This is a genomic window from Alteribacillus sp. HJP-4 (assembly GCF_042139015.1).
Lineage (GTDB): Bacteria > Bacillota > Bacilli > Bacillales > Marinococcaceae > JBHIKY01.
In genome coordinates, this window is record NZ_JBHIKY010000020.1 from 1 (window position 1) to 57,671 (window position 57,671).

Below are 57,671 nucleotides of genomic sequence, written 5' to 3' on the forward strand. Positions count from 1 at the left end.
ACCCCAAAACATCTGAAATTTTAGGACCCTTTTATTCCAATAGAGGAATAAAAGGGTCCTTTTTTGAACTTCCGTTTTTGTTGGAGATAAAATGCAGGTTTTTCAGCAGCCTCGCTGCTCTTCCCACTGGAGTCTTCGGACTTGTCCCCTGCTATCTTCTATTTAAGATACTACTTATTCTATAAAAAGTGGCTTTTGCTACAGCCCCTTAATTTCATTTATGAAACTGGAATACCGAGCTTCTGGGTACGAAATCGAGTGATTGGTTTATGAAATACCTGAATTAGCGGTCCGATTCCAAAAGCAATGATCACCGTTCCAATACCAATAGGACCGTTTATAAAGAACACGATGATCAAGACAGAAACCTCAATCATCGTTTTAGACATCGATAGACTTTTTCCTGTTCTTTTATGCACCGCCACCATTAGATTATCAATCGGATTGCGGCCAAAATTCGATTGTAAATAACACGAAACTCCTATTCCGATCAGGGTAATGCCTGTAAGCAGGACAAGTGTCTGTACAGCAGCTGCGCCAGGATCCCACTTCGTAAATGCCACCAGCAGCCAGAAATCTATCAGCCCTCCGATAATCACAATTGTAACCACCGCAAGTACGTCCGGCTTCTGCTTCATAAGCCAGCCATTTATCAAAATCAGAGCAGCCCCCACGATGAAGATCCACGAGCCGACAGTCAGGCCAATCGTATCTGATAAGGCTACATAAAAAGCATCCCACGGACCAGCTCCCAGATCAGCAACTATAATAAGACTTATGCCAAGCGATAAAATGGCCAGCCCTATCGTATAAAATAAACCTATGAATATACGATTTCTCATGATGGCGCCTTCTTCCTCAAACTGAAAATATCACTTTTTTCATATTACCAACATTCGGAAGTAAGGTAAAGATAAGTTTTCCACCACTCTATTTTTTAAGTGAAATCCCAATCAGCTAAGCTTCCAATAAATCGAGCCATGCTGTTTCCTCTTTAGAAAGAGTAATTTCTGCTCCTTCACCGCAGGACTCCATTTCTTCTTTATTTTTCGGACCTATGATGGCTGCCGTCGGGAATCGCTGATTCAGCACGTAGGCCAGGGCAATTTGAATGCGGGAAACGCCTTTTTGAGCGGCCAGTTCTCCAGCACGGTCGTAGCGCTCCCAGTTGTCATCGTTGTAAAAAACGCGGACTAAGTCTTGATTTTCAAAATTATCTCTCGAAAAGAGACCTGTGAAAAACCCCCGCGCCTGAGAGGACCATGAAAATAGCGGAAGCCCGGAGTTTTCATGCCAGGCAATGGTGGATTGATCTGCGCTGATGCATCCCTTCCAATAAGGCTCCTGAGCTTTAGCGAGACTTAAATTGGGGCTTGAAAATTCAATCCCTTGGAGTCCGTGCGCAGCAGCATAACTGTTGGCTTCCTCGATACGTGCTGTTGTCCAGTTTGAAACCCCGATAGAAGTAATTAATCCGGCATCGACATGGCTGTTCAGCCACTCAAGTATCTGTCCGACAGGGAGCGATGGATCGTCACGGTGCAGCGCATACAGCTCCACGCTGTCTGATTTTAATCGATCCAGGCTCCGTTTCAGTTGTTCTTCAATGTCGGATTCATTAATAGTAGGACCGTTTTCGTTCGGATGACCGCCCTTCGTTAATATGTTTAATCTGCCGCGGTTGCCTTGATCTAACCAGTTACCAATCGCTATTTCACTTTCTCCGCCGCTGTAGATAAAAGCCGTATCTACCGTGTTCCCGCCAACAGAAGCATAGTTTTCAAGCATACTGTCCACTACTTCCTGGCGCGCCGGATGAAAATAATCAGAACCCATAATTAATGATGTCACTGGTTTAGCGAGACTTTTCAATGAAATCTCCTGCATATCTATACTACCTCCACTCTAGTTTTACTGCGTGCAGAAGCCAGGCAGGCATCAACGACCTTCATATTCAAAACTGCATCTGTTCCATCGTACGGGAGGTTTTCGCCCTTTTCCGCTGCCCGTGCGATAGTATCTGCCTGCAGAGCGTAATGATTTACATTTCCAATTTCTCTTACCGACTTTTCACTTCCGCGGTACATGGTATAAAGTTGATCAAACCCAGTAAATGCATCCTCTATGACAATCCGGCCATCTGTACCTACTATCTCCAGTTCGTTTCTGCCGGCAGCCCACATACCACAATCAAACGTTAGAAACTTCCCATCGGCAAATTCCAGCAGCCCCGCTGCCACCATGTCGACATTATCATGCTTTTCGGAAAAATAGGCATGCATCGTCGCTGCCTTAGGTTCTTCATCCAGAATCATCCGCGCGGCACTGACAGGATAAACACCAATGTCATAAAGTCCGCCGCCGCCCTGATCCTGTTTTGCTCGGAAGCTGGAAGTTTTCCCGGCGCTGTTAAAGGTGAACGAGCCACGCAGACCGCGGATCACACCAATGTCTCCCTCTTTTATACGCTGCTTAATTTCTGTATAGCGCGGCTGATAGCGGTACATAAAAGCTTCTGAAAGCAGGACCTCCTGCTCTTCGCATACCATTTTCATTTCCTCTGCTTCTGCAGCCGTTAATGCGATTGGTTTTTCGCAAAGAATGTGTTTGCCTGCACGGGCTGCCTTTATAACCCATTCCTTGTGCAGGTGATTCGGAAGCGGGATGTAAACAGCATCAATCTGTTCATCGGCCAGCAGTTCTTCATAACTTCCATAAGCTGAAGCAATGGAAAACTTCTCTGCCACTTCTTCTGCCGTTTCAAGCGATCGACTCGCTATCGCCTGCAGCACTCCTGTATGTGATTCTTGAATCCCAGGTATCATGGCTCTTTGGGCAATAGCAGCTGTACTCATGATTCCCCAGCGCAGTTTCTTCTCCATATTCATCGTACCCTCTCCTTCATTTTATCTTTGAATAATACGAACGTCTCGTGCCGCAATGGTTATAGTTTCACCATCCACCTCGGCGCTGACTTCCTGATTATTGTGATTAAGCAGGAATAAATATTTCCGGCCATCCTTCTGACGCTCAGCAGCTTCTACACCTTCCGGAGCACTGGCGAGCGGCATAATTCCATTTTCCTTACAAACCTGCATCAGAAAGTCCTGCATAAACTTTTTATCCGGACTGGACGCGACATAATATGCTTTTCCTTTTCCATATTGATTTTCAGTCAAAGCAGGCATGCCCTCGTAGAAATCGTCCCCATAAACTGCCAATACTTGTGCAGTTTCTGCATGAATCAGATCACAGAGTATACTGCACTCATAGCTTCCGCTTACTCTGCCCCAGGCATGCTCCATCACGAGTTCATTTGTCATGTCTGGCATTAGCGCATCTATTTCTTCGGACCAAATGCCCAGCAGACTACGAAGTTCACCTGGGTATCCACCGGTAACGACGAGGTCATGCTCATCGACGATTCCGCTGAAATACGTAGTGATGAACGTGCCGCCCATTTCCGTAAACTTTTTAAGTTTATCGGCATAATTACCTTTAATCATGTAGAGCACTGGGGCAATGACAATGTCGTATCCAGTCAGATCCTGATCGACGCCGATCATATCTGCCTGAATGTTATGATGAAATAGTGCCTCGTAGTATTTGTGAACCTCGGCAACGTAATCAAGGGCGGCACTCGGTCCGCTTGAAAGCTCAACCGCCCAACGATTTTCCCAATCATAAACGATCGCTACTCTTGCATTGGAGCGTGCATCGATAAGTTCTCCGGACATACTTTCCAGTTCTTTCCCAAGCTCCGCCGTCTCGCGAAATACACGTGTATGCTCATGCCCGCAATGCTCGATAACGGCTCCGTGGTATTTTTCACAGGCACCTATGGAACGGCGCAGCTGGAAAAACAGCACCGTGTCTGCACCTCTGGCAATGGCCTGGTAGCTCCACAGCCTCATCACACCCGGCCGTTTTAGTGAATTATAGGGCTGCCAATTCTGCTGGCTTGGTGTCTGTTCCATCAGCATAAAAGGCTCACCCTGCTTCAGTCCGCGCATGAGGTCATGTACCATCGCTGTATAGCTTACGGGCGTGTCATATGAAGGATAATTGTCCCATGAAACGACATCCATGTGTTTCGCCCAGGTAAAATAATCAAGCTCGCGATACGTTCCCATAAGATTCGTTGTAACGGGAATATCCGGTGTTTGTTCTTTTATGGCATTGTATTCAAGCTTATAGCAGTCCAGCAGGCTGTCAGACATAAAGCGCCGGTAATCAAGAGAGATACCTTGAAAATTGGTCTGCATATCTCCCCATTCCTCTGAGAGACCACTCGGAAGCACAATCTCCTCCCATTCATAAAAGGTATGCCCCCAAAAGCGGGTATTCCATTTTTCGTTCACGTTTTCAATGGTCTGGTATTTATCCTTCAGCCAGTTCCGAAAGGCGCTTTCGCAGTGATCGCAGTAGCAGTATCCGCCATATTCATTCGATACATGCCAGATCAGCACGGCCGGATGATCTTTGTAGTGCTCGGCAAGCTTTTGTGCCATTAAAGTCGAATACTTCCGATAGGTTGGACTGTTTGGGCATGAGTTGTGACGTCCGCCGAATTTTCTTTTTCTTCCGTGAAAATCGGTACGCAGCACATCTGGATATTTTTTTGCCATCCAGGCTGGGTGCGCCCCAGTACTTGTTGCCAGGCAAGTGTAAATGCCGTTATTGTAAAGACGCTCAATTGTTTCATCGAGAGGTGTAAAATCATACGTCGACTCATCAGGCTGGTGCAGGGCCCAGGAAAACACATTAAGTGTGGCCACATCAATGCCTGCCAGCTTGAACATTCGTACGTCCTCTTCCCAGATCTTTTCATCCATCCACTGTTCTGGATTATAATCGCCGCCGTACCATATTTTTGGTAATTTTTCGTTGATCATTGCGATCCCTCCCAGTCTGCATATAATTATATGTCTATTATACTGTTGATCTAATCCATTGTTATATAATTTTCAGGCATAACTATATAAGAATATTTCATCTATTACTCCTTAACAGCGCCTTCTGCAACACCAGCCATAAATTGTTTACTGAAAATAATGAACAAAATAATCAGCGGCAGCGTTGCCATAAGCGTTCCTGCCATAATGAGTGCGTAATCTGTATCGTACACACCGTTCAGCTGAGCCAGCATTACCTGAAGTGTATAGCGGTTCGGATTATTTATCGTGACAAGCGGCCAGAGGTAATCGTTCCAGATAGTAATGAACGTAAAAATCCCCAAAAAGGTTAATGCTGGTTTCAGCGTAGGCAGTGCGACATTCCAATAAAGCCTGAACGTATTACAGCCATCCAGGCGACCGGCTTCTATCAGTTCATCCGGAACCGATTCCTGGCAGAACTGCCTGATCCAAAAGATCCCAAACGCACTGGCAAGACTCGGTACGATTAGAGCCTGGTACGTATCGACCCAGCCAAAGGCAGCGATCAATAAAAACGATGGAACAAAGCTCATTTGAGCGGGAATCATCATTGTAAGAAGCAGTGCGACAAACAGAAAATTTTTCCCCGGAAAATTAAACTTCGCAAAGGTAAAGCCGGCGAGCGAACAAAAGAAGAGCACTCCGAGCACTGTCACTGTGGAAACGAACAACGTGTTAAAAAAAGCCTGGTAAAAATTTATCGTCGAGAGCACATTTTGTACGTTGTTCCAAAGTTCTCCACCGAATATCAGCTTGGGAGGAAAACGCAGTATGTCACTCGTAGTATTAGAAGCCATCACCACCAGCCAATAAAACGGGAAAATGGAAATTAGTACTCCAATTAACAGAAGTCCATGTGTAAACAGTTTGCTGTACCATTTTTCGGAACCCATACTTCTCCCTCCTTACGCTTTTTGAACGATCTTCCAGTTTATTATGGAAAATATTCCGATAATAATAAACATGACCCAGGAAACAGCAGAGGCGTACCCAAATTGATTTTGTATAAAGCCTTCGTTATACATATATAAAGTCATCGTCATCCCGGCACCACCAACACCACCGGAATTGCCGAGCAGAACCTGTGGCTCGGTAAAAATCTGCATGGATCCAATGGTCGTCATGATCACCGTAAATAAAATAATAGGACGCAGCAGCGGTATAGTAATACGAAAGAAAATTTGAAATTTATTTGCTCCGTCAATAATCGCCGCTTCATACAATGTCTTTGGAATGCTTTGCAGACCCGCCAGATAAATAATTGCATTATAGCCTGCAAATCGCCAGACGACCATGGAGGCAATGACGACTTTTGTTAAGAAACCAGAATTCAGCCACTCAATATTTTCAACTCCAAAAAAGGAAAGAAAATAATTAAGAAGTCCGTACTGATTGCTGAAGATTGTTTCAAAAATGATTGCCACTGCAACGATGGACGTAACGTTTGTAATAAAAAACATGGTTCGATAGGCGCCTCTGAATTTCAAGGTGGGAAGATTGAGCATAAACGCAATGACCAGCGCGATAAACAGCATCGGCACACTTGACAGAAACCAGATAGCAAAGGTATTGCCGACTGCCTGCCAAAAAGCGGACTCCGTCAATAAAAATTGAAACTGCGAAAGTCCGATAAATTCCATTTCTCCAAGCCCTGACCAGCTGTGAAATGCTAGATAAAAAGAAAACAATATCGGAAACAGCCCAAAAATGAAAAATAGAATAAAGAATGGTGAAATAAACAAGTAAAGTACGCGGTTTTTCCAAATTTGCGACCATAGGGAAGGACCGTTCACTGCCGTTTTTTGATTACTGCGTATTGACGGCGCCTGCTCACTCATTTTCTTTCTCTCCTTCCTCAGTCGTGCGTCTGCTTAATTCGCGATCCGCCTGTTTTTGAAGGTCCTTCCACGCTTTTTCCGGATCTTTTCCGCCACGTTCCACTAACGCTATTTCATCATAAAACTTCGATCGAAATGCATGATAATGTTCACCGTAATACGTTGTCGGGACATTTTGTGCTGCTTCTGAAAAAGTATCGGTAACAACCTGGCCCCCGTAGAACTCATCCGGCTCAGCCAGCTCGTCCTCTTCAAGCGTCTCTACCGCCGATGGAAAAAGATCTACGCCTAAGTAATGCTTCAGCTGGTTATCAGGTGAAACGAGCCACTTTGTTACTTCCACCGCTTTGTCTTTATGCTCAGATGAATTGAGCACCCCTAGAAATGACCCTCCATTGTTGCCATCACCGCCAGGCGCTCTTGCGACACGCCAGTCTCCAGCCGTATCCGGTGCAGAATCCTGTAAAATATTAGTCTCCCATACTGCACCTATAAAGGAGGCAACATCTCCCTCATTAAGCGCCGCGTTCCGCTCCTGGCCATCTACTACGCGTGCTGCCAGTCCGGCTTCATTTATTTCTGAAACAACATCCCATGCTTCTCTCGCCGTGCCCCCATCGCCAATATACTCCCCATCCTCAGTAAATAGCTTTTCCGGCTGCTGTTCCATGTATTGGTTAAAGACGCGTTCAACGGTATCAAACATTTTTACACCGATTTCCTCCTCCATCTGCTCAGCGGCTGCAATGTAATCATCCCACGTCTGCAGCTCCTCCGTTACCTCTTCCGGATCACTTGGAAGTCCTGCTTCCTCAAATAGATCTGCCCTGTAATAAAGCACCGTCGGTCCCGTATCAATCGGTAATGCGATAAGAGCTTCAGTGTCAGGGTCTACGACTGCATTCCATTTCCAATCCAAGTATTCGTCCCGAATCTCCTCTGCTCCGTAATCCATAAAATTAACAAAGCGGTCCTGATACGACAAATATTCAAAGGCCCAGTCATTCATCGCAATAATGTCCGGACCTGTGCCGGCAATCAGAGAAGTATGAACCTTGTTCTTATATTCGTCTCCACCTATCTTCTGCGCCTCAATCTCCACATCCGGAAATTCTTCTTCAATTTCTTGTACGACGTTATCATCGAGACTGCGGCTCCAATACCAGAGTGTTAATTTTGTTTTTTCCTGTGCCCCGGAGGATTCCGGCTCCTGGCACCCTGCTGCAATGATGGCACACAGCACGATTACTAGACTTAACAAATATCTGCTTTTCTTCATCAAAACGCCTCCTTAGTTATGACAGCGCTTTCATAATGTTCTGAAAATACATCCTGTAGTTTAGTTCAAAGGAGAAAGGATTTTTTGTGGAAAATGAAAGAACTGTGACACGGGGTATATTCTACTCAGCGAAATATAGGACTTAATGCGGCGATCGAAATGATTAAATAAGCATGGTTTTTACATATCCGGACAAATCCACAACGAAACTCATGAGTTGATAATCATGTATCGGTCATATTGATTTCCCCCTATAAGATATGATTATATCTGTATTATATCTACGCTGATTGTCCGGAGAAATATAAAAATTAGGCAAAGGATATAAGAATATTGCAAAAAGGAAGTGCCTCCATGACGCATAAACGCTATGTGCTCAGCCCATTAAATGACCAGCATCTGCCGGTTTATGTCGAAACAATTGGCTATTATAGTGATGAGAAAATAATAAAGCGGCCATTTGGCTATCCATTTTTTCACTGGATCCAGACCATCAATGGGGAAGGGGTTTTTGAAACCGAGGGGAAAACAATTCCTATGCCGCCCCACAGCGGAATTCTGTTATTTCCCGATATCGCCCATCAATACAAGTCCGTATCCTCCGTTCCCTGGGAAACAGCTTATGTTACTTTTGGCGGCGCCATTGTGCCGGAGCTGATGGAATTTTTAAAAATATCGAGATTTTCGTATTTTAAATGGGAAGAAGAGAAACCGCTTTCCACAGCGATTCAAAGCATGCTGAAAAAAATTCATACGGATACAGATGTTTTTGGTCTGCAGCTCTCCGCAGATCTTTATCAGTTTCTTCTGACACTGCAAAAGTATGGGAATGGAGATAAGCAGAAACAAAGAAAGTCGGAGGCAGAGAAGCTTTCTCCGCTCCTGCAGTGGATGGAGCAGCATTACGAGAATCCGGCTGTCGGTCTTAATGACCTGGCAAGGGTGATTGACGTGTCAGCAAGACAGCTGAATATATTGTTTCGGGAAACCTTTCATGTGACTCCATACGCTTATTTTCTTCATATCCGCATTCGAAAAGCGAAATATTTATTGATTGAAGAACCGGAAACCTCCGTGAAAGATATTGCCAAAAACGTAGGTTTCCGTGATGTAAGCCACTTTGTCGCAACGTTCCGCCGCATCGTCGGACTCACTCCAGAAAAATACCGGGGGCTGCACTGACCATTCCGGAAGGCAGCCATCTATACCTTTTCGTATTTTTTTAATCGACGCATCAATGCGGATTGAGTAATACCAAGCATTTTCGCAGCTTTTCTCGTAGACCCATGCTTTCTATAGGCTTCTATTACTTTACTTTTCTCTATTCTATTGAGAGTATCTGGGAGACTTTCCCCTTCTTCTATCATTTCTAATGAATTATCGGTGCGAAGCTGCCGCATATTGTCGGGAAGGTCCTGGAGGTCCACCTTTTCTTTATCCGCAGTAACTACTAGCCTCTCAACGACATTCTCTAATTCTCTGATGTTGCCCGGCCAATGATAAGCTTGAAGCTCTTCATACAGCCCCCGTGTAAAGCTGCGATTTTTTTGGTGAAGCTGATTAAAATGCTCAAGATTCACTTGTAATATTGGAAAAATATCTTCACGTCTTTCTCGCAAAGGCAGCACATGTATAGGAAGAACATTTAACCGATAATAAAGATCCTCACGAAACGTCCCTTCTCCGGCCATTTTTTTAAGATCTTTATTAGTCGCAGCTATGATTCGAATATCAGCCTTCTCTAAAGACGTACCACCGACAGGAAGAAAGGTTTTATCCTGCAGCAGCTGCAGGAGCTTAGGCTGGACATGAAGTGGAAGTTCTCCGATCTCATCCAGAAACAGTGTTCCTTTATCTGCAAGCTTCACCAACCCTGTTTTTCCTCCTGTATACGCACCTGTAAATGCCCCCTTCTTGTACCCAAAAAGTTCTGATTCTACCAATGATGCAGGAATAGAGCCACAATTTATCTGAATGAGTGGACCTTGATGCCGATCACTTAAATCATGTATTCTTTCGGCCACCGCATTTTTGCCTGTGCCTGTTTCTCCTGTAATGAGAACGGTAGTTTGAACTCCAGCCACCTTACTAATAAGGCGCAATAGTTTTCTGAACTTCGGTCCTTTTCCTAAAAATCCTTTCCCTTCTACTTCGTTTTTTTCTACCTGGATATGTCTAATTTCCTGGCTGAATCTGCGTAATAGGTTTTCTGTCTCCTCTAACTGCAAAGATTTTTCAACATCCTTTGTGATATCTCTCGAATGAACAACAATAATTGAATCGCCATCCAAATCTAAGATGTGGCCGGTGACTAAATATTCCCGGTCTCCCAGTGAGGTTTGAACTCCGCTGACTGACTCCCCGCCTTCAATGACCATTCGAGTTATGGATGGCTTCATTATTCCGGCTTCTTCAAGATCCCAGACATTGTTTCCAATTAATTGTTTTCTTGAAGCGCCCAGAATCTTCTCACTGGCATCATTTAACCAAATGGTATTTCCACGACAGTCTGAAAAATACAATCCATCATGCAGTACATTTAATATTTCCTTCATTGTTTTATTTTCAAATATAGGATGGGAGTTCATGTTAGCCTCTCCTTGTGAGTCATAATAGACTCATATTTCTATTTTATTTAAATATACGAACCGATTTCGGTTCGTTTTGAATCGAAAACGACTCACACTGTATAATTCCTTACGTTACTTTATTAAAAATAATCAGTCAAACAAGCTGAAATGATAATGTTTTCTATTGGCATAATACTTGCAGTGAGTATAATAGATGTCCACAAACGGAGGTGAATCAAAATTGAATGCTGATGTATTCGTATTATTTTTTAATGCCTTTCTCACGACATTAATTTCATCTGGAATTGTCATCTGGATCTTACGAAAGAAGTACCTCCCCGTTATAAAGAAGCTGGAAGAAAAGAGCGACCAGGAGCGGGCTTCTGCTAAGGAAGCTGCAGAAAAGCAAAGATAATACTTAGGAGGTTCTAAACGGTGACTACAACTATTTTCTTTCTCGTGCTGGCCGTGTATGTTATTGCAGGCGGTATCGTTGCAAGATTTGTTAAAAGTAAAGCTGATTTTTACGTTATGGGTGAAAAGGGAACCACCATTCTCATTGTTGGAACTTTGGCAGCTACTTACTTGAGTGCCGTTACGTTATTAGGAATTTCAGGACAGTCGTATGCAGAAGGACCGCTTGTTATTGCTGCCCTCGGTTCCTTTGGAGCTTGGATCGGCACCCTTCTTGCGGTGATATATATCGGCCGTAAAATGCGCGCCTTTGGTTGTCATACGATGCCGGACTTCTTTGAAATGAGGTTTAAAAATAAAACGGTCAGCATTATTGCATTAATTATTATGATCATTGGGTTACTCGGTTACGGAGTTATCCAGCTGATTGGGGCAGGATTGGTATTAAGTGAAGTCACCGGAATTTCATTCCCTATCATGATCGTACTATTTACATTGGCTCTGCTTGTTTTTTGTGCCCTTGGAGGAATGTACGGCGTCGTCATTACAGACACGCTGATGCTGTTTACGATGCTGGCGATATCGTGTATTATTGCCCCCTTTCTTATCGGCCAGGCTGGTTTTGATAACATGAAAGCATTAGGCGAATCCATTCCATTCTATTGGACAATTGGAGGAGCGGAGCAACGGCCTCTCGGTTGGTCTATTTCCCAATTTTTAGTCTGGGTATTATTTTTCTCCTGTACACCTGCTCTTGTTTCGAGGGTTTTCCCTGCCAAAAATGACTTTGTCATCTTAAAAGCTGCTGTTATTGGAGTGTTTCTTGCACCGTTTATGCAGATAATCGTATTTCTCGCTGCAGGCAGTATGCAGATTCACCAGCCAGGAATTGAAAATACCGATAACGTGATGGTCATTGGCTTTATCGAGCACGTACCACCTCTGCTCGGTGGAATCGGCCTGGCCGGTTTAATGGCTTCGATCATGTCGACCGCTTCGACTCTGTTTGTGCTTGCAGGGTTTGCGCTGGCACGTGATTTATATGAACACCTCAATAATAAAAAAATGGATGAAAAACAAAGCCTGCGCGTCGGCCGTTATGCACAAGTACTGGTAGCTGCACTCGTTTGCGTTATTGCTATCATACAGCCGTCTGCAATATATTGGATTTCCATTTACGCTGGAGCCATTTTCGGTGTTGGCTGGCTTCCAACGGTGGTAGGGGGCCTTGAGTGGAAACGAATGAACAGCCGTGCCGCTATAGGTAGTATGACTATTGGAACTCTCACCTTTATACTGGTTGATGAGCTTGCTAGAAGAGAAATTATTACACTTCCTGAACAGATAGATTCATTAATGATTGCTTTTTCTATAGGGGTCGTGACATTAGTAGTGATTGGATTTTGTACAAGGCCTAATGATTATGAGCTTTCATTCTTTAAGAAAATGAAGCAGACCAGCTTTGCTGACACGACTATTTCCGAATTTCTTGCAAAAGAGGATGGGCTTGCCCGCCTAAAAAAACAGTACAGGCAAACGATGGCTATATCCATCGCCTTCATATTTATTGCAGCTATCATTTGGGGTTACTTCTTTCTCATGCTTGGATTCTAGTATTACATTCGTGAACTAACTAACCGAAGGAGCAGTGTCATTATGAATTTTGAAACGGTTCAAAGCAAAATAAACGAAGAAATAAATAAGCTGTGGAAAGATGAAATCAATTTTTTACAAACACTTGGCCGTTACCGCAGCACCCTGGGAAACGAACAGGCTATTCAAAACTTTTTGGTGGATTATTTTTCATCAAACTTAGAAATGGAAGTGGATCAATTCACGCCTGACATCAAATCATTAGCAAAGCATCCCGGATTTTCAGTGCCAGAATGGAGTTATGACGGGCGTTCCGTCGTGGTAGCTAAATCTACTTCAAATAACAAACCTAAAGGCAAAAGTGTTATATTCCAAGGGCATGTTGACGTAGTCAGTCCGGGGCCGCTTGAAGATTGGACTTATGATCCATGGAGCTCCACCATAAGCGGAGGAAAAATGTTCGGGCGAGGCCTTCAGGATATGAAATCGGGAATTACTGCCATGATTTTTGCCTATAAAGCCATTCGTTCAGCTGGCTTTATGCCTGCCGCTGATTTTTTCTTTCAGACAGTTATTGAAGAGGAGTGCACTGGCAATGGAGCTCTCGCAGCGCTTGAAAGAGGATACAGTGCCGATGCGGCAATCATTCCCGAGCCATTTGGTTTACAAGCCACGTATTCTCAGGTGGGAGTGATATGGCTGCGTATAACTGTTAAGGGTGCAGGTGCCCATACAGAGCGGGCCAGTGAAGCAGTGAACGCCATTGAAAAATCCTATATAATGATTGAGGCACTTCGCCAATACCGAAAGTATATAAACGAACAGCCGAAGCATCCGGACTTTAAGGATCATCCCCATCCGCTGAATGTAAATATTGGTACGATTCAATCAGGGGAATGGCCTTCTAACGTACCTTCAAAAGCAGTATTAGAAGCTCGGGTCGGATTTTACCCGGGACAGGATCCAAATATTATCAAGAAAGAAGTAAAAGAATGGATTCTTAAAGCCGCAGAACAAGATGATTGGCTTCGGGATTGTAAGCCCGAAATTACTTTTTTTGGTTTTCACGCGGAAGGATATTCGATAGACGACCAAACCGAGCTTTTCCAGAAGGTAGACCGTTCGCACGAGGTTATTACCGGTTCTCCCCCAAAACGAGCTGCATTAACCTGCACGACCGACGCCCGCTTTTATAACCTCTATTACAATATTCCGGCTCTCTGCTATGGGCCTGCAGGTGGTAACATGCACGGTATTGATGAGTGGGTTGATTTAGAAAGTGTGAAGAAGGCCACCAAAGTGTACGCGCATTTTATATCGAACTGGTGCGGCCTCGAACCAACGGACAGAGGGGAGAGTCCTAACTATGAAGATTAACAGAAAGCGTGTGGAACAGAGATTTCATCAATTAAATCAAATTGGAATGGCCCCAGACGGTGGAATAACCCGGCTTTCCCTGAGTAACGAAGATAAACAGGCAAGAGATTTATTTGTAGAGTGGTTAACGGAACTGGGGCTTCAAATAACCATTGATGACCTTGGCAATATTTACGGCACCAAGCCTGGTGAAGACAATAACAGGAAACCAATCGTTTTTGGCTCCCATTTCGATTCTGTGCCGGATGGTGGAATGTTTGATGGCGTACTGGGCGTGCTCGCTGGCTTAGAAATTATCGAGACCATAATAGAAAAAAACATTTCCCACCGCCAGCCCCTCATCGTAGCTAATTTTACAAATGAAGAAGGGGCGCGTTTCCCAATCCCAATGATCGCAAGCGGAGTACTTGGCGGAGTGTATTCAAAAGAAAAAATGTATAACCTTACTGATAATGATGGCAAATCTATCAAAGAGGAATTAGAGCGGATTGAATACCTCGGTCAGGGAAAGAATCGTTTGAAAGAGATCGAAGCATTTATGGAACTGCACATAGAACAAGGGCCGGTATTAGAGCAAAATCAGAAACACATTGGAATTGTGAAAGGGATTCAAGGATTGTCCTGGCTGCGTGTTCACATTATTGGAGAAGCCGATCACGCCGGCCCTACCCCGATGCCTTCACGTAAAGACGCTGCAATTACATCTATGAGAATTATGCTCGATATTCACGAATGGGTAGAGAGCTTAAATGACAGCACCATTGTCACGTTCGGCCAGATTATTGCGTCCCCGAATGTCGTAAATGTTATCCCTGGCAAGGTAAGCTTTACTATCGATATTCGTCATCCAGATGCAGCTGCACTTGCTGACAGAAAAAAAGAATGCCTAAAACGAATCGCATTTCATACTAACGATGCGGATTGCAGCTGGGAACATGAGGAATTATCTGAAATGCCACCGGTTCCATTTCACGAACCGTTTATTCTTGATTTGAAAGACATTTGCCTCAAGTACGACTATTCTTTTCAGATATTGCCGAGCGGGGCCGGCCATGACGCCATGCACATAACACGACTTGGTCCGACAGTGATGATATTTGTTCCGAGTGTGGAAGGAAAAAGTCACAATAAAAAAGAGCTGACTCACTGGGAGCACATTGATACGGCAATAAACCTAATGTATGAGTGGACAGAACAGTTTGTTCATGGACGATAGCTTGAGTTTACAAAAATACATTCGCTTGCTTGAAGTAAAGGAAACGCTTCCGAATATTTTTTATCGGAAGCGTATTTTCTCTTCAGAGACCATTATATTCCAGTTTTTTAATGATTGAATTTATTGACAGATCCGTTTGGACAGCTCCCGGTAAAACCCCATAACGTCCGTGTCCTTAAGGAAAGTAAGTGAGTGGGCTGCTTTCTTGGTGGCAATTTCAATATTGTTCGATAAGGACAAGAACCCGGTCTTCTCGATTGATATCTCTTCAATCTTATGATATGGAATGCTTACGACTACTGATTTTGATTTTGACAGTAAAGCTCGATCCACGAAGAGAATTCTGTGCGAGGTGAAGGCAACAAAATCCACCATTAATCCGTAAGTGCCTTGAATCTCTTCTCCGTCAAATAAAAACTCCTGCGCTTCTTCCAAGTGCTTTTTCTTATTATCCCCTTTACTGAATAAACTCATTATTTTTACCTCCTATAAATTCCTTTCTTACACCTCAAGATCATTGTTTGCTTTTATATCATCGACGTAAGTAGATTTCTGATATTTTTGATATCTAGAGATCATAAAGTAGATTCCCAGCAGCCACCAGCCTCCGAGCATAACCCACTCGTGCCAGCCAAGGCCTGCCGGCATTCCCGGCAAATATTGAATGATGAAGAAAATGCTGAGCAGAAAAGCAATATATCCAACGAGTCCCTTCCTGTCAGCTTTAAAAGGACGTACCATCTCAGGTTCTGATCGACGCAGTTTTAAGAAAGCTAGTGTTACCATGAAATAGGCAATGACAATGGTAAGGCCTCCTGCCTCTGAAAGCCAGCCAAGCATCGGTGAACCAAAGAACGGACTTATCGTTGAGACGAGCCCGATAAATAAGATAGCATTAGACGGTGTTTTATACTTCGGATGAAGCTTTCCGAACCAGGCGGGAAGCATATCTGTCTCTGCCATAGCGTAAATAACACGGCTTCCGCCAATAATAAAAGCATTCCAGCTCGTCATTATACCTGCGATACCACCGACGACGAGAATATTTCCAAACACCTCAGAGCCGAACACAGCCGCCATCGCATCCGCTGTAGGCAGAGTAGACGCTTCTATAGCAGCATCATCCAGGCCAAATCCTACCGCATAAATGATGGCGATGTAAAAAATGACAGCAGACAATACAGAAGCAATTAGTAGTTTACCAATGGAGCGGGGCTTCATATTCATCTCTTCTGCTGCCTGGGGGATAACGTCAAAGCCGACGAACATAAACGGTGTTGCTATGACAACAGCCAATATGCCCGCAGCCCCTCCTGTGAATAACGGTTCTGCATTTGCAAGACTGCCGTTCGAAGCTGAGCCGAAAATAAGCATTAATCCTACCAGTACTATGAGTGAGGTAAACAACAATTGAATAAAAGCAGCGAATTTGATGCCGATGTAGTTAATAAACGTGACAAAAATGGATCCTGCCGCTCCTACTAATACCCAGGTAATATAGACTTCATAATCCGTGATAGTGTACATATACCCTGCTTTGTAATCGGGAAAAATATATTCAATAACGTCAGGCAGCGCAACGGCCTCAAAGGCAACGACAGATATGTATCCAAGGGCAATCGCCCAGGACGCAATAAAAGAGCCTCTCGGCCCGATTCCCCGCAGTGTATACGCATGCTCCCCACCGACACGCGGCATCGCAGAAGCCAATTCAGAGTATGTAAGCCCTACAAAGACGACAAGTGTTCCTCCGATTAGAAAGGCGAGAATGGCACCGATCACACCTGCGTCGATTACCCAGCCGCCCGATAAGACCACCCAACCCCATCCTATCATCGCGCCAAACGCTAATACGAGCGCATCCGGCCGATTTAACACTTTTTTTAATTTGTTTTCATTCGTACGAATTGTCCTCACTCCTTCAATTTGAATTATTGCGGTATCTTTTCAATATTCAGAATTTAAAAGGTGTGTTCCTTTATTATTTATATCCCCAACACCCGCCGCACCTGAAACATTCATGTTTTAAGGAGTGACTGGGACAAAAATATATTATTTATTGCAAAATCCAGGCGATTCTACTGCATCTGTGTGGATTGTTTGTTACGTATGAGTTTTCAAAATATGCTCCGTCAAAATGCTTCGCTTTCCTAGGGCACGGCTCAAGCCTCCCCGGCAGAAAGAACACTGCCTGAAGAGACTTGAGACTCGTGCTGTTCCTCGACGCACAGGACGTGCTAGTGTCGATGTTGGCCACAGGACGTGGCCGGTTTTAATCGACCAGGAGTCTACGCATTTTGACTACGCAAATGACTTGATTTCTCATTCAAAAAATAATATTCGTATTTCAAGAGGCTATTATTACTTGTCCAAACTTATTCGTAAGGCCATCTTTGACTTGTATTAAATTAAACACGTGAAATTTTGGTGTTTATTCTTCGATTGAAGAACGGAAAGCGGCGACTTCGTTGGTGTCAGCGCAGTCGGAAAATCCATTCTGGCGAAGCTTCGTTGAGACAGAATTAGTTGAAGCCAAGCCCCACGGAAAGCGTCCGCCTGCAGGGATGAAATCAACAAAATCCATACTTTCTCTGTTTTAAAAATTGGCTTCGTTTGACACTATTTATTTAACCGCCGCAGCAAGTGCTTCTTCTAGTATAGTAAGGCCTTCTTCCAACTGCTCGTCTGTTATTACGATCGGCATGAGCACCCGGATGACATTGCCATAATTACCGGCAGCTAAAATCAAGAGTCCTCGTTTTTGCGCTTCCTTCAGCACACGGGCGGTCAATGCTTTATCAGATGTTTTTTCCGTTTTGCTGCTCACAAGCTCTATTGCGCACATAGCACCGAGTCCACGCACATCTCCAATGCATTCGAAATGCTCCTGCCAGCTGTGAAATCGCTGCATAACCCGCTTTCCTATCATGGCAGCACGCTCATTTAATTTTTCTTCCTCAATAATGTCGAGTACGGCGAGCGCAGCAGCACATCCGATCGGACTTCCACTATACGTTCCCCCTAGCTCTCCGGGAGCTGCGGCATCCATCACATCTGCACGCCCGATCAAACCACTGATTGGCACCCCGCCAGCCATTGACTTTGATACGGTGATTAAGTCAGGAACGACGTCAAAATGATTTATGGCAAAGAAGTCGCCTGTTCTAGTGAAACCAGTCTGAATCTCATCAGCTGCAAATAAAATGCCATGCTCTTCACAAAATGCCTTTACCCCCTGTACAAAAGCTTTATCCGGAACAATAAATCCTCCCTCGCCCTGTACTGGTTCCATCACTACTGCTGCTACACGGTCTGGTGATATTTCCTGTTCGATAATACGTTTTACGTTATTGAGTGTATCCTCTGAATATTCTTTTTCCGTCATCGCCTCAGGTTTCCGGTAAAAGTATGGAAATGGAGCACGGTAAACCTCCGGAGCAAATGGCCCAAATTCGTATTTGTATGGTTTCACCTTTGCCGTCATCGACATAGTCATTAACGTTCTGCCGTGAAAACTTCGTGAAAAAGTAACAACAGCAGGCCTTTTAGTAAATTTACGTGCTACTTTAACGGCATTTTCTACGGCTTCTGCACCGCTGTTTAAAAACATCGCTTTTTTCTTATGGCTTCCAGGAGCCAGGGCCGTCAACTTTTCTGCCAGCTCCACGTATGATTCATACATCATCACATTAAAGCCTGTGTGTACAAATTGGTCTGCCTGCTCCTTAATAGCCTGAACGACCTTTGGATGGCTGTGTCCGACATTAATAGTGCCAATCGCTCCCGCAAAATCAATAAAACGATTGCCGTCCACGTCCTCTACCACGGCTCCCTTCGCATTCTTTGCGAAGCTCGGCACTCCGTAGCCTACCCCCTCCGGGATAACTGAATGTCGCCGATCTAAAAGCTTACTGGCTGTAGTGCCTGGAAGTGCCGTTTGAACATCTGACGTTTTTGCCATGTGAGTTAACACTCCTTTTTTCGTTTTCCCTTTTTATATTGCAAGAATTATGCCATGTAAATGAATTTCACAAGTCAATTTCAGAACTAAAAATGCGAATATTAACAGGCATTATCTCTCTATATTATTCGATTTTCGCTTCAGGCGAACGCTTTCCGTGGTCTTGGCCGGGCTGTATCAAAAGACATTTTAAAAATTCCAGTCCCCACTCTGGTTGTCAAAATCATGCCAAAACAAGTTATCCCGTACCACTTTTATAATGATACGGGAATATTATTGGGATGACGTCAATAGTTTATAACCTTTTGGCTACAGTGGTATCCCATTAAATGAAGGAGCGAAAGACGGCGAATCCGGAGGGAATAGCAACAGCTGAAGACGCCGCAGGGCGATTTTCCCGAGGAGGCTGAGGCGTTGCCCTCGGAAAGCGTCCGTCTGTAGCGGATTGTACTAACGCTAAATATCTCAAAAAAGTTCTTATTCTGGAAAGAAAGCAAAGAAAAGGCCAGAGAATATTAAATTCTTGGAATGAGAAAACAGGTCCATTGCGTAGCTTCTGACGGAGCCTATTTTGGAAACTCATAGACAACAAACAATCCAGACAGATTCATAGAATCGCCTGGATTTTCCAATAAACAATATACTCTTGTACGTTTTTTTAAGATAGATGCTTTTGTACATTATTTTTGAAGGTTGATACGATAAACGAAAAATCCTCGTCTGTGATACTCAGTGGTGGAGAGAGCGTTAATATATTGTTATGACCCGCTACAATGTCAGATGTTTTCCCTATAATCAAGCCATCCTGCTTGCAGCCAGCGACAATTTTTTTTAATACTCCTTCATCAAGCGGTATCTTCGTATTTTTATCTTCCACAAGCTCGACACCGGCTAAAAGTCCTTTACCGCGGACATCTCCTACCTTTGAGAGTTCCTTCAATTCGTCTAATTCTTTAAGAAGCCTTCTTCCCAGTGATGCTGATTGTTCGACGAGATTTTCCCGTTCCATAATTTCAAGATTTACGAGCGCAGCAGCACATGCAGCGGGATGGCCGCCAAAAGTGTTCACATGGCGGAAATGATCATTTGGCTCACTTCCCTTGAAAGCATTGTAGATATCTTTTTTTACGGCTGTCACGGACAGAGGCAGATATCCGCTTGTAACACCCTTTGCCATCGTAATAATGTCGGGCTTGACATCGTAGTGCATAAATCCAAAGCGTTCCCCCGTACGGCCGAATCCGCAGATAACTTCATCAGAAATAAGCAGGGCTCCATGCTTCTCACAAATTTCTTTCACCCGCTTCATGTACGAGTCATCCGGCATGAGAATTCCGCCGCCTGTGATGATCGGCTCCATAATAACGCCAGCTATAGTTTCATCCTCTTCCCACGTCATCATTCTATCAATTTCATCGGCACAAGCGCGGTTGAATTCTTCAATCGAATGCCCAGCCGGACATCTGTAGCTGTCAGGAGGAGTGACATGAAGAAACCCCTGCGGAAGCGGGTCATATTTGTATTTTCTCTGGGCCTGGCCCCCTGCCGATAATGTTGCAAGCGAACTGCCGTGATAAGCACGGTAGCGCGCGATAAATTTATGCCTGCTCGGCCGCTCCGTCTGATGAAAATACTGGCGGGCGATTTTAAAAGCCGTTTCATTCGCTTCCGACCCACTGTTGGAAAAAAAATAAATATAATCATCCTGGAGCCACTCATTAAGCTTTTCCGCAAGCTGAATGGCAGGAGTGTGGCTTTGAGTTAATGGATAAAAAGGCATATCCAGCATTTGCTGGTACGCTTTTTCTGCGATTTCCTTCCGGCCATAACCTACATTCACGCACCATAAGCCAGACATTGCATCTAAATATTTATTTCCATCTATATCCTTAATCCAGGCACCGTCTGCTTCTTTAACAATTAAAGAAGGTGTGGTGCTGTGCGGACGCATTGCATGCCAGATACTGTCAAGATCTCGTTCCTTTAGATACTCAGGGGTAAGGTTGTTTATACTCATCTCTATCATCCTCTCCATCTTCCATATTATGAAATTATATTAAAAGTCACACAGTTAGAAAGGCTTGTCAATACCTCCCTGGCGCATTGTCATAATTCGTGCTCCCTTCCCGATTAACCTCTTGTTCTTGTTTTCACCATGTATCTTTTGTAAAGTCAAATAAAAGAGCTTGATAAAGGAGGCTATTCATGACGCTTCAAGAGCGTGTCCATGATTATATTAAAACCAGCAAAGTAGAGTATTTGTCATTTTTTCAAGAGACCATTCGAGAAGCAAGTGTCGCTGGAAAAGAAGAAGGCGTTCAGCATATGATGGCTGGCCGCTTAAAAAAAGCAGGTTTCAAGGTGGACATGTGGGAGCTTTCCTACAAGGAATTATCCAAAAGTTCTTATTTCAACTCTACCCGTACTGATTTCATCGGGAGTCCCAATGTTGTCGGCACGTTAAAAGGAAATGGCGGCGGCCCATCACTCATTTTAAATGGTCATGTGGATGTTGTACCAGAAGGCGATCGAAGTCAATGGAAGGAAGACCCCTTTTCCGGAACGATACGTAATGGTAAGGTGTTCGGGCGAGGCACCACTGATATGAAAGGTGGTAATCTGGCTGCGTTGATCGCACTGGAGTCTCTCATTCATACCGGGACCACATTAAAAGGGGATGTGATTTTTGAAAGTGTCGTGGAAGAAGAAAGCGGAGGATCCGGCACTCTTGCCTGTATTCAAAGGGGGTACACTGCCGATGCTGCTATTATACCCGAACCGAGTGAATTAAAAATATTTCCTAAACAGCAGGGCTCAGTCTGGTTCCGCGTTACTGTGCACGGTGTATCTGCTCATGGGGGCACACGTTATGAGGGCGTCAACGCCATTGAAAAGGGCTGGCTTGTCTTTCATCATATTCATCAGCTTGAAAAAACTCGCAACCATCGTATCACTGATCCTCTATATGAAACGAACCCCATACCCATACCTATTAATATAGGGAAATTCGAAGGTGGATATTTTCCTTCCGCCGTCCCCGACAAGGTTATCATTGAAGGAAGAATGGGAATCGCCCCTGGGGAAACGATTGAAGAAGCGCAGACAGAATTTGAAGAGATGATTAAAGCACTTGCTGCAGAAGATACTTGGTTTCTCGATTATCCAGCTGAAGTCGAATGGTTCGGCCTGCGTCTTCCCCCAGGTCACTGCCCTCTTGACCATAGGTTAATGAAGCAGCTAGCTGCACGCTTTAAACGACAAAAAGGCCATGACCCTGAATTAGCCGGCTCTACCTGGGGCACAGACGGAGGTCTTCTCACTCAGGCTGCCGGGATCCCTACAATCATTTTTGGGCCGGGCACAACAAAAATGTGTCATTATGCGAATGAGTATATCGAAATTGATAATATTTTTGAAACGGCAGAAATTCTCGCTATGACTATCGCAGATTGGTGCGGTACAGTTAACAATTGATCGTCCCTTCCTGATCCACCATTCCCGAGGTACTCCGTATTCTTTATGAATTCCCAATCATCAATTCTATCTCTCCATCGAGTTTTCTTCGCTGAAATCCCAGATTCCCTGGGATTTTTCGCTTTATTATTCATAATTAAATAATTATTCAATAATGAATAATTAATTTGAACATACGGATGGGGTGAACAGCGTCATCCACCGATAAGCGATTCGTGAGAATCCACAACAAACGTTAACAGCTCTTTCAGATGAGAAAGGACTTTTTCAGTGGCCTCGTAACGCCTGGGCTGTTTTTTTGTTATGGTTAATTTACTCAGGTTATTCAAAAATGAATAATCAACAGGAAGCTTCGGACAACCAACCGTTTATTATTCATGATGAAAAAGGGGGAAATTACTGTGAGCCGTTCACCAATCCGGAAAGAAAGTGAAGCGATTCTGCAGTCCATCAAAGACGATATTTTAGTAACCGATACAGACGGAATTATTACCCAGGTTACAGATGCCATGAAAGAACTGTACGGGGTGGAGGGCGAAAATTTAGTCGGAAAATCGGTCTATGACCTCGAAAAAGCAGGATTATTCACTCCAATTGTTACTCCGCTTGTGAAAGAAAGCAGCGAACGAATAACGATTATTCAAACGACCAAAGAAGATAAAAAATTTCTTGTCACCGGGGTACCTGTTTTTGATGAAAATGGTCAATTATGGCGGGTGGCGACTTATTCACATGATGTGACGGAATTAGTCAATATGAAAGAGTACCTCGCTCAGATGGAAGGTGAAATGGAACGGGTGCTCCACGAATTAAATCACCTGCGCAGTCAATATCAGTATGAGCATGGGTTTGTAGCACGCTCCTCTGGTATGAAGCGCTGTCTGAATATGGCGAAGCAGGTGGCAGAAGTGGATGTGAATGTGCTTCTTCTCGGCGAATCAGGCGTCGGAAAGACACAAATAGCTAAAATGATTCATCAGGAAAGCCCGCGGTCGAAAGGTCCGTTTATTGAAGTAAACTGCGGTGCCATACCAGAATCTCTTTTTGAAGCGGAGTTATTCGGATATGAAGGAGGAGCATTTACGGGTGCCCACAAACAGGGAAAAGTCGGGCTGGCGGAGCTTGCTGAAGGCGGAACCCTTTTTCTCGATGAAATCGGGGAATTATCACTGAACAATCAGGTAAAAGTCTTAAAATTTATTCAAGAAAAGCAATTTTACCGCGTTGGAGGAAGAAAAGCGAAAAAGGTGGACTTCCGGCTGCTTTCCGCTACTAATCAGGAGCTTGAGGAACTGGTAGAGAAAAAACAATTCCGCGAGGATTTATTTTTCCGATTGAATGTTGTTCCGATAAAGATCCCTCCACTTCGTGAGAGAACATCAGACATTATTCCCCTCATAGAGCATTTCGTGAAGGATTTTTCAAAGAAGCACAATCGGGAAATCAAACTCGACAAAGGTACTCTCCGGCTCCTCACTGACTTAGAATGGAAAGGAAATGTACGGGAGTTAATGAATGTAATGGAACGGTTAATCGTTACCTCTCCGAGCAAGCTGATTACTGCCGATCAAATCACAAGCTATTGTTCCGCCGGACAGAGCGGATCAAATAAGTATTCCTTTAAAGGGTCCTTAAAGGAAACTCTGGCTTCTGTAGAGGAAGACCTCGTACGGGAAGCTTCCCACACTTTCCGCACCACCACAGAAATGGCTGAATGGCTCGGTATCAGTCAGCCTTCTGTCGTTAGAAAATTACAAAGATACAAAATTAAATGAATGTGGCATGGAAATTGCAAAGTAATAAAGAAACGCTGCAAAAGGGTGATACGTGGTGAGTAATTATCTGGAAAAGGAAACAGATCAGGAGAAAATAGAAACAGAGCCTTCTTATTGGACAGCTTCAAACAAATGGAAGTCGTTGACTGCTTCCGTCATCAGCTTGTTTTTATTTTTAGTTCCTGTTCCTTATCAAGGACAGTGGACAATTGGCATCGGTATAATTGCCGAAATGCTCCAGGCTGTATTTGAAAGCTATTTATCTGCCTTTATGACGTTCATTCTTGTCCTCTCTGTGGCGGCCACCTTTCTTATAAAGGGAATGGCTGCCGCGAAAATGCCCCGTACAGATGACTCCATATTTTTAAAAGAGTTATTTGACGTTCATACTGCTTGGGTTGTGTTAAGAATTCTTGGTGCCTCCTTTGCGATCATGACCCTCTTTCAAATCGGTCCGGAAGTCATTTGGTCGGAAGCGACAGGCGGGACTGTCCTGTATGAGCTTGTACCCGTCCTAACCACCTGGTTTCTCATAGCAGGTTTTCTTATGCCGCTTCTGCTTAATTTCGGATTAATGGAATTTATTGGAACGATGGTGCGCAGCCTGATGCGTCCTTTGTTCAGGCTTCCCGGCCGGTCGTCAATTGACGCTATGGCTTCCTGGATGGGAAGCGGGACTGTGGGCGTTCTGATTACCACCCAGCAGTACGAAAGCGGTTATTACACGAAAAGAGAGGCTTCGGTCATCGCAACTAACTTTTCTGTCGCGTCCATTGCCTTCAGCCTCGTAGTAATCAGCTTTATAGGAATGGATCACATGTTTATTCAATTTTATATAACCGTTGTAGCTGTTGGATTGATTGCTGCGGTAGTATGCCCAAGAATCCCGCCTCTTTCCAAAAAGGAAGAAATATATTTTGAACCGGCAGGAAAACAAATTATCGAAGACGTACCGGAAGGAAAATCACGATTAAGCTGGGCTGCAGAGCTTGCTGTGGAGAAGGCTTCCCAGGTGAAAAGCGCTTCCTCTGTTATGAAAAGTGGAGTTAAAAACGTTCTCGATATTTGGTTTGGGTTAATTCCACTAGTAATGGGACTGGGCACGATTGCCCTTATCATTGCAGAGTTTACTCCCGTTTTTAATATTTTGTCGTATCCGCTCGTTCCATTGCTTGAGTTCGCCCGCATTCCGGAAGCAGCAGAAGCAGCACCTGCTATGATAGTCGGCTTTGCGGATATGTTTCTGCCTGCGGTGATCGGAAGTGGAATTGAGAGTGAATTAACACGTTTTGTTATCGCTGCCCTTTCGATGACACAGCTTGTTTATATGTCCGAAGTCGGTATATTGCTGCTGCGTTCTAAGATTCCATTAAGTTTTTTAGATCTAGTGATCGTATTTATTCAGCGCACGATTATTACGCTGCCGATCATTATTCTCATGGCTCACCTGTTCTTTTTTTAACTAGACAAGTAAATTTAAGCTTTAGATGCAAGGTCACCAAAGGAGGAAGTCAATATGTATAAACCAAAAGATTCTTCAACAAGTCCCAGATATACCGGTGTGAGAACCTTCATGCGCCTTGAACAAGTCCAGACAACCGAAGACGTAGATTTTGTTGTTGCTGGCAATCCATTTGATACAGCCGTTTCCAATCGAATCGGTGCCCGCGGCGGCCCTCAGCATATACGCAACTCTTCGATTCTGCTCCGACCCTATAATCCAGATCAAGGTATTAATATTTTTGACTTCTGCTCAGGAGTGGATTATGGAGATTTTGAAATTGTACCTCAAAATATTCACCGTTCTTATGATATTGTTGCGGAGCAGCTTGCACCGATTTTAGAAAAAGAAGTGGTCCCGATTATTCTCGGAGGAGATCATTCCATTTCCCTCGGCCACCTCCGTGCTTTTGCAAAAAAATATGGACCTATTGCGCTTGTTCATTTTGACTCGCACAGTGATACATGGGATAACTATTTTGGAGAAAAATATATGCACGGAACGCCTTTCCGGAGAGCGGTCGAAGAAGGGCTGATCGATACATCCCATTCGATTCAAGTCGGTCTTCGCGGTCCCCTTTACGGACCGGAAGATCTTACAGACCCTGTAGAACTTGGTTTTCAAACGATTCCTATGAGAAAAGTCCGTCATCTCGGCCAGCAGGAAGTGATGCGGCAGATCCATGAGCGAGCCGGTAATAAGCCTGTATTTGTTTCTTATGATATCGATTTTGTAGATCCTGCATTCGCCCCTGGGACCGGAACACCAGAAGTCGGAGGTCCGGACAGCTTTGAAGCGCTTGAATACATCCGTGGTCTGCACGGCTTAAATATTAAAGGATTTGATCTTGTTGAAGTGCTGCCAGCGTATGACAGCGGTGAAATAACTGCTGCCCTGGCATCAGCCGCAGCTTACGAAATGATTACTCTCATTGCGATGAGAAAACGGGACCGGCTCCAGGCAAAACAGAACGAAAGGTTACAATCTAATTTTTGAATATAATTCCCCAGCCTGTTGAAAGTACCAACAGGCTTCGTTTTTCATGCCTAAATAAGACCGAGTACTTTTATTACTGGTCTCAGGGAATTAGTCACTATCTCTCTGATGCTTATTGATTCTGGAAAAACAATGTAAATAAATGCAAGTGCCCAGCCGATAGTTAATATTGATACGGAAGCTGCTTTTTCTTTTTTTTCATTCTGCTTCATTAAAATCCATTGCAGCAGCGTAATCAGAATGACTAAAATAGTCATCCCCAATACATGAGCACCTTCATAAACATTCATGAATGATCACCTCTTTTTACTCAGTGGGCTTCGGGGCACTACCTCTACCTAACCTGATCACATTGGATTTTATATCAAAAGAAACCTTTACCTCAGGATATATTTCCTCCCAATTATCTTTAGACTTTTTCCAAATTTCAGGGTACTTTCGCCGAAACGCCTCTCCAAACCCTAACACATCAGCTTGAAATTCTGCTTGAACCTTATTAAGTGTTTTTTGAAGTCTTTTCTCCATTCTCTTTTCAAGCATGTTCTCCAGCTTTGTCATTTTGTCCGGATTGTTTAAATCCACACTGCTTTCGTTCTGCAGGACATTTCCATCGGTAATCAGCTTCAATGTAATTTCCCACTGGCCATTTTCGATTTTCGGAATTAATTGGGATTTCCCATTTGTCAGTCTCATAGCTATATATTTTTCTGAGTTTTTTAAAGGGATATTGGCTAGGCTTTCATACACATTTTCCGTAAACCACATCATTCCTCTTGTGACCTGATCCCCGACTGATCCCGTAAATTTCCCCTTCTCAAGAATCGCCGTGCGGTGAAGGTAAGCTATCGTCTGTAATGACTTTTCTTTAATCGGTGGTTTTTCAATATCAATCATAGGTATAGCTGCTGAACTTCCATCCTGTTGAAACATTTCTAATAACTCCAGCAATGTAACATGCATTAACACTTCAGCTTCAGCAAGCTCCTTTAACACTTCTGATGAGCTTCTCTCTATTATAGGAGTTAATTTCATGATATCCTTCGCTGATTCTCTGCTTATGAAAACGTAAGCGCGCATTCTCGGTTCGTGGTGTCTCAGGAAAAAGTCCAATTCATCCCTGATTCCTCCCCTGGCCAGATCTTTGCTTATTACAATTACTTCGGTATGACTCCAGAATACTTCTCTCGATATTTTTTTCTCTAGATTTTCTAACGCATCGGGAATACTCAATCCCGTAGCTGACTGGGTGGTCGTCTGCTGCTCTCCTCCGCTTCCACGCGCTTCAGATGAGCTTGCGTTCGGGATGGATTGCTCTATTGTAATTTCTAATTTTTCATCATCTGTTTTATCAAATGCCACTCCTGTAATTAAAGAAACATCGTTTATTTCCTCACGGTCCCAGCACCCGCTAAGTAATAAAAAGGCAGATGAAGTAATGAATATCAGTTGTATATATTTCATCATTCTCCCCCTGTTACCTTTTCAGTATTTTGCGTATCCACGCCAACAGAAGTAAAATTACAGGTATTACTAATCCGTAAACTGTAGTATCGATAAAAGCTTCTTCAAAATGCTCGCTCGCTTCTGTAGAGTTTGAGAACGAGGTAACCGCAAAGATACCGATTATCAGACCCATCGGCAGAATGATCGGACGGAAATCTTTCAAATTCAACCATTGGGCCGTTCCAAGGACGCACACATAATAAAAAACTCCTATTTTCAAAAACGTCCCCAAAATCCAAACTGCCATTACGATCGATTCCAAATGAGAAATAAATTCTGCGATGCTGATGTATCTTGCTGCCGTCATAAGAGGCGCATTAATGCTTTCGGTTACATCGCCAAAAACAAGCAGTACTGCCAGACTAGTAAAAACCATCGTCACTGTAACGGCACTTAAAGAAAGCATTCCCCATCTCCAAACTTTCTTTTGGTCAGCGATATAAGGGAGAAGAAAGCAGATAAGGCCATATTCTGCAAACCATGTCTGCAGCCTCCAGGCTCCATCAATTGAAGGCTGCACCCCCTCTTCCCATAACGGAAGCATTCTTTTAAATTCCATTTCCGGAATGAGAAGCAGAACAATTAAAAATAACAGAAGAATAAATATAGGTACAATAATGTTTGAGAGCCTTCCTAATACTTCAATCCCTCCAAAAATGGCAAATGCACATGCCATTAACATACTTCCTATTATTACTACTAACGGCGTTCTATTTAAGAAATCACTGACCACATATTCGCCGTACTGCCATGTCATGATACCGGTCGATGTGATATATAAGAACATAGTAAAAAAACTTATGATTTTACCAATAAATGTACCGAGGATCCGCTCACTATATTCAATGATCGTTAGACCCGGATACCATTTATGGAGAAGAATGGCTGCGATAATAGCCAAAAACCCTACTACTGCAGCCCATATTGGAGAAATCCACAGGTCTCTTCCAGCAATACTCACAATAGCACTCTGTACAAACAAGATACCTGTGGCGACAATTGTCGGATACATCATCAACCCCATCTGAAAAGCGGAAATCTTTCCTTTTTCCAATATTCACCCAGCTCCTTATTCTTCGTTTCCACTCTGCCGAACCGGCTTTTGATGTGCTCCCTGCCTATGTTTGTTAAAGTCCCCGGTAAAATGAGGACGAGTATCGAGCTTCCAGAGTGGTGCCCGCACGAAAACATCCTTTAATTCCTGCTTGTTTGCCGGAGCAGCAGGAGAAAGGTAAGGAACCCCAAACGTACGCATTGAGCATAAATGAACGAGAATAAAGATAATTCCTATCATAATTCCAACCAGTCCAAGAGTACCTGCCAATAAAATCATTGGAAATCGCAGCATTCTTAAAGTGATAGCAACGTTATAACGAGGTATAGAAAAGGAGGCGATTCCGGTGAATGCAACCACCATTACCATTGATGTAGAAACAAGCCCGGCCTGTACTGCTGTCTCTCCAATAACTAATGCCCCTACAATACTTACGGCAGCCCCAATTTGTTTCGGAAGTCTCAGCCCAGCTTCTCTAAGTGCCTCAAAGGTTACTTCCATTAAAAACGCTTCCATCAGTGCTGGGAAAGGCACCATTTCCCGTGATGCAGCTATACTTAACAGCAGAGGCGTAGGGAGCATCTCCTGGTGAAAGGTTAAAATGGCAACGTACAGCGACGGGAGAAGCAAGGATACCATGAATAGAAATATTCTCAGCCAGCGAATCGCTGTGGCGATCATGAAATGCTGATAATAATCTTCACCCGACTGTAACAATGAAAAAAGTGTAGCCGGCAGCACTAAGGCAAAAGGCGTGCCGTCCACCAGCACAGTGGCACGTCCTTCTAACAAGCCGGAAATACAAACATCCGGCCGTTCTGTTACAAGCATTTGCGGAAAGGGGGATAACGGGTTGTCCTGTATCAGCTCTTCGACATATGAGGTTTCAAGTATCCCATCGATTTCAATACCTTCAATTCTTTTACCTACTTCTTCAATTAAAGTCTTGTCCGTTAGTCCCTCTATATAAGCGACTATCACGGATGTCCGTGTATAGCTCCCGACATTAAATTGTTTAATCTTCAAATCTGGACTCCGTATTTTGCGGCGGAGCATCGAGATATTAACGGCAAGCGTCTCTGTAAATCCCTCTCTTGGGCCGCGCACTACCGATTCAGCTGTCGGTTCTTCGACAGATCTCATTTCCCATTTAGTTAGACCAAAGGAAAATCCCTGCTTTTCTCCATCCACCAGCAGAATACAATGACCGATAGACAATAGGTGGACACATTCATTAAACGTGGTGACTCTTTTCTTTTTTGAAACATATAAGTGTTCATCCATCCAATCCATTATCGGAATCTTCTTGTCATACTCATGCTTTGTGAGAGGGATCAATACATGATCATCTATTTCTTCTGTATGTACCAGCCCTTCAATATAAATTAACTGTGCCTTAACGTGTTCATGCAAGAAAAAGGAATGAAAAATAACATCCGGGCAATCCTTATACAAAGATGAAAGATTATGACTATTATCGATTAAATCGTAATAAAGCTCCTTTGGCTCTTCTAAGGACCTTCCTGATTTTTGCCTCTGTCTTCTTTTTTTATATAGTCGTGAGAACATGGACATGTCCCTCATTTGCTGAAATGTCACCCGAAAGGTTGTATTGGTAGCTTTACCTATTTCTTATTTTAGATACAACTTTTCACACAAAGAAAAACTCTGCCTGCCGACAAGTCCAGAAGGCAAACCCTTAGCTGATTCGTTCTTAATTAATATTAAATATATTTTAAGCAAGAAAGAACCCACTGAGATCATTAGTCCCAGCAGGCAGCATCAAATTTCATTTTTAAAATATTTCAGGCCATCTGCCACTAAAGCCGCGATCTGTTCTGCGCCTTTCTCAGTAAAGTGTGTACAGTCAGTTCCGTCCACCGATTTCATAAACAATTTCAGAGTTTGATCATATCCAATGCTTGAGTAATGGGCTATACTTTTCGCCATTAAATCTATAAGGGGCACATTCAATTCTTCCGCTGTTTCCTTCATAGCATTGCAATAGTCCCCGAAGTCAACGAGAAATTCACCTCCGACATAATGCATTCTTCCGACCGGTGTTATCAGCACAGGAACAGCCCCCGCCGATTTTGCGTCTTTTACGTATTTCGTTAAATAGGTTTGATACTCCTCATACGGCTCAGTATAACGCTCCGGCTTTGCTTTTGTGGAATCATTATATCCCATTTGAATTAATATAAGGTCACGGTGGCGGACTTCCTTTAAAAGTGCATCCCATCTTCCTTCCTCAATAAAGGTTTTCGAGCTTCGTCCTCCAATTGCCCGGTTACAAACACAGTAATCCTCTTCAAGAAAATTACCCAGAAACTCTCCCCACCCTGCCTGCGGTTTTTCTGTGGTGGAATAAGCCTGTACGGTCGAGTCCCCAGCTAAATAGATTCGTTTATCGGCTTCCAATATTACTTCACCTTCTATACGGCATGCTCTGCCATGATTTTTTGCTGACGGTCATCGATTTTGATAAATGTTCTGTAAGAAATCCACATCATAATAAAGGCCGTGAGACTTGCCCCGAAGAAGAGAATAAGAACGGGCAGAGTGAAAAACAAATGATACAGGGTAAAAAAAGCGGCAATAATATAAATAGATCGTAAGGGGTGGTAAAGCGCAATTAATAATGCATTTTTGAAATACCGAAAAAACGAAGTCTCATAATGAACAAACACAGGAAAAATATAGAGAAGCATAAGGCCATATAGGAAAGCTGTCACAAATAGAACATAGCGGTATAAAAGATTCAGCCACTCATTATCTACTACAAAATAGTTCAGATTCGTATAAATGGCAGCCCCAAACGCGAACAGCACCCAAATGAGAGCATTGGCACGCAGAAACTGCTGACAGTACGCTCTCCAAAATTCACGAAAAACCGCCATATCAGTCCTTCCCATGGCCCATTTACGAAACACCGTAAACATGGCCATTGTGCTCGGCCCGACACCGAATAGCAGGAGACCCGCAGCTGAAAACAGCACCCACAGCACATTTATATATATTAAAAATAACACTATTTCTCCTGCCTGATAAAATCCGCTCAGCCAACCGCTGTTCATCATTTCTCCTCCTCTATTTATAATAATGAATGTCCAATCGCACGGGCCCGATCAATCCTGATTGAAGCCCGGCGTGATCCTTTTCGTTTGCTGAGCTGTTCGTCACCTTGATTCGAAAGTGATTTACTCCTTGTTGCAATACATTTTCACGAATCCAAATCCGATAGGGCGCCCACATTCTCAATCCTGCGTTCTTACCGTTTACAAATACTTCTGCAATATCACCTATTACTCCAAGCTCTAGCTCGGCGGAGGTGATATTACTTACCTCCTCAAGCTCAATGCTTTGCTCATATGTCATGGTTCCTGAAAAGTGGTCGTACCCGCTCCATTCGGTCCAGCTTCTAAGTGGCTGCAAATTTTTAGTGCCATCCGGAAGCTGAATGTGCCAGGAGTCATTAAAATGGATGGAGTCTATCTGCAGGTTCTGTGACTCCAGCTCTTCACCAGTAATCTCGCCACCTGGTTCCACCGCAAAAATGACTGACTCTCTCCTCTGAAGCCTCAGCGGAGCAGGCTCTGTGCGAACCTCAGCTGCTTTCCCGCTCCAGGCATCCCACTGTTCGATCCTTCCAGGAGTTTTTCCAAATTCCACCTTCCCCTGATAAGCTTCTTCCCCTTCATTCACCATAAGATAAAACGTACAGCCGTCCTTTACTACACTGCTCAGACGAATGGACCGCGATGCGGGGATAATGCTGAGCTTTTTCTCTGCTCGTTCTATAAAGCGCCCCAGCTGCTCCATCAAAATGACGCTTCCACCTTGAGCAGTAAATTCATCTAGAATCTCAATCGTCCTCATATCAAACATAGCTTTATCTTCAACGAGAATAACTGAATACTTCTGCTTCTGTATTGAAATCGATTTTTCTTTCCAGCTGCTTTCATGTAGAAGACTCTCTTCCAGATAGTTAAATTCAATCTGATTTTCATACAAAGGTTTGGTCACTTTCCATGGCAAAAAATCTTCCCTGCATAGGACCGCAATCTTTGTTTGGTTGATGCTGTCTGTCATCAGCCAGCTCAACCGTTTCATATAAGTGGAAAAGTGATGATAATACGGCCACCACGTATTATTGGGCCCGACATCCGGCGGCCTTTCGTGGCTTCTGATGCTTCCTTTGACAGAATAATAAAAAGCATGGGGGCAGAAGAGGTTTATGCCCCGCACGGCGAGCCAGTCAATATACCATTTTTTGTCCCCCGGACTGAGCGCCCATCCGCTCTCTTTGCCGCAAACCCCTAAAAACTCATTCATGTTCCTGCGCCTTCCGCGGTGACGTGCTGCATCCGAGGAGCACTTTCCGGCCGTAGAATGCTCTCCTTCTAATGCTTTTCCTTCTTCAGGCGCCACCCACCGCCATACGACATCCTGGCCGGGAATATGAAAATTCGCCAGCATGCCGATCTCATCACTTGCTGCTGGATGACCAGTCAGTGCAATTCCATGTGCAGCACACCACTTACTTATCGGCTGGTAGTAGGAAAGACGCAGCTTGTCATTGACGGCTTTATTAAATTCGCTTCGAACATAATCTGCTTTGTTTTCGGCATGAAACCAAAGGTAGGGCAGATCACTTTCTTTGTTTCCTTGTTTCTTATACCAGCCGAGAAATCCGCTTGTCCACGGTTTTAGATCCGGCCGTGCGTTTCTGCCAAGAATGTCAGGCTCATCTGTAAATACAGCGATAATTGTGTTTCCAAAGTATTGCTTCAGTTCAGAATAATAGCGTTCATGCGTCAACTCAATAAACTTATTCACAGCGTCAGGATTTAATAAATCAGCAGAGGCAGGAGCGTGCTCTTCCCCATCATCCTCCCCTTCGTGGATTCCTCTTATCGTCCCCTCCGTATAAGTCTCAACGAACAAGAGGATGGACCATTCCCTATCATCAGCGGGAGTAAAAGTAATCTTATCATCTTGGAGGCTGAGAAGTATTCCTGTCTCAGGCTCCACAGAAGTAGAGGTCTCTTTGCAGACAGCCTGAGCCGAGATTAAATTTTCATGTTCCGGAAAAGACAAATTAACTTCCTGATATTCAGCACAAGGATATTCCAGCATTTTCAGGCCGCGGCTGGCATATGACCTGTCCGCTTTCACCACCTGTCCTGACGCAGACCCGGATGGATACATTCCTTCATCGTACAGAAATACCTGCATTCCTAACGAAGCAGCTTCCGCAACAGCAGTCCTGACAAATTTCATAAATGCGTTCGACAGATACTCTATGCTTTCCGGCATCCCAATTCTTGGGTGCAGAACAAAGCCATTTACACCTTTTTCATAAAAATCATGAATCTGGCGGCAGAGCTCTTTCTCAGATAAATCATCATTCCAAAACCAAAAAGGGACGGGTGTGTACTCGTCAGAAGGGTGCAGGAATTGCTTCTTCAACTGGCTCAGCATAAGATCACGCCTTTTTCCATTGAATAAGCGAGTCAATCTTGACTGCCTCACCTGTCTTCAAAGAGTGATTTCCGGCAATCCCGGTTAATATCGACATCGCACCATCAATATGGGAAGCGGCCCGGTGGAATTCATCATCGCGCGGTTCTCCGAATAAATCTCTCAATAGCTCAGGGTCTCCCCCGCCGTGGCCCCCTTCTGTTTCAGAAACATCTATTTCATAAGGTGCACCAAACATTGGGAGAATCACAATTGATTTTTCTTCAATCGAGCCTTCTTCTTGTTTATTTCCTCCGGAGTTAATGTAGGATTGCTCGCGGACTTTAACCTCCATTCTTCCTTTACTTCCGTTAAAGCTTACGAGATAGCCCTCCCACGGAAGATAGGCATTAAGTGAATAATTTAAAATAGCTTTATTTTTATATGTCACAAGTACGCCCAGGGTGTCTTCGATACTGATCCCGTCTCCAAATACACTTTGATCACGTTGATAGCCATCCTCAGCTTCTGCATCTAGATACATCGCTTTTAAATGCGGGTTCTCGGCGAGCTGAATGGCAAAAGGGTCACTCTTTGCAGCACCGCTTCCGTGTGCTCTTTGATAAAACCTGGTCACTCCGCGCTCTTCTGCATTTTCCTTCCCGTAAAACCGGAGCCCACCTGCTGCATAAACGGTTTCCGGAAAGGTGCCAAGCCAAAAATTCACAAGATCAAAGTGATGGGTTGATTTATGGACGAGCAGCCCTCCGCTGTTTCGTTTGTCGCGGTGCCATCTTCGGAAATAATCAGCACCGTGCTGAGTATCGAGCGCCCATTCGAAATTGACGGAATACACTTCTCCTAGTACGCCGCTTTTAATAATTTCTCTTATCTTTGTATTATGCGGAGCGTACCGGTAATTAAATGTCACCCGGACATTTCTGCCTGTCCGATCAATTGCATCCATGATCTGCCGGCATTTTTCTTCATCCACTGTCATTGGCTTTTCTGTAATGACATCACAGCCCAGCTCCAGCGCTTTAATAATATACGTATGATGCGTCCGGTCGACCGTGGTCACAATAACCACGTCAGGCTGTTCAGATTGTATCATCGATTCAAATTGCTCTGCCCGGTACACAGCAACAGCTTCATGTTCATATTTCGTCTGCAGCAGCTCGTTCGCATAGCCCATTCTTGTTTCATTACTGTCACAAAAAGCAATAAGCTTCGAAGAGTCTTTAAAATCAGCTGCAAGGGCTCCATAAAAGAATTCGGCTCTTCCTCCGGTTCCAACTAAAGCGTATGTTTTTTTCATTTTATCCACTCCTATGCTCCCGATTTCATTTTTCTGTATTGACCTGGTGTCACACCGACATGCTTTTTAAAAATACGGTTAAAATAACTATGTCTATACCCTACAGCTTCCGATATTTCGTTTACCTTTAAAGTAGATTGAAGCAATAGCTCCTTTGCTTTATCCATTCGTATCGTAGTAAGATAATCAATAAAATTAATGCCAATGATTTTCTTAAAAGCCTTACTAAGCGTATGCGGAGTTGTCCCTACACTGTCCGCACAGCTGTCCAGTGAGATATCCTCCATGAAATTCTGCTGGATATCTTCAATGACTTCCTCTACGAGCCTTTTCATTTCTATATCCATCCGCCCCTGCAGAATTTCCACGTAGGGGGAGATTACTTCATCGACAATCCAGTTCACCATCTGCTCCGGCTCTCGTATTCTCGTCAATTCATCGAACATATTGCGTCCTTGAAATAAATCTGCAGGCTGGATGCCAGAATGTAAAATTTCATGCTGGATGGTGCCGAATAATTGCAGCATTCCCGAATGAATCGTAATTTCTCTTTTCCCCACCTCCGTCAGTTCATGCAAAAAATCCCTGATCAGCTGTTCTGTTTCAGCTATCCTGCCCCGGCGCACAGCTTGAATGATTTCCTTTTCAATATCGAAGGGGTATGAAACCTTGTAGCTGTCTGTTTCCTTATTCATTTCCTGCATATCAATTATTTGGTTTTGATTCTCAAAGTTACGGAATCGTTTTCCCTGGCTTACTTCTTCAAACAAATGAGGAATACGTTTCACCTGCTTCACCGTCTCACTCAGAGTGACTGTAACCTTCAAATGCAGAGATTCATTTACTCGAGTCGTAATCTCTTGTGCACATTGGTACAATTCGTTTTTTATTTTAGATACATCAGGAGTCACAATAAGCATCCCAATCGATAAATCGTGGTAATTTACCATCGTATATTGATTAAAATACTTTCCCGCTATGTCTTCGATAATATTAGCCATTGCAAATGTGACCAGGCTTTCATCATTAGAAGATACAACAGCCGATTTAAAATCACCGGTTGATTGGATGTCCATGATAAAAAATTCATGTTTATTCAGTTTCCACGAATAGCTTTCCATACGAGCGCGCAATTCCTCTTCGCTGTAATCGTAAAGGTAACCTCTCGTCAACTGCTGAAGAAAGCTTTGTTTTAGCAGTGGTATCTGTGCTGCTAACCGCTTCTGCAAGCTTTCACTTTCATTGGACAGCTTCGTCCAGCTGTCTTCAATCGCTTCAAACTCATCTCTTTTCTCATCCATCCACTCGTCTTTTTCATCGCCGGCAAGAACGTTCATCAGCTTGCGGACGGGGCGGTAGATCCGGCTGGAGGCAAACCACGTCATTAAAAAGGCGATTATTAGAACAGACAGGCTGATAATCAAAATTAAATTAGATATAAATACAATCGGCGAAGTAATGGAAGAAATGGGCGCGGCGGAAACGTAACGCCATTCGGAGTTAATTCGGTTTAAGTTGCCGGAGGAAACCGAGTATGTGTCACCGTCCCAATCCATGGTAAACGACTCGTCCGGCTCCGAATGAGAAAGCACTTCCTCCTTTACCGCACTGACAAAACCATGATCATCTGCATTATTCCGCGAAACGAGTAATTCTTCTTCATCGTTCATCATAAAGGTAGCACCTTGATCATATGGCGTCAGTGTCTGCAGAAGCTGACCAAAACTCTGCTGATCAATCGTTACTAAAATCGTTCCGAATGGATCCCGGCTGACCCCTGGAATGTTGTGGGTCAGCGTCAAAGCCTCGCCTCCATTGCTCAGGCTCGTATTGAAAATACTCCAGTTTACCTGTTCTCCGTCCGTTAACACAGAACGGTAAGTAGAATAATCATTTTGATCGGTCACACGGTGGTAATGAGGATTAAATAATACCGGTTCCTCCGCATCTACAAATAAAAATACTTCATCGATCAGTGGATGGCTCCCCTTTAACACGAGCAGTGTCTGAACGATATCACGCGTTTCCTGGAAGTTTTCAACATAATCCAGATTCACGAGAGAATCATTAAAACGTGGTTCAAATGCCCAGTGAGATAAGGAAATTTCTAAATAATTAAATTGATCGTCAATATTCTCTGCCCGCTGATCGATCTGATTTTCATGAATTTCCCTCAGCCCTTCTTCCACCTTTACAACACCGAACCCGTAGAAGCCGATGCCAAAGATAATACCTGGAATCGAGGTAATAAGTAAGATTAAAATAAAGCTTTTGCGAAAATAGTTACTTTTCCAGTCTGGCCCCGTTTTTTGCTGTGGTTTTCTGCGAAGTCTGATCATTATTTATCCCACCCTTACTTAAGCGAGTCGATTATCTCCATCCTTTCTTTCATTTTAATGTAAACCCTTTCATAAAACACCCTTTTCTTAGCCTTTCACCGATCCAAGCATGACACCCTTTGCGAAATGTTTTTGCAAAAATGGATAAAATATCAAAATTGGTACAGTAGCAACCACAATTACCGCTAATTTCAAGGATTCCTCCGGCGGATCTGCGAGCATGGCATCCATCTCCCCAAAATCAACATTCGCAATCATCATCAACTGCTGAAGCAATAATTGAACGGGCCATTTCGAACTATCGCTGATATAGAGAAGCGCATTAAAAAAGTCATTCCAGTAAAACACGGCATAAAACAGTGCAAATGTGGCTATCACCGGCTTTGACAACGGCAGTACAATCCTCCAGAATATTCCGATCTCAGTACAGCCGTCGATTTTCGCTGCTTCCTCAAGCTCCTCCGGCAGATGTTGAAAAAATGTCTTTACGATGATTAGATAAAATGGATTAATAGCCATTGGAAGGATCAGCGCCCACAGAGAGTCCAGGAGGCCGAGGCTTCTCACTACAATATAAGTGGGAATCATGCCACCCGTAAATACCATCGAAAAAATAATAAGATTTAAAAACACATTTCTGCCGAGCAGCTTTTTGCGTGATAACGGATATGCCATCGTAAGAGTCAATGCCAGGCTGACAAGCGTTCCTGCCACCGTGACAAATACGGAAACTCCGATGCTTCTAATAAAAGTGCTAGTGGAGAAAATGTAGCTGTATGCATCAAGAGAGAATGTTTCCGGAATGAGAAAAAAAGCCCTTCTCGAAAGCTCTGCTTCCGTTGCAAACGATCCGGCCACAACATACACAAATGGCAGAAAGGTGACGAGCGCTATCACCACCAACAGCACGTGATTAAACACGTCAAATACTCTGCCGGCCGGTGTATTATGCATTTTGTTCATCGATTCGCACTCCTTTCTCCATCAGAATAATCCATCCTGGCCCATTTTCTTTGCAAAATAGTTCGCTCCGTAAATTAAAATGATTCCAACAATGGCTTTAAACAAGCCGACAGCGGTACTGTAGCTGAAGGCGCCCTGGGTTATCCCCATAAAATACACATACGTATCAAATACATCAGCGACTTCTCTGTTCAGAGAATTTGTCATGAGATAAATCTGCTGAAATCCCTGATCCAGAAAATTACCTAAACGAAGAATTAAAAGAATAACGATCGTGCTTCTTAATGCAGGCAGCGTTACATGCCACATTCTACGAAACCGTCCGGCTCCATCAACAATTGCCGCTTCATACTGCTCTGAGCTGACATTGGCAAGCGCGGCAAGAAAAATAACTGTCCCCCAGCCAACCTCCTTCCAAATGACCTGACCGATAATCATCGGCCTGAACCAATCCGGATGAGAAAGAAAGGAGATCGTCTCACCGGTGAAATACGAAACAATTTCATTTACAATTCCGCCGCTCGTTGTTAAAAACACGTACGTGATACTCGCAATAATAACCCACGACATAAAGTGCGGAATGTAGACAAGCGTTTGTATCGTTCGTTTAAAATAAGTCATTCGAATTTCATTGATTAACAGCGCCAAGATAATCGGCACCGGAAAAAAGAAAATAATATCATAAACAGCTAATATTAACGTGTTGCGAAGCAGTCTTATAAAATCTGGGTTGTTGAAGAAATTCTGAAAATGCTGAAATCCCACCCATTCACTCTGCCAGAAACCTAAAAAAGGCGAGTAGTTTTGAAAGGCCATTAGTACGCCCCACATCGGCAGATATTTGAAAATTGCAAAGTATAAGAGACCGGGGATCAGTAAAACATAGAGCCATTTGTCTCTTTTAAGCTTTTGAACTGCCGTTAAATCTTTATTCTTTGCCGGCATTTTATATTTACGCTCAACTTCCGCATTTTCCACGTGATTGCTTCCACTCCTTTCTTTTGGGAGCGTCCCAAAGAGTTTAATTGATGCACCCTCTGGGACTGTCCCCTTTCTGTTGTACTGCGGTTATCGGCGCTTTATTTAGTTTTGGCTTTCTTTATATAGAGTGTTGATTTCTTCTATATAATCCTGCCCTCCAGAGCTTAGCCACAGATCTTCTGCTTCTTCGAGCCCATTTTCGTCAATTTGACCGACAATATATTTAATACGGGCATCAGCAATAATATCGTCGAGCTGCTGACCTCTAGTTGCATATACTTCAGAAATTAAAGGCTCGGCAGGGTTTGCCACCACAATGTCTTCGTTCGCTTCCATCACGTCCTGCCCTTTTTTAAGGATTTCTGTTTCCGGCTCAACAAGGAAACGATCCTCCGGAATAAACGTTAGCAGCTGATTTAAATCCTCGTATTCGTATACTTTATTTTGGTCGGTAGTTGGAACATAATCTCCATCTTCTATTTCATAATGCTCGCCTTCTACCCCATTATGAGCAAGAGTCTGTCCTTCCTCGGTTGATAATTGATCCATAAACTCGAGTACTTTATGAAGATCTTCTTCCGTTTCTACACTTGTCTTAGGAATTGCGAACATGCTGTTATAGCCGGTGGTCGGCAGCGTAAATAATCCTTCCGGTCCTTCAACCGCCCCAAAAACGTCAACCGTATCTTCTAATTCTGGATCCGCTGAGATCATGTCATTTTGGTTCCGGTTGGCAGCATCACCGACATCCACGACAACACCTGCTTCTCCAGTAACAAACATTTCATGCCAGTTGGCAGGGTCCATTACTGCAAAATCTTCATTTACCAGTCCGTCCTCATACATTTGATGAAAATAATCAAGTGCTTCTATATACTGCGGGAACATAAAGTGCGGCTCCAACTCCCCATTATCGGTTTCTCCCCATTTATTCGGAACGCCGAACCATGTCTGCATAACATCCCACGGACCTTCATATTCAGAGACAGTCATCCCGAGAGTGTCGTCTTCACCTGTTCCGTTAGGATCATCTTCCTTGAATGCAGTTAATACCTCGTAAAATTCCTCGGTTGTCTCCGGCATGTCCATACCGACATTTTCCAGCCAATCTTTGCGGATAGTTACCGCATTCCGGCCGAGCGGACGGGAGCGATAAAGTCCATAGATCTTCCCTTCAATGGAAATATTGTTTTGAGTTATTTCATTCATCTGGCTCAGGTTTTCATAGTCTTCTATATACTCCGTCAAATCCCAGAACGCACCATCCTGAACAGCATTGATAAAGCTTGGCGTTTTATCCGCCAGCATAACCTTTGGCATATCCCCGGAAGCAAGGGTAACGTTAAACCGTTCATCCCAGTTACTGCTTGGCACAAAGGTAATGTCCAAATTTGTATTTGTATATTCCTCAAGTGTCTGCCAGGCAGGACTGTTTTCGTCAGGCGGCTCCGGGGTATAGGCTGTGGTCATGACAGAAATATCGTATGCTTCCTCCCCCTCTGTATCGCTTGCTTCAGAGTCCTGGTTTGAGTCTTCGCTGCAGCCTGCTAAAAAAGCACATAAAAAAAGAAATAAAAACGGTAAAGCTAAATTTTTCTTTTTCACTAATCTCCTCACTTCATTTCCTCCCTTTTAATAAATGAGCGGCCTTACCTTTTCCCCATACCATTAGCGCCTCCTTTATAAAGCGGCCGCTTCTCGTTACCAAAAATATAAAGCGCTTACATTTTTCTTGCAATTGTCCATTTTTACCTCAGGGGCATCTTTTCTTAAAACCGTTGGTACAGGCCGTTTATTTAATCAATTCTTGGACTTTTTAGACGAATAACACTTTCTTGCAGCGCTTCTTCCGGCAACAGATCACCAATTAATTCCAGCGCAGTAATTACATTCAGACACCATTGTGAGACCGCATTTGTAGATACCCCCGGCATTTCAAAAAGCTGCTTCCATGTCTTTGTTTCCTGAACTTTTGTATGCAATGGCACAGAGCAGTATTGTTTGTCGAGCAGAAGTTTCCATGCCTGCCTGGCAAGCTGGCTGTCTTGTTGTCGGAAGGCAGCATAAGCTGCTACACCTGCAGCAAACATCGGCCAGCTGAAAAGCTTATCGGAAATTTCACCAGCTGTTAAACTTTTCTTTTCTTCATCGGATAGTAAATAGAAGGTCCCGAATTCTGCGATCATATCCTTCCATTCCTCGTCTTCAAGTAGATCCGCCGCTTCCATCCATACTTGGGGAGCTCCAAATGCTATGACCATGTGATATCCACCAGGAAGCCCGTCTCCCATATGATATAAATGAGAACTTTCCGGATCGTAGCCGAAGTCGGGGCCTGACAACAGCCGGTAACGTGTATTTTTGAGATCATGAAGACCAATCTGAATCTTTTTCTTGTACTGCTCATTTTCAGTCCGTTCCCACTCGGACAGCCAGTTTGATACGAACGCACTCCAGTCCGGCCCCACTCTGACGTGTGTCGGAAACTTATCTTTTTCATGGAACTCCCGGAGTGGATCTAATTCTGCAGCTGCGTAATCCGCATCGCGTACCTCTTTTAACAAATCTCTAGTTCGTTCATCTGTAGTAAGGAAGTAATAATATTTATGGAGTCCGGCCATGCTTATTCTTGCTTCCTTGCAGCCGCAGCCCCAATGAACGACATTATGTCTTGAGCCAAGACCTGCATACTCCCCAAGGTGGTAACGGTCTACTTCACTCGTATGACGTGTCATGGCTTCAGCCATGTTGAAGATATCCTTATTTCCAGAGCGGAGAAATGCAAACCAGAGCCATAAGTTAGGCACGAGCTCTGTATTCTGCCACGCATAGCCGCCCAAATCATAGAACCATTGATGGCGCACACCGTCATAAGTATGCATGACATCGCCATAGTTCCAAAAGCCATACCATTGACGCTGTTTAACTTCCTTTTCGTAAAATAGAAAAGCTTCGTTCAATTGTGCCTCAAGTGTCTGCTTGAACGGAGTTGTCTTATTTGGAATACTCCATAAACCAGCAGCACCGCTTTCATAATAGTATTCGGGTTCACAAACGAGCAGAGTGGTCTGCTGCAGACCTTCAGCGAGAAGTTCGAGCTCGGAAGATGCTGGAGCTTCAATAAACAGGGACAGCAGCACTTCACTAGTATTCGCAATTCCAACAGGAGTGGAGCGCATTTCCGGAAAACCTTCATAGCTGCTTAACACATGAGTTTCTTTACTATAATGACGCAAATCCATCGCTTCTCCATCCGGACTCCAGAACCACAGCTTGACCTTGGCTGCCTGTGAGGTCACCTTATTTACTTCAAGACTTGATGGATGCTTTTTCCAAAAGTTTTTGATGCCGGCGGCGATTCCGCCAAAACTTCCTCCGGCATAAACGAGTCCCTCCGCCTGCTCGCCGTGCAGGCATTCTACCCAGGCACACGAGGGGTCTGTTCTTTTCACTATTTTGTAATGAGAAGCCGCCCCCTGAATTAACTTGTATTCATTCCATACCGCATTTTGCTTTGCGTGTTCGAGCAGCTAACTGGGCATGTCTGCATCAGCAATAGGTATTCCATCGATTTGTTTTTCGTACTGCCCATCTGCTTCTCGGTACGTTCGAGTGTATAGCAGCTGGCCTGCCTCAGAATACAAGCCGTCTTCACAGGCAAAGCGGACATTCCTGTTCCATGCTTCTCCTTCAAGCAGGGCGGTGATTTCCAAACCCAGCCCTTTAATGAAATCTACATCTGGATCACCATCGTAAATGAATGCATGTAAAATGCGAACATCTGCTGATTGAGAATAAAAATAAAGCCTGAGAATATAAGGCAGCCACTCTCTGCCCGCTTCTTTATAGTCACCTTCTATTTTGACTACCGCCCTTACTGGCCCGGATTGCTCTATTTCCATACTCTTTACTATACCTGTGCTTTTTGTCTGCTGAATGGTTACTTTCTCTTCTGTGACATGTTTCTTCTCCCTAAGACATACGAGCCTTGCATTTTTTCCAAGAAGGTTTCCGCGTCTTTTTAACTCACTAATGAAATTCTCTCCATTTTTCCTCAGTGTGCATGTCAATTCTCCCGTGTCGATCGTAATGAATTCGTCGTTTTCCTCTACCTTTATACTGCCAGAGGACAGAGCAGCCGGCGATTTTTCAAGACTGAAGCAGCCATTGAAAGACGGAGGAATAACTGCAGCATGAGCGCTCCATTTTACACTCCCATCCGGCCAGTACGCCATTGGCCAAGTCTGCAGGGAAAGAGCTTTATCTTTTTGAAAAGTGAAACTCAGCGTATCATTCCGGTGCAGCGTTCCTTTTTTCCAGGGTACGCCCCAGGATACCCCGGTGGATCGGGATGGTACAGTTTCATTCAGCCAATGCAGAATCATTTCGCTTCCTCCTTCATCAATAAAAGTGTTTTATAACTATATACGGAGCTGGTATTTCCAGCAATAACACTTTTTTGTCGTCTGGAAAGCATTCGACTCTTGAAAGCAGGAATTGGCTGTGTCCGGCTGGCATTTCTTTCCCTCTTCAGAGAAAAAAGCTGAGACGGGATCCGGTCCATGTAGAGAGCGCTCCCTGTTCAAAAATATACTTGCTTGCACTGATGTCCGCCAAACCGAATAACGGATCTCATGTCCGCATCCAGTGCAGGAGAAGTTCTGTAGGGGGAGGCGATTGTCTGAAGCGAAAAATGAAAGCTTCCGACAATCATTTTTGATCATCGGAAGCGTTATTTGAGATGTACTTTTAGGTTTTTGAAGTAACCCCAGATGACATCCTCAAATGGAAATTTCCGCGGACGTCATTTGAATTATGTGTTTCACTCAAAACGAATGATTTTCATTAATTTTAAGTACAACAACAGCCATAGGAGGAAGCTGCAGCTTTACGATAGTTCCATGTGTAGAAAAGCTGGTAAACTCCTGTGGTTTTACATTTTCCGGGTCTTCAAACGTGTTCCGTTCGTTACGAGTGGAAGCCGTTAGTATTTTTCCGGTAACGTTTAAATTTTCAGTAATCCCCCGCAAATCCACCTCAATATCAGCTCCGTTTCCGGCATCCATATTACAGAGACTGATATGAACAGTTCCATTATTATTTTTAGAGGCGGAAGCATTAATCTGCGGATACTCATCTCCATTTGCATTAAGCATGTTCAGCTTCTGTATATCCAGCGGAAGTTTTTGGGCCTCCTGATGGACCTGATACATATCAAACACATGGTAAGTCGGGGTCAGAATCATTCTTTCCTTATCTGTTAATATCATCGATTGCAAAACGTTAATAGTTTGGGCTATGTTAGCCATATGCACTCGTTTAGCATGATTATTAAAAATATTCAGCGTCACTCCTGCGACCAGCGCGTCCCTGATCGTATTCTGCTGGTATAGAAACCCTGGATTCGTACCCGGCTCCACGTCGAACCACGTACCCCATTCGTCTACAATTAAGCCGACCCTCTCCTCAGGATCGTACTTATCCATGATGGAGCGATGTTTTGTAATGAGTGTATCCATGTAAAGTGCTTTTTTCATAGTGACTGCCCATTCATCCTCTGTGAAATCGGTGGCGGATCCTTTTTCTTCCCAGATATCTCCTGGGATCGTGTAATGATGCAGACTCAATCCATCCATCAGTGGTGCAGCTTCCCTCATTAATACTTCGGTCCATTTGTAATCATCTACGCTGGCACCTCCGGCAATCTTGTACAAATTATTATCCCCGTATTTTTTAACGTATGTCTGGTAGCGCCGGTAAAGATCTGCATAAAATTCCGGCCTCATATTTCCTCCGCAGCCCCAGTTTTCATTACCTACACCAAAATACGTTAATTTCCAGGCTTCGTCTCTCCCATTTCTCCTCCGCCATTCAGCCATGGGAGATTCCCCATTGAATGTCAAATACTCCACCCATTCCGCCATTTCCTGGACAGCACCGCTGCCGACATTACCGCAAATGTACGGCTCCGTTTCAAGCATCTCGCACAGCATCATAAATTCATGGGTTCCAAAATGGTTATTCTCTACAACTCCTCCCCAATGCGTATTCACCATCCGCTTACGCTCTTCCTTAGGCCCAACGCCATCCTTCCAATGATACTCGTCCGCAAAACAGCCTCCCGGCCAGCGGAGAACAGGAATGTTCAGTTTTTTCAGCGCATGGACCACATCATTTCGAATCCCGTTTGTGTTCGGTATGGACGAATCTTCTCCTACCCAGAACCCTTCATATATACAGCGGCCAAGATGTTCAGCAAAGTGTCCGTAAATATGCCTGCTGATCAATGCTTGTTCAACGTCCGTGTTGATTATCACTTTTTGTGCCATTCTCATCCCTCCCGTTTTTTTGTGTGAAAATTTAGACTTTTTACTATGCAAAAGTGCGTACTACTTACTCATAAAATAATTATTAATCAATACTTATACGTACATGTACGCGAGTCAATTGTAAACACTTTCATAATTAGTGTCAAGGTGAAATGAAAAGACCGGCCAAAGTTTTGCCGGCCTCCATTATGTTTAGTTATCCATACCAATCACGCGATGCTTCAACTGTGGAAACGTTTCTCTCACTCTTCCAATTTCTGAGGTATCAATGGCTGTGGTCAAAATAGTTTCTTCCTCTTCGACGGCTTCAAGAATTCTCCCCCACGGGTCAACTACCTGGCTGTGACCGCCCAGCTTAACCCGGTTCGTCGTTCCGGTGCAGTTGCAGGAAATCAGGTAACCCTGATTCTCCAGCGCCCGCGCCACGTTGAATGTATTCCAATGGTCAAGTCTCTGATGGGGCCAGGCCGAGGTCACTAAGAACAGTTCCGCTCCGGCATCTACCTGCGCTCTGTACAGCTCCGGAAAACGGAGGTCGTAGCAGGTTGACATTCCAATCCTTCCAAATGGAGTAGTAACGACAGTTGGTTCATATCCTCTTGTTAAAATTTCTCCTTCTCTTGACCCGTATCGAAACAAATGGATTTTACGATACGTACCAATCAATTCACCGTTCGGGCTGAACATAATGCTGGTATTATAGTAATTACCACCATCCTGTTCGATAAAGCTTCCGGCGAATAAATAGCAGGAAAGCTCTCTTGCCTTACCCGAATAATGGTTTACAAATTCTCCATCTATTGCTTCGGCCTCTTCGATATACCGGTCAAAGGAAAAATATCCGGTCGCCCATACCTCTGGAAGAATGATCATATCCCTATCTTTTAAGCCGCTTAATAAGTTATCGACTCTGCTTATTCTTTCAGCCCTTGACTCTTCATTTTTAATTTCCAGCTGAATGACGGAAAGCTTCATTTTACCCTCTCCTCTAAAAATTCATCTTTTATTATTTACCACCGCAAATATCATTTCAATCTGTACATGACCAGGGGGAGGGTGAACCACTGAAAAAACCTTGAAAAGTGGATACTTTTCAAGGTTCGCGAACAGCAAGAAACCATGGATTTTTTAAATTTTCTTTGTTATAAATGAGGGTTTTTTCTTCCCCTGCCACAGTAACTTTACCTCCTGCAGCTTCCACAATCGCCTGACCAGCCCCGGTGTCCCATTCCATTGTTGGAGCAAAACGCGGGTAGTAGTCGGCAGAACCTTCAGCTACTAAACATAATTTTAAGGAAGAACCCGCTGAGACAGTTTCTACTTCAGCAGAATTTTCAAGTTCTTTAATAAAATGGCTCGTCTCTTCTGACATATGAGAGCGGCTTGCGACGACCCGTACTTTATTTATGAGCGCTCCAGCTTCAGGAAGCTTTACCCCAGTGTTAAAAATCTCCGCAAGAGAAGTGAAATATTTTCCATCCGCCTCCTCAATCTTAATGGCTCCTCTGCTTTCGTCCCCAACATACAACATATCAAGAGCAGGAGCATAAATTACTCCGAATACCGGCTTGCCATCCCGGATAAGCGCGATATTTACAGTAAACTCATCGTTCTTTTTTATAAATTCTTTCGTTCCATCCAATGGATCGACCAGCCAGAATTCCTTCCAGGAGGCTCTTTCAGAATATGGCAGATGTTCGCCTTCTTCACTTAATATCGGAATCTCTGAATATTCTGCTTCCAACACTTCTTTAATTACGAGATGAGCTCGTTTATCAGCTATAGTAAGCGGTGATTCATCTTCCTTATACTCTACTTGGAAATCTGTTTCGTATACATCCATAATCATTTTTCCCGCATCAATAGCGGCTTGAATTACTGATAGCATGCACTTCGTCTCCTCTATATATAAATACTTCCTTAACGATTGTACCTGACATAGGACGGGGAAGTAAAATAGTCTGTCAACTAACCTGACAAACATGTAGATAAAATGCATATTTACTGAGAAAATAAAATCAATCAAAGAAACGGGAGGGAACAACGTGGGCAAATTCAAAAATCCAGGTGTACTGTCAATGATGAAGCTGACATATGTTGTACTCTTTCAATAATCCCCGGACAAACTAATAAGCATATGTACTGAATTGTGGCTGGGACAAAAGTAAATTATTTATTGCTAGATCCAGACGATTCTACTGAATCTGTCTGGATTGTTTGTTATCTATGAGTTGCCATAATATACTCCGTCAAAACGCTTCGCTTTCCCAGGGCACGGCTCAAGCCTCCCCGGCAGAAAGAACACTGCCTGAAGAGTCTTGAGACTCGTGCTGTTCCTCGACGCACAGGACGTGCTAGTGTCGATATTGGCCACAGGACGTGGCCGTATTTAATCGACCAGGAGTCTACGCATTTTGACTACGCAAATGACCTGATTTCTCATCAAAAGAAATTAATATTCGTCTTTCATGAGGCTATTTTTTCATTTGTTCCAGCCTCATTTTATCGTATTGCCCTTTTATTCTGCGTGGAAAGTCTTTTTTCCTATATTTATCATGGGTCCTGACAAACGCAAAAATTACCCGTAAAGTGGGGAGAAAAGACTTTTTTATAAAGGATGTGACTACCATGAACCGTCATCGAATCGGTTTGATATTAGGGCCTGTTTTATTTTGTCTGCTCTATTTCTTCCCTTCTATTACAGACTTGGGAGATGCTCCAAGAGCAGTTCTTGCTGTAACAGCCTGGGTAGCAGTCTGGTGGATTACAGAACCTATTCCGATTGCTGCAACCTCTCTTCTTCCATTATTCCTGCTGCCATTAAGTGGAGGCACAGAAGAAAGCACAGCCACTATGGCTTACGCTGACCCGATAGTCTTTATGTACATGGGCGGATTCACGATTGCGCTTGCGATTGAAAAATGGAATTTACATAAACGAATTGCCATGCATATTATCTCTATCATCGGCACAAGCAGCAACCGGATTATTTTAGGTGTCGGCATAGCAACTGCCGGCCTGTCCATGTGGATTTCCAACGCCGCCACAGCTTTAATGATGCTTCCAATTGCGCTTGCATTGATCAAGGAAGTGAAAGAGAAGAACTTTTTTGATGATAAATCATTTCATTCTTTTTCGAAAGGCCTTCTATTAACCGTTGCCTATTCAGCGTCTATCGGCGGCCTGGCAACGCTGATAGGATCGGTTCCTAATGCTGCACTGGCCGGGGTAGCTAATCGTATGCTTGATGTAAATATTACGTTCGCCAATTGGTTTATGTTTGGATTTCCAGTGTCCATTGTAATGTTGATTGCTCTCTACTTTTATATTACAAAAATTCAGTTTCCTGTTGCGGATACTAAGAATATATCCTCTGATTTTGCTCACTCCCAGCTGCGGGGACTTGGAAAAATGAGCAAAGAAGAGAAATTAATTTTAGCAGTGTTCAGCTGTACGGCTGGACTTTGGATTTTCGGCGGTTTTCTCCCATTCGAATTAACCGATACTACAATTTCTATGATAGGTGCTACCTCCTTATTTTTAATTCCAAGCTTCTCAGAAAAAGGAGGACTAATGCGATGGGAGGATATGAAAAATCTACCGTGGGGCCTCCTGCTTCTCTTTGGAGGAGGTTTATCGCTTGCTGCAGCTTTTGAGGATTCAGATCTTACAAGCTGGTTTGGTGAGATATTAACCAATTTACAAGCATTTCCTTACTTAATAATTATCATTCTACTTTCAGCCATGGTTTTATTTATGACGGAAATTATGTCTAACACGGCAGTTTCTAATATGCTTATGCCAATCAGCATCGGTCTTGCAAGCGGCATTGGTGTGGAGCCTTATGGAATAATGGCAGCGGTGGCCTTGACTTCCTCTCTGGCATTTATGCTTCCTATTTCCACGCCGCCGAATGCAGCGGTATTCAGTGCTGATTATCTGGAAATAGACGATATGATCAAAGCAGGATTTTGGCTTAATATATTAGGCATTATCGTTGTGGTATTAGCTGTATATTTCCTGCAGCCTTTAGTATTCAGTTTTTAATACGAACTGTGTTACCAGCATTTTAGATATCAAAAAAGAGTCAAGTTTACATACAACCTGACTCTTTTTTTGTACAACTTGAAGAGAACTCTTTCGTCTATCACAAATCGCGATGATGAATCTATTTGATATAAAAAATTATGGTCATAAACAAAAAGTGGACTTTTGAAATAGGCTCTTAATTGTTAAAAAATTCCTTTGTTAATAATTTACTTTAATTAATAGTACAAATTATGAAATGTGTGTATAATCAAAAACAAATATAATAGATAAAGTATTTTGCTAAGCGGTGTGACTATAGATGGAAGGGGTAAGCTTATGTCCGCAGCTCCTGTCAGAAAATTTGTGCTAGAAGAATTAGAGAATATTGGATCTCCTTTACGATACGAAGAAATGTTTCATAATCCGGAAGATATTGATGATGCAAAAGAAATAATGATTCATCTGATAGCTGAACACGATTTAATCCCTCTGCTTAAGACGATGAAAAAACGAGATCATTATACTTTTTATCATTCCCTTGATGTTTTAATTATCGGTTGTCTACTGATGAATAATTTGTACAACGAACCAGAGAAACTAGAAGATGCTGCACTCGGCTTTCTTCTTCATGACATCGGCAAGATGAATCTGCCTCAGGAATTTGCTCATTTAAAAAGAAAATTAACTGTTGAAGAATTTGAGATGGTAAAGACTCATACCACAGAAGGCTATCAATGGCTGTTAGAAAACGGCTTTAGTGAAACCATCGCCAGGTATGCCTTAAACCACCATGAGAGATTAGACGGCTCGGGTTATCCCTATGGAAAAACCGAGGATGATTTCACAATATCTGAAAAATGTTTAATGGTGGTAGATGTGTTCTCAGCCCTTACATTCGACCGGCCGCACCGTAATAAATTTTCAGTAACAGAAGCGATTCAAATCTTATTGCAGGAAGACAATACATTTGAAATGAATATGATTTTTTCCTTAATGAGTACGCTCAGATTAAATCCTCAGGAAAAAACCGGCTCAGCTGAACCAGCCGAGAAATTCGAAACGGTTGTTAAGCTTCATCCTCCTAAGAAATACACAGCTTCTGTAGATGCTATCATCAATTGGAAAAGAAATACATTGGCCGAATCCATTACCACCTTAACGAATGCCCTGGTAGAGGATGACCGCCGCGCAGCTTTTGAACTATTCTTTGAAATGTGCGATGGAATGTCTATTGAAAACATTTTTACAAATGTAATCACACGCACGCTCAAGGAAATAGATCATCAATACAAAAATAATTATATTACAAAAAAGAGCTCGATTGATGCAGCTGCCGTCATTCAGCTCGTGGTTGACTACATGACCCGCGACCGCACGAGGAAACTGCCTATGAATGAGGGGAATGTTCTTTTAACTACCGGGCATTCCGATGACTGTATTTACAAAGAACCGGTTCTGACATGGTATATTACGGAAAATTTATTAAAGATTCACAATTGGTCCGTCGATACCCAGAGCTCCCGCCTGCATAAGTCAACGCTGATGGAATGCATAGAGAAAAATAAAGTCAACATTGTCGGCTTTTCCATTACGACGGAAGAAAGTTTTGCCGACTTTTCGGATAAGGCTGAGGCAATAAGGAAAAATTTCCCGGAAGTTAAAATCACAGCCGCTCACAGCAGCCTGACAGCTATAAACAGAAACGTGATTGACTTTTATAATGTCCACCCGAAAAACTTTCTAAAGTATGCTAAAAAATGCCAGGAGAGCTGGAAGTAAGATTTGAATACTTCGCTGAAAAGACCGAAAGCAGAGGGCGGGGATGATTATATAGAAATTTTTAAAACTGCTGCATCACACAATGGGAAAAACGGAGCTGTACAGTTGAATTTTCATAATGGCCAGGCTTCTGCGGAAGGAACCATATTAACAGTTATTAATAACGAAACTACCACATGAAATTTACCCAGATCATTTAAGGATAAGGGCAGCATTACCTGAGTGATAAATTAATGGAGGCCAGATATAACATCCACTGAAAAGTAAAAAGCGCTTCCGATGATCAAAATTGATTGTCGGAAGCGTTTCTTTGATACTATAATTTAAACCGTAGACTGGAGGAGGACATCAGGTTCGCTAATTTACTTAAAAACGGGCATATGCTCTTTTCGTCGAATAGCGGAACCAGTGTCCGCAGAACCGATTGCTGCTGCTCGGCAGACCTATTTTAATAGTCAGTCCGATTTACTCCATACAAGAAAACAAGAACGGCAGTTTTTTGTAATTTCTTCCAACCGTTCCGGTTTTATGATTCGACAGTCAATCGTATCTAAATCTATGCTTATTGTAACCTTATCCGGTCTGCGTGTAATAAAAAAGCACTCAAACTCCTTCGTGTTTCCACACTCACTAAAATAAACACTTTCTATATGCCCTTCTGAAATCATTGGATAAATCCGATCCCAGTGTACAAATCGACGGACCATATGCTGAAGGTCCTGAAATGAAGCATGAGAGGTATTCGCCTTATACACTTTTGTATTCCCAACTTCTTTCATTTGAAGCAGACCCGCCTCTGTTAAATTATTCAATTCAACTCTAACTGCATTCGTGGAGTCGCCAAACTCCTTCGCAAGCTGACGCAGGTAGGCCTCTGAACGTGAATCAAGAAAAAATTTTAAAAGCAGGCGCAGCCTGGTTTTAGATGTAATTAGATGTTGGAGCAACAATTTCACCTTCTATGCGGAGGCTCTTACACTATCCGCAGTCATATTTTGTAGAATATATTTGCAGCGATTTATCAATAAACACTCTTATTTCATTATAAATATTAATAAAAAATAGGACTAAATTCGATATTATTTTGGGTAAAGTACCCAATTAATGGATTATTTTTTCATTTTAACATTAAAATATACCTAAGAACTTTCTCTTCTTGATCGGATAGGGCTGATCAATAATAATATTTTTATTGGCTGCGATTCGTTCAGCATTTAATTTCAGTGTCTGTACTCGATATTGATCCAGTTTCTCTTCAACTTTTTCGTAGGCTGCTCCTAATTCGAATGGACGAGCATCTACGCTGTGCGCATCTGAAGCGACTGCATGCACGAGGTTATGGTTCAGCATCTGTTCAGCAAAGCTGCTTGATTTTTTATCCGCTCTGCCTGTTAAGGACTGAGCTGTTATTTGAGTTACCGCACCGCTTTTCACAAACTGATAGAGCTCCATTGGGTGCTCCTGGAAGTACTGATTTCGCTCTGGATGAACGATAACCGGAATATATCCTCTTAACTGCATGTCATAAAAAAGTTTTTTCGTGTAATTTGGCACCTCTTCAGGAGAGAACTCAATAAGCACATAGCGGCCACCGTTAATTGCAATGGCCTGCCCTGATTCAAGCTCATTTATTAATTCACCGTTCATGCGGTTTTCCTGGCCCGCTAGAATCGTGACACCAATCCCCTTATCACGCAGTATCTCATGCAGTTCATGAACACAATTGATAATATAAGGGCCAGGATTAACGTAGTCACTGTTATGGTGATGCGCGGCCGCCACAATAGTATGAATTCCTTCTTGTTCCGCTGTTTTAATAAGCTTAATGGTTTCTTCCATTGTCTGTGGTCCATCATCCAGTCCCGGCAATATATGTGAATGTATATCTATCATCGTTTTTCTTTGACCTCCCTGTCACTAAACAACGATTCGTGAGTATTCTCCTAAATACAGTATTGATAGATTACCATGTTTTACTATAAAACTAAACTATATATAGTCACCTATTTATCTTCAAAATTCGAGCTTTTTTTGCGAATCATGGAGAATAGTAAAGTTTGTTGCAAAATAAACCATCTTATTACCTGAAATTTTATGTAGGTCTATCCTCTCGTTCACTATATTTAACAATATGTGTTTTTAGTAAACAGCTAAAACAGCAACCGAACGCAAAAACCCCTTGTTCCATTTACTGTGAAACAGATCAAGAGGTTCATTTGTACATTATTTGTTTTTGGGGAGGCGGAAGGAAGGACTGAGACTGGCATAATCTCCAGCCAATCTGGCTAATGGCTTCCAATTGTCTATATCGGTTTTGTAGTTTCCAAGATAAATATCATCACTAAATCTCGCCTTTACGATTTCGCCGAGCACGAGGTGATCGCTCCCAACCGGAATGATCTGGTCTAATTTGCACTCAAAGGCTATTGGCGATTCTTTCAATGCAGGAGCGGCTATTTTTTCCGAAGCTTCAGGGGTGAGACCGGCTCGCACGAATTCATCCACTTCCGGTTCCACGTGCATTGATGACTCGTGCATGGCATCAGCAAGAGCTTCCGGTACAATGTTTATAACATATTCTTCTGTATCACGGATATTCGTAAGCGTATCTTTAATCGTTCCCCTTCTTTCCTGGACGCCCGGGCCAATTGAAACCAAAAGAGTAGGCGGCTGTCTGGAGGCAACCGTGAAAAAGCTGAATGGAGCCAGGTTATTAATTCCTTCTTTACTGATGGTGGAAATCCAGGCTATTGGTCTCGGGACCACGGAACCGATAAGCAGCTTGTACATCTGCTTTGCTTCAAGCTCTTCCGGATAGAAGCTGATCGTTTTGTTTTTAAAAGGCTGTTCAGGCATTTACAGCATCTCCTCTCAATCGTTCCCGGTGCAGGGAATAAAAAATTATTCCGATAATGACAAGCATCGCTGCCATGCTGTACCATGCAGCTGCAAATGTTCCGGTTATATCAGTGATAAGGCCGAACAGCGGCGGGCCGATTATGACTCCCCATGACCCCAGCGAAATGCTAAAGCCGGTAGCAAGTCCGGCCTGCTTCTGCGGAACCAGTTCTGTCGCTGCGTTCATCCACAGTCCATTAAAGCCGGAAACACTAAACCCAAAGGCAAGCGCCACAGCAGCAACCGCAAGAAAAGAGGTTCCCTCAGGAAATAGAGCGAGTATGGCAGCTGATCCCGCTGACATCAAAGCTATGATCGTCATAATAATCAGCCGGTTCCCGTAAAAATAACGGTCGCTGATGACCCCCCATGCTATTCTTCCTGCAGATCCGCTCGCTTCCGATAGAACCAACAGTACAGCAGCCAGTGCCACCGGCAGGCCTATGGATTGTGTGGAATAAATAATTAGGTACGTATTTAAACACATCTGTGAACCATTCAAGCCCATGGCTCCTATGCTCGTAATAAGCAGCGGGCGGTTTTTTACCATTTCTTTTAACTGCTGGATAGTTAGACGCTTGTTTGTTTCTGGAGTTCTGCTTTCCTGGGCTTCAGCTGTATCACGATATTTTATATAGCTGAGCAGTCCGGCTGCGCTGAGCAGAAGCCCGATTCCGATAAATACAGGGCGCCAGCCGACGATATCTGCAAGCGGTACCAGCAGAAGAGCTGCAAAGGCAGAGCCCGCTGTTACCCCCATTTGTTTAATGCCCATGGCTGTCCCTCTTTTTCGGTGGGAGAACCAGTATATAATGCCGCGGTTCGAGGTAGGATGCATCGCTCCATATCCACAGCCTCCAATGGCAATAAGCAGCAAAAGCAGCCAGAACTGGTTAACCAGCGCTGCAAGGGCAAAACTAAGTCCCAAACAGAGCGAAACAATCAATAAAAGAGGCCTTGTACCTGTTCTATCTACAATGACTCCCGATGGAATCGCAATGAGAAATTGGCCTAGAAACAACGCTGCTGGAAGCAGGCCAATCTGGGCATTTGTCAAAGACAGGCCCTCGCCTATGAAAACACCGAGCGGCGCAAGGCTCCTGCCTACAAACGCGATCAGCACCTGGGCAAACAGGAGCCAAAACAGCATGTGCCAGGGGTTCAAGGGCTTTGTATGATGAAATGAAGCTTCAGTTTGGTACATGATATAGACCTTCTTTGGATGCTGGTTTTATTTCTTCTTGCTCCAGTTTAAAGTATTTTTTCAATTTTTTCAGGAAAAAAGACTTCTACATCACTGAAAGTCCCCGCCTGCTGCTGGGGCAGTGGAGACTTTTCAGCTTACTATAGTTTTTCTTTCAACTGATAGAACGGTATTTTTCAGAGCTTTCAAGCTGAAGTGACGTTTTTTCTTTCATCGATTTTTTGTCCTCTTCGCTTACAGTCGACAGCATAGAACCACCAACGCAAATGATAAAATTCACAATTAGACCGAGTACACCGCCATGAATACCAAGGAAGGTACTATTGCCTGTAAGTGTCATTGCCCCTGCTATTACTGCCCCCGCAAGCATTCCCCAGAATACAGGACGTGCAGTCAGCCTCGACCAGTAAAGCCCGAGAACAAATGCAGGAAATACCTGCACTAGCAGTTCAAATTTGAGAACAAATATTTGATAAAGCGTACCAGGAGGATTCCATGCGATCATTAAGAGGAAAAAAACTACGGCAATTCCTGTAACTTTTCCTACCTTTACCTGCTTTTCTTCTGAAGCACTCTTATTAATAAAAGTGCCGTAGATATCCTTTGAGACCATGGAGGAAAAACTGAGCAGAACTGAGTCCGCCGTTGACACAATTGCTGCAACAATACCTCCGAAGAAAAGAACCATTACCCAATAATAGAAGCTGTTAATCGTCGCTACTTCATTGGCAATCATTCCGACGAGCTGTTCAGACTGAGCCGTATCAAGGTTTGGAAACAGCTGAATACCGATAATACCCACGAGAAATACGAAGCCAGTTGTGATCGGAGGCATCCAGGCCATTCGTGAAAGACTCTGTTTCAGTGTTTTTTCACTTTC

44 protein-coding genes and 1 pseudogene (1 of these 45 running past the window's edge) are annotated in these 57,671 nt (G+C 43.5%); 12 read left to right on the forward strand and 33 right to left on the reverse strand.

Going from position 1 to position 57,671, the window contains the following annotated elements; all coding sequences use genetic code 11:
- Nucleotides 1-218: 218 nt before the first annotated feature.
- The 7 genes from ACE4RR_RS16040 to ACE4RR_RS16070 form a co-directional block, all read right to left on the reverse strand.
- Nucleotides 219-842 carry a YczE/YyaS/YitT family protein gene (locus ACE4RR_RS16040; protein ID WP_375536449.1) on the reverse strand — a complete coding sequence of 208 codons (624 nt, stop codon included), beginning with the start codon at nt 840-842 and terminating at the stop codon, nt 219-221.
- 115 nt (nt 843-957) lie between these two features.
- Complete coding sequence (locus ACE4RR_RS16045) at nt 958-1,887, reverse strand: aldo/keto reductase (protein WP_375536450.1); 930 nt, start codon at nt 1,885-1,887, stop codon at nt 958-960.
- 2 nt (nt 1,888-1,889) lie between these two features.
- The gene (locus ACE4RR_RS16050; RefSeq protein ID WP_375536501.1) at nt 1,890-2,882 is read right to left on the reverse strand and encodes a Gfo/Idh/MocA family protein; all 993 of its coding nucleotides are present in this window, start codon (nt 2,880-2,882) and stop codon (nt 1,890-1,892) included.
- A gap of 24 nt (nt 2,883-2,906) precedes the next feature.
- Nucleotides 2,907-4,895, reverse strand: coding sequence for a beta-galactosidase (locus ACE4RR_RS16055; RefSeq protein WP_375536451.1), 1,989 nt, complete (start codon nt 4,893-4,895; stop codon nt 2,907-2,909).
- Nucleotides 4,896-4,999: 104 nt separating this feature from the next.
- Nucleotides 5,000-5,830 carry a carbohydrate ABC transporter permease gene (locus tag ACE4RR_RS16060; protein WP_375536452.1) on the reverse strand — a complete coding sequence of 277 codons (831 nt, stop codon included), beginning with the start codon at nt 5,828-5,830 and terminating at the stop codon, nt 5,000-5,002.
- Between the two features lie 12 nt (nt 5,831-5,842).
- A complete protein-coding gene (locus tag ACE4RR_RS16065; protein ID WP_375536453.1) occupies nt 5,843-6,775 on the reverse strand; it encodes a carbohydrate ABC transporter permease in 933 nt (310 codons plus the stop codon).
- Nucleotides 6,768-8,054: an ABC transporter substrate-binding protein gene (locus tag ACE4RR_RS16070; RefSeq protein WP_375536454.1), complete on the reverse strand. Its 1,287-nt coding sequence runs from the start codon at nt 8,052-8,054 to the stop codon at nt 6,768-6,770. The genes ACE4RR_RS16065 and ACE4RR_RS16070 overlap by 8 nt, the downstream gene beginning before the upstream one ends.
- A 354-nt stretch (nt 8,055-8,408) precedes the next feature.
- On the opposite strand from ACE4RR_RS16070, the gene ACE4RR_RS16075 reads away from it, so the two are divergent.
- Entirely contained in the window at nt 8,409-9,236 is an 828-nt protein-coding gene (locus ACE4RR_RS16075) for an AraC family transcriptional regulator (RefSeq protein ID WP_375536455.1), read from the forward strand.
- Nucleotides 9,237-9,256: 20 nt separating this feature from the next.
- Here the strand turns inward: ACE4RR_RS16075 and ACE4RR_RS16080 are convergent, their stop codons facing one another.
- Nucleotides 9,257-10,642, reverse strand: coding sequence for a sigma-54 interaction domain-containing protein (locus ACE4RR_RS16080; RefSeq protein WP_375536456.1), 1,386 nt, complete (start codon nt 10,640-10,642; stop codon nt 9,257-9,259).
- 223 nt (nt 10,643-10,865) lie between these two features.
- On the opposite strand from ACE4RR_RS16080, the gene ACE4RR_RS16085 reads away from it, so the two are divergent.
- From ACE4RR_RS16085 to ACE4RR_RS16100, 4 genes are read left to right on the forward strand one after another with little or no spacing between them, the layout of a single operon-like run.
- Nucleotides 10,866-11,039, forward strand: a complete 174-nt coding sequence (locus ACE4RR_RS16085) for a hypothetical protein (RefSeq protein ID WP_375536457.1) — start codon at nt 10,866-10,868, stop codon at nt 11,037-11,039.
- A 20-nt stretch (nt 11,040-11,059) separates the two neighbouring features.
- Nucleotides 11,060-12,652 (forward strand): sodium:solute symporter family protein, encoded by a 1,593-nt coding sequence (locus ACE4RR_RS16090; RefSeq protein WP_375536458.1) that lies wholly within the window; start codon nt 11,060-11,062, stop codon nt 12,650-12,652.
- A 42-nt stretch (nt 12,653-12,694) separates the two neighbouring features.
- Nucleotides 12,695-14,008 (forward strand): ArgE/DapE family deacylase, encoded by a 1,314-nt coding sequence (locus tag ACE4RR_RS16095; protein ID WP_375536459.1) that lies wholly within the window; start codon nt 12,695-12,697, stop codon nt 14,006-14,008.
- Nucleotides 13,998-15,224 carry a Zn-dependent hydrolase gene (locus ACE4RR_RS16100; protein ID WP_375536460.1) on the forward strand — a complete coding sequence of 409 codons (1,227 nt, stop codon included), beginning with the start codon at nt 13,998-14,000 and terminating at the stop codon, nt 15,222-15,224. Before ACE4RR_RS16095 ends, ACE4RR_RS16100 begins: the two co-directional genes overlap by 11 nt.
- A gap of 120 nt (nt 15,225-15,344) precedes the next feature.
- On the opposite strand, the gene ACE4RR_RS16105 is transcribed toward ACE4RR_RS16100, so the two are convergent.
- The 4 genes from ACE4RR_RS16105 to ACE4RR_RS16120 form a co-directional block, all read right to left on the reverse strand.
- Nucleotides 15,345-15,698 (reverse strand): PH domain-containing protein, encoded by a 354-nt coding sequence (locus ACE4RR_RS16105; RefSeq protein WP_375536461.1) that lies wholly within the window; start codon nt 15,696-15,698, stop codon nt 15,345-15,347.
- Between the two features lie 27 nt (nt 15,699-15,725).
- Nucleotides 15,726-17,132 (reverse strand): APC family permease, encoded by a 1,407-nt coding sequence (locus ACE4RR_RS16110; RefSeq protein WP_375536502.1) that lies wholly within the window; start codon nt 17,130-17,132, stop codon nt 15,726-15,728.
- Nucleotides 17,133-17,847: 715 nt separating this feature from the next.
- Nucleotides 17,848-19,185, reverse strand: a complete 1,338-nt coding sequence (gabT, locus tag ACE4RR_RS16115) for a 4-aminobutyrate--2-oxoglutarate transaminase (protein WP_375536462.1) — start codon at nt 19,183-19,185, stop codon at nt 17,848-17,850.
- Between the two features lie 658 nt (nt 19,186-19,843).
- Complete coding sequence (locus ACE4RR_RS16120) at nt 19,844-21,202, reverse strand: aspartate aminotransferase family protein (protein ID WP_375536463.1); 1,359 nt, start codon at nt 21,200-21,202, stop codon at nt 19,844-19,846.
- A 188-nt stretch (nt 21,203-21,390) separates the two neighbouring features.
- On the opposite strand from ACE4RR_RS16120, the gene ACE4RR_RS16125 reads away from it, so the two are divergent.
- The 4 genes from ACE4RR_RS16125 (at nt 21,391) to speB (ending at nt 26,931) form a co-directional block, all read left to right on the forward strand.
- On the forward strand, nt 21,391-22,659 hold the full coding sequence (locus ACE4RR_RS16125; protein WP_375536464.1) for a peptidase: 1,269 nt from the start codon (nt 21,391-21,393) through the stop codon (nt 22,657-22,659).
- 401 nt (nt 22,660-23,060) lie between these two features.
- Nucleotides 23,061-24,434: a sigma-54 interaction domain-containing protein gene (locus ACE4RR_RS16130; RefSeq protein WP_375536465.1), complete on the forward strand. Its 1,374-nt coding sequence runs from the start codon at nt 23,061-23,063 to the stop codon at nt 24,432-24,434.
- A gap of 55 nt (nt 24,435-24,489) precedes the next feature.
- Entirely contained in the window at nt 24,490-25,896 is a 1,407-nt protein-coding gene (locus tag ACE4RR_RS16135) for a YjiH family protein (protein ID WP_375536466.1), read from the forward strand.
- A 54-nt stretch (nt 25,897-25,950) separates the two neighbouring features.
- On the forward strand, nt 25,951-26,931 hold the full coding sequence (speB, locus tag ACE4RR_RS16140) for an agmatinase (RefSeq protein ID WP_375536467.1): 981 nt from the start codon (nt 25,951-25,953) through the stop codon (nt 26,929-26,931).
- A 50-nt stretch (nt 26,932-26,981) separates the two neighbouring features.
- On the opposite strand, the gene ACE4RR_RS16145 is transcribed toward speB, so the two are convergent.
- From ACE4RR_RS16145 to cysQ, 16 genes and pseudogenes are all read right to left on the reverse strand, one after another.
- The gene (locus ACE4RR_RS16145) at nt 26,982-27,221 is read right to left on the reverse strand and encodes a hypothetical protein (RefSeq protein WP_375536468.1); all 240 of its coding nucleotides are present in this window, start codon (nt 27,219-27,221) and stop codon (nt 26,982-26,984) included.
- A gap of 16 nt (nt 27,222-27,237) precedes the next feature.
- A complete protein-coding gene (locus ACE4RR_RS16150; RefSeq protein WP_375536469.1) occupies nt 27,238-28,392 on the reverse strand; it encodes a Ger(x)C family spore germination protein in 1,155 nt (384 codons plus the stop codon).
- A gap of 13 nt (nt 28,393-28,405) precedes the next feature.
- Nucleotides 28,406-29,488: a GerAB/ArcD/ProY family transporter gene (locus ACE4RR_RS16155; RefSeq protein ID WP_375536470.1), complete on the reverse strand. Its 1,083-nt coding sequence runs from the start codon at nt 29,486-29,488 to the stop codon at nt 28,406-28,408.
- A 15-nt stretch (nt 29,489-29,503) separates the two neighbouring features.
- Nucleotides 29,504-31,063, reverse strand: a complete 1,560-nt coding sequence (locus ACE4RR_RS16160) for a spore germination protein (protein ID WP_375536503.1) — start codon at nt 31,061-31,063, stop codon at nt 29,504-29,506.
- A 207-nt stretch (nt 31,064-31,270) separates the two neighbouring features.
- Complete coding sequence (locus ACE4RR_RS16165) at nt 31,271-31,909, reverse strand: rhamnogalacturonan acetylesterase (RefSeq protein ID WP_375536471.1); 639 nt, start codon at nt 31,907-31,909, stop codon at nt 31,271-31,273.
- A gap of 14 nt (nt 31,910-31,923) precedes the next feature.
- Nucleotides 31,924-32,565 (reverse strand): YesL family protein, encoded by a 642-nt coding sequence (locus tag ACE4RR_RS16170; protein WP_375536472.1) that lies wholly within the window; start codon nt 32,563-32,565, stop codon nt 31,924-31,926.
- Between the two features lie 13 nt (nt 32,566-32,578).
- The gene (locus ACE4RR_RS16175) at nt 32,579-34,972 is read right to left on the reverse strand and encodes a glycosylhydrolase-like jelly roll fold domain-containing protein (RefSeq protein WP_375536473.1); all 2,394 of its coding nucleotides are present in this window, start codon (nt 34,970-34,972) and stop codon (nt 32,579-32,581) included.
- A gap of 4 nt (nt 34,973-34,976) precedes the next feature.
- Nucleotides 34,977-36,269 carry a Gfo/Idh/MocA family oxidoreductase gene (locus ACE4RR_RS16180; protein WP_375536474.1) on the reverse strand — a complete coding sequence of 431 codons (1,293 nt, stop codon included), beginning with the start codon at nt 36,267-36,269 and terminating at the stop codon, nt 34,977-34,979.
- Nucleotides 36,270-36,280: 11 nt separating this feature from the next.
- Nucleotides 36,281-38,608 (reverse strand): helix-turn-helix domain-containing protein, encoded by a 2,328-nt coding sequence (locus tag ACE4RR_RS16185; RefSeq protein ID WP_375536475.1) that lies wholly within the window; start codon nt 38,606-38,608, stop codon nt 36,281-36,283.
- A gap of 87 nt (nt 38,609-38,695) precedes the next feature.
- A complete protein-coding gene (locus ACE4RR_RS16190; protein WP_375536476.1) occupies nt 38,696-39,571 on the reverse strand; it encodes a carbohydrate ABC transporter permease in 876 nt (291 codons plus the stop codon).
- A 21-nt stretch (nt 39,572-39,592) separates the two neighbouring features.
- Nucleotides 39,593-40,516: an ABC transporter permease gene (locus ACE4RR_RS16195; RefSeq protein WP_375536504.1), complete on the reverse strand. Its 924-nt coding sequence runs from the start codon at nt 40,514-40,516 to the stop codon at nt 39,593-39,595.
- A 138-nt stretch (nt 40,517-40,654) separates the two neighbouring features.
- Nucleotides 40,655-42,169, reverse strand: coding sequence for an extracellular solute-binding protein (locus ACE4RR_RS16200; protein ID WP_375536477.1), 1,515 nt, complete (start codon nt 42,167-42,169; stop codon nt 40,655-40,657).
- A 179-nt stretch (nt 42,170-42,348) separates the two neighbouring features.
- Nucleotides 42,349-44,937 (reverse strand): annotated as a pseudogene (locus ACE4RR_RS16205) (exo-rhamnogalacturonan lyase family protein).
- A gap of 441 nt (nt 44,938-45,378) precedes the next feature.
- Entirely contained in the window at nt 45,379-46,881 is a 1,503-nt protein-coding gene (locus ACE4RR_RS16210; RefSeq protein WP_375536478.1) for an alpha-N-arabinofuranosidase, read from the reverse strand.
- A 192-nt stretch (nt 46,882-47,073) separates the two neighbouring features.
- Entirely contained in the window at nt 47,074-47,856 is a 783-nt protein-coding gene (locus tag ACE4RR_RS16215) for a carbon-nitrogen family hydrolase (protein ID WP_375536479.1), read from the reverse strand.
- 118 nt (nt 47,857-47,974) lie between these two features.
- Nucleotides 47,975-48,769 carry a 3'(2'),5'-bisphosphate nucleotidase CysQ gene (gene cysQ, locus ACE4RR_RS16220; RefSeq protein WP_375536480.1) on the reverse strand — a complete coding sequence of 265 codons (795 nt, stop codon included), beginning with the start codon at nt 48,767-48,769 and terminating at the stop codon, nt 47,975-47,977.
- A 740-nt stretch (nt 48,770-49,509) separates the two neighbouring features.
- Here cysQ and ACE4RR_RS16225 point away from each other — a divergent pair.
- The 3 genes from ACE4RR_RS16225 to ACE4RR_RS16235 all read left to right on the forward strand — a co-directional run bounded on the left by ACE4RR_RS16225 (nt 49,510) and on the right by ACE4RR_RS16235 (nt 52,869).
- Entirely contained in the window at nt 49,510-50,928 is a 1,419-nt protein-coding gene (locus ACE4RR_RS16225; RefSeq protein ID WP_375536481.1) for an SLC13 family permease, read from the forward strand.
- Nucleotides 50,929-51,246: 318 nt separating this feature from the next.
- Entirely contained in the window at nt 51,247-52,689 is a 1,443-nt protein-coding gene (locus ACE4RR_RS16230; protein ID WP_375536482.1) for an HD-GYP domain-containing protein, read from the forward strand.
- A 3-nt stretch (nt 52,690-52,692) separates the two neighbouring features.
- On the forward strand, nt 52,693-52,869 hold the full coding sequence (locus tag ACE4RR_RS16235; protein ID WP_375536483.1) for a hypothetical protein: 177 nt from the start codon (nt 52,693-52,695) through the stop codon (nt 52,867-52,869).
- Nucleotides 52,870-53,144: 275 nt separating this feature from the next.
- On the opposite strand, the gene ACE4RR_RS16240 is transcribed toward ACE4RR_RS16235, so the two are convergent.
- From ACE4RR_RS16240 to ACE4RR_RS16260, 5 genes are all read right to left on the reverse strand, one after another.
- Nucleotides 53,145-53,636: a hypothetical protein gene (locus tag ACE4RR_RS16240; protein WP_375536484.1), complete on the reverse strand. Its 492-nt coding sequence runs from the start codon at nt 53,634-53,636 to the stop codon at nt 53,145-53,147.
- A 181-nt stretch (nt 53,637-53,817) separates the two neighbouring features.
- Nucleotides 53,818-54,582, reverse strand: coding sequence for a tyrosine-protein phosphatase (locus ACE4RR_RS16245; protein WP_375536485.1), 765 nt, complete (start codon nt 54,580-54,582; stop codon nt 53,818-53,820).
- 330 nt (nt 54,583-54,912) lie between these two features.
- On the reverse strand, nt 54,913-55,545 hold the full coding sequence (locus ACE4RR_RS16250; RefSeq protein ID WP_375536486.1) for a flavin reductase family protein: 633 nt from the start codon (nt 55,543-55,545) through the stop codon (nt 54,913-54,915).
- A complete protein-coding gene (locus ACE4RR_RS16255) occupies nt 55,538-56,791 on the reverse strand; it encodes an MFS transporter (protein WP_375536487.1) in 1,254 nt (417 codons plus the stop codon). The genes ACE4RR_RS16250 and ACE4RR_RS16255 overlap by 8 nt, the downstream gene beginning before the upstream one ends.
- Before the next feature lie 154 nt (nt 56,792-56,945).
- A protein-coding gene (locus ACE4RR_RS16260; RefSeq protein WP_375536488.1) for a sodium:solute symporter family protein crosses the window boundary here: on the reverse strand, nt 56,946-57,671 show its end. 801 nt of this gene lie beyond the right edge of the window; only the last 726 of its 1,527 coding nucleotides appear in the window; the start codon falls outside the window, past its right edge — the gene reads right to left on this strand; it ends in the stop codon at nt 56,946-56,948.

Coding starts and splice junctions, on each gene's coding strand:
- ACE4RR_RS16250 (WP_375536486.1), bottom strand. CDS start 55,545: ATGCCTGAACAGCCTTTTAAAAACAAAACGATCAGCTTCTATCCGGAA.
- cysQ (WP_375536480.1), bottom strand. CDS start 48,769: ATGCTATCAGTAATTCAAGCCGCTATTGATGCGGGAAAAATGATTATG.
- ACE4RR_RS16065 (WP_375536453.1), bottom strand. CDS start 6,775: ATGAGTGAGCAGGCGCCGTCAATACGCAGTAATCAAAAAACGGCAGTG.
- ACE4RR_RS16180 (WP_375536474.1), bottom strand. CDS start 36,269: ATGAAAAAAACATACGCTTTAGTTGGAACCGGAGGAAGAGCCGAATTC.
- ACE4RR_RS16210 (WP_375536478.1), bottom strand. CDS start 46,881: ATGGCACAAAAAGTGATAATCAACACGGACGTTGAACAAGCATTGATC.
- ACE4RR_RS16120 (WP_375536463.1), bottom strand. CDS start 21,202: ATGAGTATAAACAACCTTACCCCTGAGTATCTAAAGGAACGAGATCTT.
- ACE4RR_RS16150 (WP_375536469.1), bottom strand. CDS start 28,392: ATGAAATATATACAACTGATATTCATTACTTCATCTGCCTTTTTATTA.
- ACE4RR_RS16225 (WP_375536481.1), top strand. CDS start 49,510: ATGAACCGTCATCGAATCGGTTTGATATTAGGGCCTGTTTTATTTTGT.
- ACE4RR_RS16215 (WP_375536479.1), bottom strand. CDS start 47,856: ATGAAGCTTTCCGTCATTCAGCTGGAAATTAAAAATGAAGAGTCAAGG.
- ACE4RR_RS16055 (WP_375536451.1), bottom strand. CDS start 4,895: ATGATCAACGAAAAATTACCAAAAATATGGTACGGCGGCGATTATAAT.
- ACE4RR_RS16255 (WP_375536487.1), bottom strand. CDS start 56,791: ATGTACCAAACTGAAGCTTCATTTCATCATACAAAGCCCTTGAACCCC.
- ACE4RR_RS16195 (WP_375536504.1), bottom strand. CDS start 40,516: ATGCCGGCAAAGAATAAAGATTTAACGGCAGTTCAAAAGCTTAAAAGA.
- ACE4RR_RS16190 (WP_375536476.1), bottom strand. CDS start 39,571: ATGAACAAAATGCATAATACACCGGCCGGCAGAGTATTTGACGTGTTT.
- ACE4RR_RS16095 (WP_375536459.1), top strand. CDS start 12,695: ATGAATTTTGAAACGGTTCAAAGCAAAATAAACGAAGAAATAAATAAG.
- ACE4RR_RS16045 (WP_375536450.1), bottom strand. CDS start 1,887: ATGCAGGAGATTTCATTGAAAAGTCTCGCTAAACCAGTGACATCATTA.
- ACE4RR_RS16060 (WP_375536452.1), bottom strand. CDS start 5,830: ATGGGTTCCGAAAAATGGTACAGCAAACTGTTTACACATGGACTTCTG.
- ACE4RR_RS16075 (WP_375536455.1), top strand. CDS start 8,409: ATGACGCATAAACGCTATGTGCTCAGCCCATTAAATGACCAGCATCTG.
- ACE4RR_RS16125 (WP_375536464.1), top strand. CDS start 21,391: ATGACGCTTCAAGAGCGTGTCCATGATTATATTAAAACCAGCAAAGTA.
- gabT (WP_375536462.1), bottom strand. CDS start 19,185: ATGGCAAAAACGTCAGATGTTCAAACGGCACTTCCAGGCACTACAGCC.
- ACE4RR_RS16040 (WP_375536449.1), bottom strand. CDS start 842: ATGAGAAATCGTATATTCATAGGTTTATTTTATACGATAGGGCTGGCC.
- ACE4RR_RS16160 (WP_375536503.1), bottom strand. CDS start 31,063: ATGTCCATGTTCTCACGACTATATAAAAAAAGAAGACAGAGGCAAAAA.
- ACE4RR_RS16100 (WP_375536460.1), top strand. CDS start 13,998: ATGAAGATTAACAGAAAGCGTGTGGAACAGAGATTTCATCAATTAAAT.
- ACE4RR_RS16070 (WP_375536454.1), bottom strand. CDS start 8,054: ATGAAGAAAAGCAGATATTTGTTAAGTCTAGTAATCGTGCTGTGTGCC.
- ACE4RR_RS16230 (WP_375536482.1), top strand. CDS start 51,247: ATGTCCGCAGCTCCTGTCAGAAAATTTGTGCTAGAAGAATTAGAGAAT.
- ACE4RR_RS16185 (WP_375536475.1), bottom strand. CDS start 38,608: ATGATCAGACTTCGCAGAAAACCACAGCAAAAAACGGGGCCAGACTGG.
- ACE4RR_RS16245 (WP_375536485.1), bottom strand. CDS start 54,582: ATGATAGATATACATTCACATATATTGCCGGGACTGGATGATGGACCA.
- ACE4RR_RS16105 (WP_375536461.1), bottom strand. CDS start 15,698: ATGAGTTTATTCAGTAAAGGGGATAATAAGAAAAAGCACTTGGAAGAA.
- ACE4RR_RS16050 (WP_375536501.1), bottom strand. CDS start 2,882: ATGGAGAAGAAACTGCGCTGGGGAATCATGAGTACAGCTGCTATTGCC.
- ACE4RR_RS16145 (WP_375536468.1), bottom strand. CDS start 27,221: ATGAATGTTTATGAAGGTGCTCATGTATTGGGGATGACTATTTTAGTC.
- ACE4RR_RS16175 (WP_375536473.1), bottom strand. CDS start 34,972: ATGCTGAGCCAGTTGAAGAAGCAATTCCTGCACCCTTCTGACGAGTAC.
- ACE4RR_RS16080 (WP_375536456.1), bottom strand. CDS start 10,642: ATGAACTCCCATCCTATATTTGAAAATAAAACAATGAAGGAAATATTA.
- ACE4RR_RS16170 (WP_375536472.1), bottom strand. CDS start 32,565: ATGAACAGCGGTTGGCTGAGCGGATTTTATCAGGCAGGAGAAATAGTG.
- speB (WP_375536467.1), top strand. CDS start 25,951: ATGTATAAACCAAAAGATTCTTCAACAAGTCCCAGATATACCGGTGTG.